This window comes from Actinocrispum sp. NPDC049592, from assembly GCF_040675465.1.
Classification (GTDB): Bacteria; Actinomycetota; Actinomycetes; order Mycobacteriales; family Pseudonocardiaceae; genus Kibdelosporangium.
The window spans coordinates 167839-225509 of record NZ_JBFAPA010000026.1; the positions used below are offsets into that span (position 1 = coordinate 167839).

Below are 57671 nucleotides of genomic sequence, written 5' to 3' on the forward strand. Positions count from 1 at the left end.
ACCGAGGTCGCTCTGGGGGAACGCGATCTTCGAGATGTGGTCGGTGCCGACGCGGCAGGGCGGGTTTACTGGCGAGGTCAGCAGGCAATTGCCCGGATGGTGCCGGGCGGCGGTTTCGACTGGCTGGTCGATATTGGTGGGATCACTGTGTCCGAACGATACGGTGTGAGCATCCTTACCTACGAACAAGATCGTGGCGTGGCACGTTTTGACAACGGTGATCGTGTGCCGGTCGCGGACGGGGGGATGGGGCGGCTGGTCGGGCGTGGTGATGATGGTGAATATGTTCTGCATCGGCTGGTCTGGACCGGCAGGTACAAGAAACCGGACGCGCGGCTCACCTATGTCGACCGGGATGGGCGGGTGCTCAGGACCGAGGCTGCGCCGGATGAGATGTGGCTGACGATGGATATTGCCCAGCCGCCGGATTTCTCGTCGGTTACGGCGGATGGTGCGGTTCTTGTTGCTGTGAGCAGTGAGTTGGGTGTGCACGTGGTGCGGGTGGCTCCGGGTGGGGCGTCGTGAGCGGACCGGAGTTGTGCCGCACGACTGTCGCGACTGAGGCGATGACGTCATCGCGAGCTGGGCAAGGAGGGAACTGACTGTGGCGGCGTGGAACAACCAGCCGGGGCTCAAGGCCGCGGGGGTCGCCGAGATGCGGGCGAACCGGGCGGCCGGGGCGTTGGTGCGGCGCCGGGACAGTCCCATCCAGGCCGGTGCGGATGGCGGTTTCCAGGGCGGTTTTCACGTGTGTCTCACTGTCCGGCGGCTGGCTCAGGAACGGAACGTTGCCATCGGCGAGTTGCTGGCTGATGGTGGGACTGCGGTGCGATGGCTGGATCAAACCGAGCGGTTGTGGGGGATTCCGCAGGGCGTCGGGGCGCTGCTGGATCGGTGCTTCGAGCGGGTTCCGGCCGGAGAGGCCGCCGAGTTCGCGGTCGCGGCTGTGGAGGCGATTCCCGTTGGCGCCGATCTGGACCAAGTCGCGACGCGGTGGATGCTGGACCTGTTGGCCGACAACGAACAAGGGGTACTGCGGCACCTGGAGAACGGCGCCGCCGCGGACCGAGTCGTTGAGCTGTACCGACGGAAACTGGCCGGTGAAAGCGTTCCAGTGAGCGAGTGGCAGGCTGCAGCGCAGGGCGCCCACGCGGCAAGTGCTCAGGCCAACGCGATTCAGCAAGCCGGCGTGGCCGCAACTGGCTTCGCCGCAGCGTTCGCGGCCGCAGCCGCCTACGCTCCCGACATGCTGCCGTCGGAAGTACGCATCGCCGCCTGGCGTGCCGCGGTGACGTTGGCCGATGAAGCCGCCGCGAATGCCTACCAGGCAAGGTATCTGGAATCCGAGGCGCTTGCCCAGGCCGCCGAGTACGCAGTCAACACGGTGGAAGCTGTTGCTGATGCGGCTTTCCGTGCCGTACTGGCGCCCATTCGTGAAGCGGCTCAACGAGGGCGCGCGGCAGGGCCGGCGGCCAGCCAGGCCGATGCCGCGGCAGCCGCCCAGGCGCAGCAGGCCGCAGCGGCGAGCAGAGCCACTTGCGTTGAGTACCAACGATGGCAGGCGCGCCGATTGGTACAGCACCTCGCGCAGGCGCCCATCGGGAGGGGACAATGATCGTTGGGATTGACGGCGACGTCGCGGCTGTAGTGACGGCCGATGCGGTGGGGTTCGAGTCGGTGGTCACCCTGCGGGTCGAACGGGCAGACGGGTCCGAAGTGGACGACGCCGATGTGGTGACCGGGCATGTGGCGACTGGTGTGCGGTTGGTGCGTGAGGAGACCGTGCCGGTCGCCGGGTGGATTCCTTGGGTGCCGACGGATCCGGCCCCCGATGGGGACCCGAACTCCGCCTCGGTGGATGTGCTTGCGGGACTGGGGAATGCGCTGGCTCAGGCTGCTCCGGCCGGGTGGAGCGGGATGACGGTTGAGTGCGAGGCGTTGGTGTCGCGCATGGTTGTCACCGTGACGGTCAGTATGGCCGACGGGACAACGCTTTCCTGGGCACCGCCCGCGATGGTCAGTCAGTGGCTGTACCGGTTGCGGATGCGGGACTACCACCCGGGGCGGGGTGTGTGGTTCCGGGCCAGGTTCGAGCTCTCGCCCGGCATGCCGTTGGTCCGGGACGTGGACGCCTTGACGCCACCGAGTTCTGTCACGCCAGAGTTGGCGGCCGCCGAGCTGCAGTTGTTGCCGCGCAACGCGGACGCCATCCCAAGGTGGCTGCTGGACGCGGCTGTCCGTGCCCCGCGGGAGGATGAGCCGGATGGCCAGCTGGAGATGGTCCGGTTGTTCGACGGGCCTGGGGTCGTCTACCGGCCGGTGCTCAGCGAAGACGAACGCGAGGCGGTGCTGGAGTACCTGACGGCCGCGCCCTTGGTGTTGTCCTCCCGTGGGTTGACCGAGGACGTGCTGGCCGGCAACGAGGAACCCGTTGTGCCGATGGGGTTCCACACCGACGGCCGATTCGTCTGGCCCAGCTCCGCCGCGTACTACCTGAGCGTGCACGGGGTTCCGCCTGCGCTGCCGTTGGTCTCGCGGATCCGTGCGAAGCAACACCGGCCGACCGTGAACGTCCCGGCGATCGTGATGGACCGGGCCGCGGCGCTCGCGATGGGCCGTCCGTGGGACGAGTCCGAAGTGGACATCAAGGCCAACGAGGCCTTCCGGGTGGTCGAGTCGGTGATCATCGACAAGCGGATCAGCCCCCGGTACTACAGCGTGCTGGCCGAACGGGAAGGCGCCTGGAACCTGGTCCGGGACGGCGACCGCTACCGCGTGCAATGGTCGCAGGACCAGCGCAGTGCCATCGTGTTCGACGACGTTCGACAGGCGTCCGCATACCTGGCGGGGCAGTTGACCGCGAACGCCGCCGAACTGGAGTACGAGCTGGGCGAGGAGATCCCGGCCTGGCAGTCCCCGTTGGTCGTGCTGTCCGATGACCCGCCGGTGGAGGCGTTCGCGAGCGTCAGCACGATGATGATCGAGGACCTCGAGGTGGACCGGTACGGCGAGCCGGACGGCAACCTCGTGTACGCGGCGGGAACCCCGTTCGAGCAGCGCGGCCTGCCCGCCGAGTTCGCCCAGCGCCCGTACCACCGCTACCGGATCACCGGCGGCCAGTGGCGTGTGGTGGCCGTGGTGTCCGCGAACGGTGGCCACGGTTATGTCCTGCCGAGCGCGATCAACGAGTACCTGCGGTCTGGCCATATCGAGGAAATCGCCCAGCCGGCTGCGGATCACCCTGGTCTACCGCCGATTACCGATGGCATGCGGGCCGCCGCGGCGCGCAACCCTGGTGGCTGGGTGTATTGCGCGGATCCCGACGTCGATCCCCGCTACATCGAGGGCATGCCGCTACCGGTGATGCTGGGTGGGTACAAGGTCGGCCCGGACGGCCAGTTCACCGGCGAGACCTACCTCAACGAGGAGTACCGGCCCAGCCCGCGCCGCCGCGGTTATCCCGAGCCGCAGACCGACTTCGAGCTGGTGCTCGGGTTCGTCGCGGCCGGTTGGCTGCCGCAGGACCGGGTCCTGCCCGCGGCGCTGAACTCCCCCTTCCTGCTGGAGACCGACGGCAACAACGGCCTGCGGGTCGGCGTCGACAACAACGGACGCCGGTTCCTGACCGTCTACTCGTCGCCCAGGTTCGTGCCCCAGAACGCCGAATCGGTGATGCAGACCCAAGGCCGCGAGCTGGCCCCGGCCCTCGCCGGGGTCACGCTGATCGTCAACCCCGGCGGCGGCTTCGGCATCGAACTCCCCGGCGACGACCTCGTCCGCGCAGCTCAGCCCTCGTGAGTGGTTCGGTCGCCAGAACGACCGAAACCACTCACGAGTAGGGAATTCCTGGTTGCGCGTGGGGCACCATTGATTCCACATCGGGCGACCATGTGGGAGGTGCGGGCAGTGCGGATTCTTCGTGCAGTGGTGAGGGTTTTCACGACTGTCGGCTGGACGCTGAGCCCGTCGGCCCACCCGGTGGAGCCCGCCGGGCTCGTGCCGCCGCCATCGGTGCCACCGCCCCCGCCGACCCCGCCGGAGCGGGTGCCCTGCCCGCCAGGGATTGACCCGCTGACGATCCCGTTGACGGATCGTGAGCGTGCGGCCTTCGAACAACTGGTCGGTCTGGACCTGTGAACCGGGATGACCCCGCCCTTTGCGAGCGGGGCCATCCCTTGCGGTTCACCGTGGGGCGTAACCGTTTGGCTGCGCGGTGAACGTGCCGCGGCCATGTGTACGGCTGCGCAGCCGGTCCGAATAGCCGAACAGTTCGGCCAACGGCACAGTTGCGGTGACCGTCACCGTGCTGCCGCGGGTGACCGACGCCGTGACGCGGCCACGGCGCATGGCCAGGTCGCCGAGCACACCGCCGACCGCGTCCTCAGGGACCGTGACGGCCACTTCGGACACTGGCTCCAGCAGAGCCATCACGCTGGCGCGTAAGGCTTCTCGGAGACCGAGCTTGCCCGCGGTGCGGAAGGCCAGCTCCGAGGAGTCCTTCGGGTGGGTCGCGCCGTCGGTGAGGACGACCCGCACACCCGTCACCGGGTGACCGCCGAGCGGGCCCTCGGACAGCGCATCGCGGCAACCCGCTTCCACAGCACGGATGTACTCGCGCGGCACTCGTCCGCCGACCACGGCCGACTCGAACTCGAAGTCCTTGCCGTCCAACGGCTCGACGTCGAGAACCACGTGCGCGAACTGGCCCGCGCCGCCGTCCTGCTTGACGTGCCGGTAAACCACCCCGGACACGCCTTGTGCGACGGTCTCCCGGTAGGCCACTTTCGGCCTGCCGACCGCGATCTCGAGGCCGCGGCTGCGCCGGATCTTCTCCACCGCGACCTCCAGGTGCAACTCGCCCATGCCCGACAACAGGGTCTGCCCCGTTTGCGAGTCGGTCCGCAGCCGCAGCGACGGATCCTCTTCGACCAGCTGTGCCAACGCCATCGCCACGCGTTCGCTGTCGACGGTCCGGCGCGCCTCGACCGCCACGGACACCACCGGTTCGGCGATCGGCGCCGGTTCCAGCAGCACTGGATCCGTTGGCGCGCACAGGCTGGCGCCGACCCGAGCGGCCTTCGGGCCGACCAGGGCGACGATGTCACCGGCCGTGGCCTGGTCGAGTTCGGTGTGCCGGTCCGCCCGCACCCGCAGGATGCGGGCGACCCGTTCGGTCCGACCAGCGCCGACATCGAGCACCACCGCTCCCTTCTCCAGTGTTCCCGAGTACACACGCACGAACGTCAGCCGACCTGTGGCCGTAGCGACGACCTTGAACACCAGAGAGGCGAACGCCGCCGGATTTTCCTGTGGCGATGGCAAATACGCCACAACAGCGTCCAGCAACGGCTCGATCCCACGGTTGCGGCGGGCCGAACCACACAGCACAACCAGACCTTCGCCACTCTGTGTCAGGTCGCGCAGCGCGGCCGCCAGCATCTCGGCCGACACCGTCGACTTTGCACAGAACTCCTCCAGTGTGGCCGGATGTCGCTCCGCCACTGCCTCTTCCAGCAGCCGCCGGCGCCGGTTGGCTTCCGGCACCAGGGCTTCCGGGATCGGCTCGTCGGACAGCGTGTCGCCTGCCCAGATGAGGGCACGCATTCGCAGCAGGTCGACCACACCGGTGAACTCGTCCTCCTGGCCGATCGGCAGGTGCACGACGAGCGGCAACGGGTGCAGCCGCTTGCGGATCGACGCCACCGCGGCGTCGAGGTCGGCGCCCGCGCGGTCCATCTTGTTGATGAACGCGATCCGCGGCACGCCATGCCGATCCGCCTGCCGCCACACCGATTCGCTCTGCGGTTCGACGCCCGCGACGGCGTCGAACACCGCTACCGCGCCGTCGAGCACCCGCAGTGAACGCTCGACCTCGTCGGCGAAGTCGACGTGCCCTGGGGTGTCGATCAGGTTGATCCGGTTGCCGTTCCAGGCACACGTCACCGCCGCGGCGAAGATGGTGATGCCGCGGTCGCGTTCCTGGGAGTCGAAGTCGGTGACTGTCGTGCCGTCGTGAACCTCGCCGCGTTTGTGGGTCGTCCCGGTCGCATAGAGGATCCGTTCGGTGAGGGTGGTCTTGCCCGCGTCGACATGGGCGAGGATGCCCAGGTTGCGGACGTCGGCGAGGGTTTGCAAAGTACGCACGGCAGATGGCCCTTTCGGGGTGGTCCCAACATGTCGGCGCGATTGACGGCACGAACCGGGGCAACGGGAAAGCCGTTGCTCAGAACAGGTTCGTCACCGGGACCAGTGGCGGCCGCGCAGCCGGCACCGGGCCGCCGCGGAGATCAGGAGCACCTCGGAGCGCGACCGGAGGACGGCGTCGTGACTGCGCACGGCCGGCCTCCCTCACTCGTCGCGGGCGCTGCGGGCATCCGGGCAGCGCGGAACCGTGAGCACTGTAGCGACTCCCGAGTGGACAGTGAAGCGAATTACCGGCCGGTCGTGCCGCGCACCCCGGCCGCGGATGCCGGAACTGTCGGTCAGTTTCATTCGGTACCGCTTGTTCGGCAATTGTTGAACAACCCAAGATCTATTTCCGGAAACGGATCCCGGTGGTTGACCGATGAGTAAGGTGCCGGTGGCGGGTAATGACGCGTTCGGGAATTGACCGGAGGGTGCTTCCGTGCTCGACGTGCGTAATCATCAGGGCAAGTTCGGTGCCGACTACATCAGGGTGCTGGCGTCCGCCGCCGGGCTGGTCTGGTCCGAGGACGATGTCGATCTCGATGGCGTGGATCTGTGCATCAAGCAGCCCGGACGCACGCCGGCCGGGTTCTCGCCGCGGATCGAGGTCCAGGTCAAAACGGTGTCGGCGCTCGAGGTGCGAAAAGGGCTGGTCAACTTCGATGGCCTCGATCTTGTCCAGTTCGGCAAACTGGCCGGCGACGAATTCATTGTGCCGCGATATCTGTTCGTCGTGCATGTTCCGCGCGAGATCACGCAGTTCGCGGATTTGAGCACGTCAGGGCTGTTGCTGCGGCACATCGGCTACTACATTTCGCTGCGCGATCGTGCTCCGGTTCCCGATCCGGACCGCGCGAGACACATCCGGGTCAAGATCCCGGTGAGCAACGTTCTGACGGTGGCGAGCCTGTGCGCCCTGGTGACCGGGGATGCCATCGCCGTGGCCTCATGACCGGGACGCCACGGGTGGAGGACGTGCTCGACTACCTGCGCGCCCACGGCTGGGCGATGACCGGCCGCTGGCGCAGCGCCTCCGTGTGGAGCCTGCGTGAATTCGACGTGCTCGTACCGCCGAGCGACACCATGGCGGACACGGCGGGACGTCTGCGTGAACTGGTGCGATGCGTCGCGGACGCCGAGGGGCGGACACCCCGTGCGGTCGGCCGGGACATCGCGTTGCCAGCGGTCGACGTCGTCTCCTATCGCGCGCACGACTTCGCCGAAACGGTAACGCTGCCAACGGGAATCCGGTCATTGCGGGCGGCGCGGGACCTCGTCGCCGTCTGTGCGCGTGAAGAGGCGGCAGTGGACTCGGCGGCTGCGTTGCTCGACAGGACCCTGCTCTCGTTGAGCGAAGAGGTGTTCGGCGTCGACATCTCCCTGCCATACGAGGATTTGGGCCGCCGCACCGCCTTGCGGGTGCTGCACAGTTCGACAGCGGCGCTCGATGGCGCGTTCGAAGGCGTGTCCACCGAGGTGTGCGTCGCCCTCGCCGACCTGGCCGGACCGGATCGGATGTCCTCGTTCGAGCTTGGTTTTCGCTGGTCCCGCCGGGCTCCGCGGGCCGGCGAAGTGGTGACGTTCCCGCGTGGCGCGGGTGAACGCATCCGCGCGGCGACCAAGCGAGCCGTGCAGGTCGATGGCGTCGGCGCGGTCGAAGGGCCGGTGCAGCGGCTGGCCGACGACGAGAACGGCGAACGGTGGCGCATCGGCGTCCGTGGCGTGCTTCAGATCGACGGCGTCGCGGCCGGGAAGCGGCGGCTGGTGCCGGTGTGGTTGCGAAGTGCCTCGGACTACGCCGCAGCGCTCGAGGCGCACAAGACGGGTCGCGTCGTGCGGGCTCAAGGACCTGTGCAGGGGCGTGGAATCGCCGCTGCGGACAACGGTTTCACAGTGACTGATGGAACATGAGGGGACGGCTATGTCCGACGAACGGCTGACCTTGACCGAGCGTTGTGTTCTGCTCGTGCTGATGGCCGAGGCGCGGGAGATGACCAACGCGGAGCTGCACGCGGTCGCCGGTCTCACGCTGGACGGCAAGTACCGCAACCATCTCAACGGTCTTGGCCTGGTCGACAGCACGAAGGTCGGCCGGGCGTTCGTGCATGAGCTCACCGACAAGGGCACGCTGTGGTGCGCCAAGGAGCTGCTGGGGGAGCGTCCGGCGCGGTCCGGGCCCGCCGGTGGAGCGCTTTATGCCGTGCTGCACGGGTTGCAGCGCCATCTCGATGAGAACGGGCAGCCGCTTGGGGTTGTGTTCCGTGCGGACGTGAAAGGCCAGGTGGAGGCGGCTTACGCGGAGATCACCGGCGGCAGCGGCGAGTCGGTGCGGCTCGCCGACCTGCGCGACCGGCTGAACGGCGTGCCGAAGAGCGAGGTCGACCGGGCGCTGGAGCTGCTGGCCCGCCGGCCGGATGTGCACGTCCGGTCCGAGGCCGACCAGAAGACGTTGACGGAGCTGGACATCCAGGCCGCCGTCGTTCTCGGTGGCACCGCACGGCATCGGCTGATGATCGAGGTGCCGCAGTGAACGAGGAGCAACACCTCGCGCTCGCGTCGATCCAGTTCAGCAGCGTGCTCAGCCACGACGAGATCTGGTCGCCGCTGACCAACCACGTCGACGGCCTGCACACCCGCGTGATGGACGAGATCATGCGGTCGGTGTTCGCCGCCAAACGCCGTCCGCGCAGCACCCCGATCGGCCTGGTCCTGCGTGGCGAGCGCGGGGTCGGCAAGACACACATGCTCGGCTGGCTGCGGCAGCACGTGCAACAACACGGCGGCTCGTTCTTCATGCCCAAACTGATCGACGGCAAGTCGTTCTGGGCGGGCGCCGTGCACGGGATCGTCAACCAGCTGCTCGGCTCGGACGGTGGACAGCTGGGCCGGATGCTCGAGTCGCTGACCGAGCTGACCGGGTGCGGGCCCGAGCTGAGCCTGCGGGTGCGCGGCACGATGCAGATCGGGCGCGCGCAGCTGGACGACTTCATCTCGCGGCTCGAGGACTATGACCCGCAAGTGGCGTTGGAGTGCCAGGACACTTTGCGCGCCCTGGTTCTGTACCAGAGCAAGGGAAAACTGCGGGAGGCCGGGCGAAGTTACCTGACGCTGGCCGAGGGCGACCCGGAGTGGGGTTTCCGGGACCGCGGCCGGGACGCGCAACTGCTGTTCAGCGACCTGTCGCGGCTGTTCGCGCTCACTGGTCCCGTGGTCATGGCCGTTGACCAGATCGACACCGTGCTCGCCGAATCCGCGCAGGAAGGCGAGGACCTGCTCGCCGCGCGCCTCGCCGACGGCCTGATGCGGATGCGGGAGGAGACCATCCGCACGATCGTGGTGGTCGCGTGCATCCCCACATCATGGGAACTGGTGGCGAACCGGTCGGCCAACTCGGCGGCCGACCGGTTCACCGTGCTCGACCTGTCCACCGCGATGCCGAGCGCGCGGATCGCCGCCGCGATCGTCGAACGCCACCTCGGCGGTCTCTACGGCGAGATCGGCTTCCGGCCGCCGTACCCAACCTGGCCCATCCTGCCGGTGGCGTTCGACGACCCCGACGTCGCCAACTACACCCCTCGATATCTGCTGCAGCGTGTGTCGGAGCATGTCCGGTCGTGCCTGGCGGTCAACGCTGTGTCGGAACTCGGCTCTTTCGGGGCTGTTGTTTCGGTGGCTGCCGCGGCCGCGCCGGTTTTGGGCGACCTGACCGCGCTGGACGAGCGGTTCGCGCGGCTGCGGGCGGAAGCGGACGTGGTCACGCCGCTGGATCCGGGGCACGAGGACGGCCGGATGTCGTCGCTGCTGAACGCGGGGTTGAAGTGCTACGTCCTGGAACAAGGCAATGCTGGCGCGCAGCTGACGGTCGACCCCGCGTCGGTCATCAAGCCCGCGCTGCATGCGCGCCTGCGCCGCACCATCGACGAGGCGCGCGAGGACGAGGAACACTGGAGCTTCCGCGCCATCGCCCACCACAACGCTCGCGCGGTTCAGGCTCGGTTGCGGCCTGCGAGCCTTGAGTCCGGGCTGCGTCGCGGTGCTCACAAGCGGCATCTGGTGGTGTTGCGCAACACGGCTTTTCCGAGTGGGCCGAAGACTGAGCAGATGGTCTCGGAGTTTGAGGCCGCTTCCGGGGTGGCGCTGCCGGTGTCGGCTGACGATCTGCGTACTTTCTCGGCTTTGCAGGAGATGCAGCGGAACGCTCCGCCGGAGTTTCTCAGCTGGCTCGCCGAGCGCCGGCCCGCTGGCCGGTCTCAGCTGCTGAGTCAGGTGTTGGGGGCCATCCCTTCGGAACTGGACCGTCCAGTACTTGGGGCTCGGGTACTGGACGGTCCAGTTTCTGCGGGTGGGGCGGCGGAACTAGACCGTCCAGTACCTGGGGTGGCGCCGGTGGCTGGTGGTCCTGCGTCGGGGTCCTCAGAGTCGACGCCGGTACTGGACGGTCCAGTTCCGGCGGTGGATGTCACGCAGGAGTCGAGGCCCGTGCTGGGCGGGTCGAAGCCAATGGCGGGCCGGGTACTAGACAGTCCAGTTCCTCTGGGTCGGGTACTGGACGGTTCAATTCCGATGGAGGGTCCGGTACTGGACAGTTCGGTTCCGGCGGATGGCTCACTGGAGACGACGCCGGTGGTGAGTGGGTCGGTGCCAGCGGCGGATCGGGTACTGGACGGTCCAGTTCCGGTAGAGGGTCGGGTACTGGACAGTCCAGTTCTGGCGGGTGATGCGCCGGAGTCCACGCCGGTGGTGAGGGGGTCGGCGTCGACGGCGGATCGGGTACTGGACGGTTCGGTACCCCCGAGACCCACGGAACTGGACGGTCCAGTACCGCCGGTGGCCCCAGGGCCGGGCGGCCGCGCCTCCGGCGGCCGAGTACTGGACGGTCCAGTTCCCGCTGGTGAGGCGCCGGAACTAGACGGGCTGGTACCCCGAGCGTCTGGCTCGACCCCGGTACTGGACGGTCCAGTTCCACCGGCGTCGGAACTGGACCGTCCAGTACCGGCGGGTGCCCGGGAACCGAGCGGTTCCGTTCCGGCGGCCGAGCTTGCGAAGGGGCAACCGGCGGCGGACGACAGCGCGGTCTTCCTGGGACGCAACGTCGAGAACGGCAAGGAGTTCCGGGTGCCGCTCCTGTTGCTGCGCAAGCACACCGTGGTGTTCGCCGGGAGCGGGTCGGGTAAGACCGTGTTGCTGCGGCGGTTGGTGGAGGACGCCGCCATCCACGGCGTCTCGTCCATCCTGATCGACAGCAACAACGACCTCGCGCGGCTCGGCGACCGATGGCCGACCCCACCGGGCACCTGGACCGAAGGCGACCCAGAACGAGCCGAGCGCTACCACGCTGGCACTGATGTCGTGATCTGGACGCCCCGCCGGGAATCCGGCCGCCCGATCGCGCTGAACCCGTTGCCGGACTTCAGCGGCGTCCTCGACGACCCCGACGAGTTCCGCACGGCGGTGGACGCCTCGGTCGCGGGCCTGGTGCGCCGGGCGGGCCTGACGGCGCGGAAAGTCGCCACGGGCAAGGCAGTCCTGACCCAGGCGCTGACTTACTTCGCCAGGAAGAGCGGCAGCGAGCTGACCGAGTTCGTTGAGCTGCTCGGCGATCTGCCCGACGGGGTGAGCACGATCAAGGACGCGCGGCGCCTCGCTGAGGGCATGGCCGAGGAGCTGAAGGCGGCGATGATCAACGACCCGATCTTCGGTGGTGCGGGTGAACGCCTCGATCCCGGCGTCCTGCTCACGCCCGCCAGGGACAAACGCGCCCGCATCTCGGTGATCAGCTGCATTGGGCTGCCGACCGATGAGCAGCGCCAGACCTTCGTCAACCAGTTGCAATTGGCGCTTTTCGCGTGGGTCAAACGAAATCCCGCGGGTGACCGGCCGCTCGGGGGTCTGCTGGTGCTCGATGAGGCGCAGACGTTCGTGCCGTCGAGGGGCACGACCGCTTCGACGGAGAGCACGCTCAAACTCGCGACGCAGGCACGGAAGTACGGGCTGGGCCTGGTTTACGCGACGCAGGCGCCCAAAGCGTTGCACAACCTCGTCACGGGCAACGCGGCGACGCAGTTCTTCGGGCTGCTCAACGCTTCGGTCCAGATCCAGGCGGCCATGGAGCTCGCGCGGTCCAAGGGTGGGAGGGTCGACGACATCGCGAGGCTGCCCGCGGGGCGCTTCTACGGCGCGACCGAGGGTATGCGCATGGGCAAGATCGAGGTCCCGATGTGCTTGAGCCACCACCCTTCGAGCGCGCTCACCGAGGAGGAGGTGTTGCAGCGGGCCCGCCGGTGACCGTGCTTTCCCGGATCTCCAGGGTGAACGGGATCTGGATGTCCTTGGGGTCACCGGTTTCGCCGTTGGCGCGGTCGTGGATCAGCGACACGGCCGCGCGAGCGAGGGCGGTCTTGTCCGGCGCGATCGTGGTCAGGGACGGGAGGCTGTAGGCGCTGTGTTCGGTGTTGTCGAAGCCGACGATCGCGATGTCTTGGGGCACACGGTATCCGCGTTCGGCCGCGGCGCGGACGGCGCCGAGGGCGAGCATGTCGTTGAAGCAGAACACCGCGTCCGGCTTGTCCTCTAACGTCAGCAGGTGCGCCATGCCTTCGGCGCCGTCCTTGTGGTGATACCTGTGGGCAGGCGCGATCAGTGCGGGCGGTTGCGGAAGTCCGGCGGCTTCGAGGGCCTGACGGTAACCAGCCAGACGTTGCGTTGCCGTGCCACGGCTGGGGTTCTGGCCGATGACGGCGATCCGGCGACGGCCGGTGTCGATCAGGTGCTGCACGGCCGTCCGGGCGGCGAGGACGTTGTCGATGCCGACGTGGTCGATCGGCACGTCCAAGGCGTGCTCACCGAGCAGGACCATCGGCAGCGCGGAGGCGTGCTGGGTGAAGTCCTCCTTGCGCAACGCCTCCGGGCTGATGATCGCGCCGTCGACCATGTGCGGGCCGAGTGACGCCAGCGTGGCCCGTTCCGGCTCGCGCAGACCCTGGGTCTGCTCGATCAGCACGCTCCAGTCGTGCTCGTGGGCCGCGGTGAGCACGCCGCCGGCCAGCTCGCCGAAGTACGGGATGCTCAGCTCGGGCACCATCAGCGCGATGAACCCGGTCCGGCCGCGGCGCAGGTTGCGGGCGCCCACGTTCGGCTTGTAGCCGGTCGCGGCCAGTGCCTCGCGCACCCGCCGCGCGTTCTCCGGCTTGACGAAGGTGTAGCCGTTCACCACGTTCGACACGGTCTTCACCGAGACCCCGGCGAGCATGGCGACATCCTTGAGAGTTGCCACTCCGACCAACCTTCCTGCCACGACGACAGTCGAACAGTAGCAAGTGGACCATATTTACAACGTTGTACCAACGATGTAGCGTGCGTGCCGTGACCGGCCGAACGGTGCCGGTCACGCAGAGTTCCCGACCGCGCTCAACGAGGAGCCAGCCGTGCCGCCAACCGGTTTCCGTTACTCGATTCCCTCACGTCGGTTAGTTCCCGCCGCGTTGTGCGTGGTGTTGGCGTTGGCCGGCTGCACGAAGTCCGAGGACAGCGCCACGCCGCCGCCCGCGCAGTCCAGCGGAGGCGCCCAGGCCACCCAGGCACCCGCCGCCAACGGCCCCACCTGCACGTTGGCGCAGTACGGCGGCAGCCAGATCGACCTGAAGAGCGCCGTGGTCGGCTTCTCCCAGTCGGAGAAGGAGGCCAACCCGTTCCGGATCGCCGAGACCCAGTCCATCAAGGACGAGGCCGCCAAGGCCGGTGTCAAGCAGCTGCTGACGACCAACGCGAACTCGCAGCTCAGCAAGCAGATCTCGGACATCCAGGACATGATCAACCAGGGTGCTCAGGTGCTCATCGTCGCGCCCCTGAACTCCGACGGCCTCGAGCCCGCGCTGTCGGCCGCCCGGGCCAAGAACATCCCGGTGCTGACCATCGACCGCAAGGTCACTTCCACGCCCTGCAAGGACTACGTGGCCTTCCTCGGCTCGAACTTCGTGGAGCAGGGCAAACGCGCCGCCAAGGAGATGGCCAAGGCCCTGGGCAACAAGGGAAAGGTCGCGATCCTGCTCGGCGCGTCCGGCAACAACGTGACCACCGACCGGACCAGCGGGTTCGTCGATGAGCTGAAGGCGAGCGCGCCGGACATCCAGGTCGTCGCCCAGCAGACCGGTGAGTTCGCCCGGGACAAGGGCCAGCAGGTGATGGAGCAGATCATCCAGGCGCAGCCGGACATCAACGGGGTGTACGCGGAGAACGACGAGATGGCGCTGGGTGCGTTGGTGGCGTTGAACAGCGCAGGCAAGAAGCCCGGGACGGACATCCAGGTCGTCTCGATCGACGGCACCCGCAACGCCGTGCAGAAGGTGACCGACGGCCAGATGTTCGCGGTGGTCGAGTCCAACCCGCGGTTCGGCCCGCTGGCGTTCGAGACCCTGCGCACGTTCCTGGCCGGCCAGCCGGTCCAGCAGAACGTCGTGATCAGCGACAAGCTGTACGGCAAGGACAACGCGACCGCCGAGCTGGCGAACGCATACTGATGGCGGGGGAAGCGGTCCTGGACGCCCGCGCGGTCGGCAAACGGTTCCCCGGTGTCACCGCACTGTCCGAAGTGGACCTGACCTTGCGCGCGGGCGAGGTGCACGCGCTGGTCGGTGAGAACGGCGCGGGCAAGTCGACCCTGATCAAGGTGCTGACCGGGGTGTACACACCGGACGAGGGTTCGCTGTGGTACCAAGGGGATGCCGTCCGCTTCGCCCGTCCGCTCGATGCGCAGGCGGTCGGCATCAGCACGGTGTACCAGGAGATCAACCTGGTACCGCTGATGTCGGTGGCCAGCAACCTGTTCCTCGGCCGGGAGCCGAAGTCCCGCTTCGGGATGATGGACACCCGGGCGATGAACAGCGCCGCCAGGGAACTCCTGCGCTCCTACGGCGTGGAGGTCGACGTGACCCGGCCGCTGCGCACGTTGGGCGCAGGAGTTCGGCAGATGGTCGCCGTGGCCAGGGCGGCGGCGTTCGACGCGCGGGTGATGATCCTCGACGAGCCCACCTCATCGCTCGAACCGCGCGAGGTGGACACCTTGTTCTCGATCGTCTCCCGGCTGCGGGAGGACGGTGTCGCCGTTCTGTACGTCAGCCACCGGCTGGACGAGCTGTACCGGATCTGCGACACCGTCACGGTTCTGCGAGATGGCCGTCGTGTCCACACCGGACCGATGGCCGAGCTGTCCCGGCTCGAGCTGGTGGCGATGATGCTGGGCCGCAACCTCGAACAGATCCGCCGCGAGGGCGCGACCAAGTTCTCGGGCGTCGAGGCCGACACCGAGTCGGCGCCCGTGCTCGCGGCGGTCGGCCTGACCAGCAAACATCATCTGCGGGACGTGGACGTCACGGTCCGGCCGGGCGAGATCGTCGGTCTGGGTGGACTGCTGGGCGCTGGGCGGAGTGAGACCGTCCGGGCGATCGCCGGTGCGCTGCCGGTGGAGTCCGGAACGGTCACTGTGGACAGTCGTTCCGTGCGGACCGGTTCGGTCGCGGCCGCCATGCGAGCGGGCGTGGTTTTGTTGCCGGAGGACCGAAAGGCCGACGGGATCCTGCCGGACCTGTCGGTGCGGGAGAACATCGTGCTGGCCGCCTTGCCACGGTTGTCGGCCGCCGGCTTGGTGTCCCGGCGTCGGCAGGATGCCATTGTGGACGTTTTCATGCGCCGGTTGCGGATCAAGGCCGCGAGCCCGGACCAGCGCGTGGGAGAGTTGTCCGGTGGCAACCAGCAGAAGGTTTTGCTGGCCCGGTTGCTGTGCAGCGAACCGAAGGTGCTGCTGCTGGACGAACCAACGCGGGGCATCGACGTCGGCGCGAAGGCCGAGGTCCAGTCGCTGATCGAGGAGCTCGCCGCCGAAGGCCTCGGTGTCGTGCTGATCTCGTCGGAGTTCGAGGAGGTCGTCGAGGGCTCGGACACCATCGTGGTGCTGCGCGAAGGCCGTGTCGTCAAAGAACTCCACGGCGCCGACGTCACCGAGTCCGAGCTCATCGCCGCCCTGGCCGACCCGGGAGCGACCGATGACGAGTGACCAGAAGACCCCAGAACTGCGCCCGCCGGGCTGGAAAGCACCGAACATGAGCCGTGACGAGCAGGATCCCCCGACGAAGCGCCGCAATGCCCGGCTGCTGCAGGACTACGGGGTCTACGGCGCCCTTCTCCTGCTCGTCGTCTACAACCTCATCTTCACCGAGAACTTCGCGAGCCTGACCAACATCAACACTCAGCTCGTCCAGGTCACCCCGACCCTGATCGCCGCTCTGGGCATGGCTTTGGTCATCGGCACCGAAGGCGTCGACCTTTCGGTGGGTTCGGTGATGGCCCTCGCGGCCGCGCTGCTCCCGCTCTACCTCGGCTACGGTCTCGTTCCCGGCCTGCTCATCGCACTACTCGGCGGGGCGTTGTGCGGCCTGTTCAGCGGTACTTTGGTCGCGGTAGCGGGAATTCAGCCCATCGTTGCGACACTGGCGTTGCTGGTCGGTGGGCGAGGGCTCGCGTTGGTGTTCGCGGACGGGCAGCTCAAGGACATCCACAACAAGACGTTGCTGGAGATGGGGTCGGGCAAGGTGCTCGGCATCCCGATCGTGGTGCTCATCGCACTCGTCCTGACGCTGGTTGTCGGATTCCTGGTCAGGCAAACGACATTCGGGCGTCAGCTGGTCGCAGTCGGTGGTAACAGGTCCGCGAGTGCGTTGGCGGGGTTGCCGGTGCGGCGCGTGCTGATGGTGACGTACGTGATCAGCGGCATGCTGGCCGCGATCGCGGGCATCGTCGCAACCGCACGATTGACGGCCTCGGACCCGAGTTCCATCGGGCAGCTGGCGGAGCTGGCCGCGATCACGGCCGTAGTCGTTGGTGGCACGCCATTGTCCGGTGGACGCGTGCGGGTCCTGGGCACGGTCGCGGGCGCCCTGCTGATGCAGCTGATCTCGGCCACGCTGATCAAGAACAACCTGCCCACATCGGCTGCTTTGCTGGTCCAGGCCGCGATCATCATCGTCGCCGTGTTCCTGCCCCGGTTGCGCCAGGGAGGTGCCGCATGACCGCGATCCAGGAGACCCGCCGCGAATGGCTGGCCGGGGTCGTCCAACGCCGCGGCTCGGTGGTCGTGCTGGCGCTGGTCGTCGTGATCTCGTCGGTCGCGTTCGACTCGTTCGCCACAGTGGACAATGCGCGTAACATCGCGATGCAGGCGTCCTTCCTGTCGATTGTCGCGCTGGGCATGACTTTCGTGATCCTGTCCGGCGGTATCGACCTGTCGGTCGGATCGGTGTACGCGCTCGGCGGAGTCCTCGCCGCGCTGGGCGTCCAAAGTGGAAGCGTTGTCGGCTTGCTGCTGCCATTGGTGGTGTGCGGTGGAATCGGGCTGCTGAACGGGGTCCTGGTGGCGTATGGGCGGCTGGCGCCGTTCATCGTCACCCTGGCGACTCTGCTCGGCGCCCGCGGTCTGCTGCTCGCGATCACGAACGAAGGCGCCACCACCCGGGTGATGCCACGTGACGCCGTCCTCACCAAGATCGGCCAGGGAACCGTGCTGGGCATCGGATATCCGGTGTTCATCGCGGTCGTGCTGTTCGTCATCGGCGTGATCGTGTTGCAACGCACCAAGTTCGGTCATTCCGTGCTGGCCATCGGTGGCAGCGGGGAGGCGGCCAAGCTGATGGGCCTGCCAGTGGCCCGGCGCACGGTGTGGCTGTACACCGGAAGTGGCCTGCTGGCCGGGCTCGCGGGTGCGCTGGCCGCCGCGTACTACGCGTCCGGCGTGACCATTGTGGGCGTTGGGCTCGAGCTCGATGCCATTGCCGCCGTCGTGATCGGCGGAACCCTGCTCACCGGTGGCGCTGGGACCGTCGGTGGCACAGCGGCGGGGGTGCTGCTGCTGTGCGTGATCCAGAACGTCATCAACCAGATCGGCACGTTGTCCTCGTACTACCAGTCGGTGGTCAGCGGAGCTTTCCTGGCCATCGTCGTCGCGATACAGGCGTACCTGAGCCGGGCCCACCTCGGGCGCGGCTGACACTCTCGCTTCCGGAGGTCGCCCGATGCAGAGAACCTCGATCGGGCGGCGGGTGCTCACCCTGCTCGCCGCCGCCGTCAGTACCGTAGCCATGGCCAGTCCGGCCCAGGCCGCGCCGGACTGGAGACCGAAAACACCACCGTTGTCAACACCGTGGACCAAACTCGTCGGCCCCAACAACGCTCTGCCCGAGTATCCACGACCACAGCTCACCCGGGACCAGTGGCAGAACCTCAACGGTGTCTGGGAGTTCGCCGGTGCCGCCGCGGGGGAGGCACCGCCGATCGGGCACTCGCTGGCCGAACGCGTGCTCGTGCCCTACCCGATCGAGTCGGCGCTGTCCGGGATCATGCGGCGCGAGGACCGGATGTGGTACCGCCGCACGGTCACGATCCCGAACAACTGGCGGGGCGACCGGGTCCGGATGAACTTCGGCGCGGTCGACTACGACAGTGTCATCTGGGTCAACGGCAAGCAGGTCGGCACCCACCGCGGTGGCTATGACTCGTTCAGTGTGGACATCACCGACGCGCTCACCGGCCGGGGCCCGCAGGAGATCATCGTCGGCGTCACCGACCTGACCGACGCCACCTGGCAACCCATTGGCAAGCAACGCAATGTGCCCGACAAGGGCATCTTCTACACGTCCACCTCGGGTATCTGGCAGACGGTCTGGCTGGAACCGGTGGCCGCCAGCAACATCACGCAGCTCGACCAGACTCCGAAGCTCGCCGACTCCACACTCCGCGTCACGCCAAGGATCAGCGGCGACACGGCGGGTCTGTCGGTCGAAGCCGTTGCCTACGACCGGAACCGGGTCGTCGGCAGGGCGACCGGTGCGCCGGGCGCCGAGCTGAAAGTCCCGGTGCCGAACGCGAAACTGTGGACGCCGGACTCGCCTTTCCTGTACGACCTCCGAGTGCGCCTGGTTCGCGGGCACCGGACCGTCGACGAGGTCGGCTCGTACTTCGGGATGCGGGAGATCGGCACCGTCATGGGCGCGGACGGCAAGCTGCACATGGCGCTGAACGGCAAGGTCCTGTTCGAGATGTCCACGCTGGACCAGGGGTTCTGGCCGGACGGCATCTACACCGCGCCCACCGACGCCGCCCTGAAGTTCGACCTGGAGACGCACAAGAAGCTGGGCTTCAACACCGTTCGCAAGCACATCAAGGTCGAACCGGACCGGTGGTACTACCACGCCGACCAGCTGGGATTGCTGGTGTGGCAGGACATGCCCGCGATGCGGACCGGCGGCACGCCGCCGCCGGACGCGCAGCAGGAGTTCGAACGCCAGCTGCACACGATGGTGGACAAGCACAAGAGCTTCACGTCCGTCGTGGTGTGGGTGCCGTTCAACGAGGGCTGGGGCGAGTGGGACCGGACGGCCACCGGCCGGATCGCCGACTCCGTCAAGGCCCAGGACCCAAGCCGGCTCGTCAACCCGCACAGCGGTGTGAACTGTTGCGCCTCACACGGTGACTCCGGTCGCGGGGACATCCTCGACTTCCACCAGTACGTCGGCCCGGCGGCGCCTTCACCAAGCGCCACAAGGGTCGCGGTCGACGGCGAACACGGCGGCTTTGGCCTGCAGGTGAAGGACCACATGTGGTTCAGCGACGGGCACGCGTACGAGATGGAGCCCGACTCGGCCACGTTGACCCGCCGGTACGTCGAGAACCAACGGGATGTGATGTCGACCGCGCAGCGTTGCGGGATCAGCGCGGCCGTGTACACGCAGATCACCGACGTCGAGCACGAGGTGAACGGCTTCTACACCTATGACCGGGTCGTCAAGAAGATGGACTTCAACCAGGTCAAGGCGGTGAACGAGGCGATCATCCGGAACGCCGACGGCACACACGGTCCTACCCCGCCGGGTCCGGGAACTCCTGGCCCTGATGGCATCGCCGCCTTCCCCTTGGACGAAGGCAGTGGCAACTCCACTGTGGACACTGTCGGACATCGCACGGCAACCCTGACGGACGCAACTTGGACCACCGGTCACACGGGCGCGGCGGTTCAGTTCAACGGCAGCACTTCCACTGTGGACACCGGAGCATCCGTGCTGGACACTTCGGGTAACTACACCGCGGCTGCTTGGGTGAAGCTGGACAGCCTCGGCGGGTTCGCGACGGCCATCAGCCAGGACGGGCCCGACCACAGCGCGTTCTTCCTGCAGTATTCCGGGCAGGACAACAGGTTCGCGTTCAGCTTCGCGGGCGTCCGGGCGCTGGCTCCCGTCACCCCCGAGGTCGGTCGTTGGTACCACCTCGTGGGCGTCCGGGATGTCGTGGCCGGGTCGCTGACGTTGTATGTGGACGGTCAGCAGGCGGGCGTCGCGTACTCGTGCGACGGCGGACCGGGTGCTGGCAACACTGTGATCGGACGGGCCAAGTTCAACGGCGGTCCGGTGGACTTCTGGCGTGGCGCGATAGACCAAGTCCACCTTTACGACCGTGCGTTGCCCGCGGCCGAAGTGGCCCAGCTGTACAGCTCGGGCCGCTAGACCGCGGAAATCCTGCCCGGCGGTGACACGGCACCGCCGGGCAGGGCCGATCATGCGCGTTTTGTTCAAGCCGCGGCTTGACGCCGCTCCTAGAGTGGTTCCATTCGACTCTGGGAGGACGTCATGGCGGTACAGGTTACGTTGTCGATGTCGTTGGACGGCTACATCACCGGGCCCAAGGTCAGCGCCGACCTGCCGTTGGGGACCGCGGCGAACGTGCTCCGGCCGGGCGGTGACCTGCACAAGCCGCAGGACATCCTGGCCGTCACCGGTGCGACCGTCGTCGGCCGGACCATATACGACCACACCGACGGCTGGGGCGAGGAGCCGCCGTTCCGCATGCCGGTGTTCGTGGTGACCCATCGGGCGCGGCCGGTCCGGATCGCAGGCGAGACAACGTTCACGTTCGTGGGAAGCGTGGCGGAGGCTGTGGCGGAGGCGAAGCAGGCCGCCGGGGACAAGGACGTCTACATCGGCGGCGGCGCGAGCATCGCCGACCAGGCGCTCAACCTCGACCTGGTGGACGAGTTGTTCCTGTACATCGAGCCGGTCCTGCTCGGCGGTGGGACTCGGTTGTTCGCTTCCTTGGAAGAGCGGCAGATCACGTTGGAGCGGGTGCGGGCGGTCGAGGCGCCGATCAGCACGCACATCCACTATCGCGTCCTGCGATGAGGATCCTGCGCCCTGACGATGCGGAGTATGAGGCGGTTCGGCGGCCGGCGTTGCCGAACTACTGGCATGTGCGGCCTTCCGCTGTGGTGCGTTGTTTCAGTACCGCGGATGTTGTTTCGACGCTTGAGTATGCGCGGACCGCGGGTCTGCATGTGACTCCACGAGGTGGCGGGCATTGCTTTGCCGGGCGTTCTTCGACTTCCGGCGTTGTGCTCGATCTCTCGCCGCTGAACTCGGTTTCCGTGTCTGGCGGGGTCGCTGTTGTTGGGGCTGGGGCGGTTCTGGACCAGGTGTACTCGGGGTTGGATGCTCACGGGTTGACGTTGCCTGCCGGCTGTGGTCCCACGGTTGGTATCGCCGGGCTTACTCTCGGCGGTGGACTCGGGTTGCTTGGGCGCCGGTATGGCCTTACCTGCGATCGGTTACTGTCCGCTGAGGTTGTGCTCACTGATGGCCGGGTTGTCACGTCCTCGGTGGACAGCGAACCCGATCTGTTCTGGGCTTTGCGCGGGGCGGGTGGCGGGCAGTTCGGGGTGGTCACGTCTTTGGTCTTCGCGCCTGTGCCTGCTTCGCCTGCGATTCGGTTCTTGCTGACCTGGCCGGTGGCTGCGGCTTTCGACGTTGTCTTGGTGTGGCAGGAGGTCGCGCCGGACGCGCCGGACGAGGTGAGCGCGAACCTCAAGATCACCGTCTTCGGCGTGACCGTCTTCGGCGCCGGCCCACCCCCGGACGAGTTGCTGCGGCTCACCCCATCCACCCGCGACATCACCACAATGCCCTACCGCCACCTCAAGGAGTCCTTCGACGGCCCGGAAACCGGCCCCATCACCAGCAAATCCGAATTCTTCGCCGAGAACCTCCCAACCCCCACCATCAAAACCCTGCTGGACGCCCTCACCCCCGGCTGCGAACTGAACTTCACCCCCATGGGCGGCGCCTACAACCGCATACCCCCACATGCCACGGCATTCGCCCACCGCCACACCCGCTTCCTCCTCGAACACACCGCCCCCACTCCCACCCAAGCCCACACCTCCTGGACCATCACCCACCCCCACGGCACCGGCCGCGTCTACCCCAACTTCCCGGACCCCACCCTCCCGAACTGGCAAACCGCCTACCACGCCGAAAACCACCCCCGCCTCGCCGAAATCAAGGCCCACTACGACTCCGACCGCGTCCTGCACTTCAAACAGTCGCTGTGACGGAGTCGTCCGCGGCGGGCTGGGCTGCGGCGGGCGCGACTTCAGGTGAGGCGCTCGCGACACATGCGGCGAGGCGGTTCTGGCGTTTGCGGACCTGCGACATCCAGTAGCCGAAAATCAGCAGGAACAGTCCGAAGAGCTGGACGGCCTTGAGCGGCAGCAGGATGAGGTCGTCGTTCGCGTCCAGTTGCACGCGATGGTCCAAGGACCCGACGGCGAGGTGAATGCGGTCTCCCACAGCGAACCGGGCGGTCGTGGCGAACCGGAACTCCTTGATACCGGAGAAGTTGTTCGGCCGGTCCGGAACGTAGGTGTAGAGCATGACGCTCGACCCGGCTGCCAGGTCGGTCGCCGTGTCAGCCTTCGTGATGGTCACTGTTTCACGGGATCCCTTGTAGTACTGCTGTGCCCAGACGGCTCCCACCACGCCCAGCACGATGATGAGCAGGCCTGCGATCATCGTGCTCCAGGTCAACCGCCTTCCCCCGGGACCGGTCACCTTCGGATAGCAGGCGCCATAGCTCACCCTGCTGTGGAACTTCGCCGTTATACGGCCGGCGATGATCACCCATCCCACTCCCACGGCGAGCCCGGCACAACTGACCCATTCCACATTCTGCGCCAGGATGCCCTGTGCGATCAGGTATGCGGACGCCGCGAGCAAACCGCTGGAGAGCAGGGCGACCCGGAAGCCGGGTGCGGTACTTGGTGGGGGCTGTACCGGCGTGGTTGGGGCCGGTGGCGTGGCCGGCCCGGTCAGGGGCACGTCGAAGTACTCGGTGAGCTGGTCGGCACAGGCGGTGCGTCCGTTCAGCACGGCGGCTTCGATCACGTCCGGCGTGGCGTTGAAACCGGTGGTGGTCAACCCGTCGTACGGGACCATGATCAGATAGTCCCGTCGCCCGGCACCGACCCAGGGGGCGACTCCAGTGCCCACCGCCAGGGCAGACTTGGCCGACGGCAGCAGCGTTGTGCCGATCGCCTTCGAGAACGCGATCATGGCCAGGAACAGCAGGCCGACACACAATGCCGACAGCATCGTCGCCGTGGCTCCGAGTGCCAACGGCAACGGTGACAGGCCGGTGCCGTCGTCGGACAACAACGTCCACAGGGTTCGGAACTCCCGCCGTACGCCATACAGGAACGCGACGACGATCCCGGCCAGCGCGGCCAGGATGAGCAGGCGGGTGATGGCGTTCGACAGAGTCGAGCCGAACGCCCAGAGCACCGGGTTGCCGGCGCTCTGCAGGGTTCCCTTGTCGAACGAGGCGGGGCCGGAGTGCGTGTGCTCGATCCAGTCCGGGCGGAACGGAGCGGTCGTCTTCGGCACGCCCAGCGCGAAGTACAGCGTGCGCCGCGCTCGCTCGGCTTTCAGCTCCGCCGACGACTGTTCGGCCGGACTCGCCGTCTTGACCGTCCGGATCCATTCCTGGAAGGACGCGTCCTGGAACACGAACCGGGGGAAGTTCGCCCAGGCTCCGCCATCGACCAACCGGTGTGACACAAATCCGTCGCCGTCGATCCTGCGGACCGCGCGGGCCGACGGGAACGCGCCCGGGATGGCACTGGAAGCCAGGACAGCGGATGTCACGGACAGGTTCGGCGTCGTGTGCACCGAGAACACGATCGGCGAGCTCGTCGCCAGGTCCAGCGCCACCACGTAAAGCGTGATCTGCGACCGGTACAGGTCCCTGAAGGTGACTGGGGTCCCCGGCTCGTTGCCGGCCTTCTTGCTGAGCATTTCCTCGAGAGCCGCACCGAGCTTGCGGTTGTCGTAGAGCCCGTCCTGCAGCCCGAGGACCATTTTGACCGTGCCGCGGGTGATCGTTGTCAGCAGCCGGGGAACGTTGTCCCGGATCTCATCCGCGGTGTAACCAGCGGCGATCAAAGATGCCGTGATCGCACCTGCGGACGTGCCGGCCACGGCACCGAACCACATGCCCCGTTCTTCGACGGCCTGCAACGCACCCGCGTAGCCGATGCCCTTGGCGCCGCCACCTTTGAACACGCCATTGACGAGTATGGTCATCGCCGGCCTCCCGAGCCCTCCGCCCCTTGTGTGCCGTTATCGGTGGTGGCGGCTGATGGGTTTCGGTGTGGACGGTTCATTGTGGAGACGTTGCATTTCCTATACCGCGCTGTGACCGACTGCCTTGTTCTATGAATGTCGAATCAATGGCTGGGTGACCATGTTTCTTGATCAGTTCGGCCATTTGGCTGGGAGAGCGCGGATTCGGTATTTGTGCGGGTTGGGGATGGTCCGATTGGGCGGTGTTGCTGGGGAGATGGGGAGGCGGGGCTGGGGTTCGCGGTTGGATTCGGGGTGTCGGCGGCCGAAGGGGAGGGTATGGGCTGGAGGAATCAACCGCGTGATTCGAAGGGGCGTTGGGTGGCGAAAGGGGGTGGGGTTGTTGTCGCGGTGTCAGTTGTCGGGGCGGTGTCGTTGAGTGGTGGCGGAGCTGGTGGTGGCGGCGCGGTTTCCGTCGAGTCCGCGACGGGGCAGTCTGTCCGGGTGAATGTGAGCCGGGGGAAGGGGAATGCGAAGCAGGGCAAGCGGGATGCCGCGTGGCGGGATATGGGGTTGCGGCGGCTGCGGGAGGCGAGCAAGCGGGCCGCGGACTGCGTGATCAATTCCTATGGTGAGGTGCGCACGTTCTTTGTCCGGACGCCTTGCCGGTCGCTCGACCGCGCATTGGTGGTGTTGGGTGACGGGCGGGAGAACGAGGTTGTCGTGGCCGTCTCGTGGGTGCGGATGGGGACCACTGAAGGTGCGCGCAAGCTGCGGGAACTCGCGGACACCGATGGCACCGGGAATGTGTCGCCGTTGGCAGGCGCCCTTGTGCGGGCCGCTGGTGTGAGGTTCACGGGGCGGTATTACGACTCCCGGCGGGACGGCAAGCTGGTGGTCATCGCGGAGACCGAACCGTTGCGGGGGAAACCGGACCCGGAGTTCATGGACGGGATTGCCGAGATCGCGGTGGAATTCCCGCCACCGTGACCGCGCGGACCGGCCGATTGGGCAGAGTCGATCGGCCAGGCGATGGGTTTTGCCCGGATGGCCGACTGGTCGGGCGTATTGCCAGGTGTTTGCGGCGGGCACGCTCGGTGGGTGAAGAGATCACGGAGGGTTCTGGCCGTTGTGGCGGCAGTGGGGATGGTGGCCGGGCTGGCTGGTCCGGCGGGGGCGGAGTGGCCGTTGCCGCGGTCGCCCCGGCCGTATCTGGGGCCGGGGGAGTCGCTCGGCGAAGCGCATTACGTCCTGCGGTTCGGGGAATACGGGGTTGGCACGGACAGTCTCGACGGGACTGGGATGCAGTTGCATGGCGCTTATGGTTCTGGCGCCAGTCTGCGGATGTACAGCCCCGACGACAAACAGAAGACCGGCACTTACACGATCGGGTACAAGGAGAAGACCGGGACCGAGGAGATCACGCGGTACCTGCCCACGCACGCGCCGCCGAGGGGCGGATGGTTGTGGGACGGGCATTTCTGGGACAGCACGGCGTTGTGGTTGGGACACAGCCGGTTCCGGCCGGGGACGACGGGACCCGGTGACACCGGGACGGATGTCCGCGCCGACAACGACCACCTGATCTCCATCCCGGTGGTGCCGAACACCGAGACCAAACGCAGTTTCCTGATCTCCTCGCGGGTTCAGGCGCCGAGCCACTCGAACGTCCACTATGGTCTCCGGCCGCAGCCCTACCTCGACCGTGGCGGCTTCGGGCTGACCAGCCCCGGCGGCATCGGCAACCGGGTCATCGACCTCGCCCCGGTCGTGGACCAGTGGAACGTCCTGCAGATCCGGGCGGATGTCACAACGAACGGCGGCACCAAGGCCGACGCGTCCGACGACACCGGGAAGGTCACCTATCGCTACTTCCTGAACAACGCGGAGGTCGGCACCGCGGACACGTTCGACCTGTTGCCCTCAGCGATGCACACCGGCCAGGGCGACGTCCGGTTCGGGCCCGCGTTCGGCCTGGCCCGCGGCTGGCAGGGCGACGCGCCCGAGGCCCTCGTCGACTCCATCGCCGTCTACGACCTGCAGAACGTGCCGTTCCGGACCTCCTGGATCGGCGAGACCATCCTGCCCGAGGACGCGGCGAAGTACGCGGAGGACCGCTGGATGCCGCGCCAGCGCAACGTCGGGCAGAACGTGCAGGCCATGTGGGTCGACCCGATGCCCACGGCCGACGGCAAGACGCTCATCTTCACCAACACCCACTGGGACGAGTCCGCCCGTGCGACCGGGATCTACGTCTCCGACGGCAAAGGCGTGATCCGCCCGTATGGCGCCCTTGGTGCCTATGGCATCGCTCTCGGCGGCCTCGCGATCACCGGCGACGCCAACTACATCTACGCCTCCTACGAACGGATGGTGGACGATCCGGCGGTTCCGGGAACGAAGAAGGTGGACGCCACCTGCGTCGCCCGCTACCCGAGGAACGCGATCAAGCCGGACATCGGCAATCCGGCCACCGCGTTCCCCGGCATCGCCTACCCGGGAGCCTTGTGTCTGCCGGACGCGGCGCCGTCCAACGACCCGCAGACGGGAACCGCGCACCCGCAAAGCGTTCGCGGCCTCGCCGCGAACGACCAGTACCTGTTCGTGGGGCACCGCAAGGACAACAAGGTCTACATCTACCCCAAAGAACAGGTCACCCAGGGACGCAAGGAGATCGCCGTCCAGGACCCGCGCGGAATGGCGTACTCCACAAAGGACAACACCCTGTGGGTGATCGTCGAAGGCGGAGCGGCCATCCAGGAGTACGTCGTCGCAGCAGACGGAACCTTGACACCGCAACGAAAGCTCACCGGTCCAAAAGCGACGGCGGTGTTCGTCACCCCACAAGGCCAGCTGTATGTGGCAGACGACGACACACAACAGATCCGTGTCTTCGACACCACCAAAACGCCCGTTCAGGAGATCCCCGGCAAGATCCTGGGCGACAAGGGCGGAGTCGTGGCAGCGGGTGGCGCGTACGGCCCGGCGAAGTTCGACGGCCTCAAGGGTGTCGGCGTTGACAACGCCGGGAACTACTACGTGGCGAGCAATGGCCTGGGCTCCTCACCGTTCGCCTCACCCGTCACGCTGGATGTCCGCCGCTTCAACGCGACCACGAAAGCGCTGGAGGGGCAGGTGATCAACAACGTCAGCACCACGATCGGCGCGTTCGACCCGCAGAACCCGAACGTCGTCCACACCCCGACGCAACGCTACGAGCTCAACCTGGACGCCCAGGCACCCGGCACCGAGTGGTCACCGCAGAAGACCATGTTGACCACCGACCGGTACACCTGCCCGACCGACGGCCGTGTGATGGGCGCGGACGGGTACAACACCGCGGTAGCGGTGCGGTACATGGGACCGGAGCACAAGAAGGTCATGTTCACGACCGGCCAGGGCAATGTCGGCAGGCTGAGCATGTTCCGGTTCACCGCGGACGGGCACGCCCAGCCGGCCGCGATCTTCACCGAGAACATCGACAACCAGGTCTGGCCGCCGAACGAACCCACGAGGTGGGGCACCGGCGACCATGTGTGGACGTGGCGGGACAGCAACGGCGACTGCCAGTTCGGCGACAACGAGTTCGCCGCGCCGATGGAGCTGAGCGTCCGGTCGAACTGGAGCGTGTCCGAAAAGGACAACCTGCCGAACCACCGCGCCGGGGATGTCTGGCTGGCCGGGTACAAGCAGCTGGTGGGGCCGGTGCTCAAGCGGGTCCGGTTCACCGGGACGTTCGAGAACGGCAGCCCGGTCTACGACACGGCGAACGTCGAGATCATGCCGTTGCCGCAGCCGTTCGTCGACGCGTATGGAGTGGTCTACCAGTCCACGACGGACACCCTGTACCTGCTGGGTGTGAATGTGAACGACCCGACGATGCGAAAGGGCTGGCAGCTGGCCCGGTACGACAAGTTCTACGAGAGGTTCGCGGCGAAACAACCGCAGTCGGCCACCTGGCTGCGGCAACTGCCGGATGACGTCGCCTTCTGCGCCACCGACCCGAACAAGGAGTGCCGGATCAACTCGCTGACCGCGGCGGGCGACCGGGTCTACGTCGGCAACATAACGGGGCCGACCGATGACCTCGCCGGCCGGATCCGGATGTTCGACGCCGCCACCGGCACCCCGGCCGGGCAGCTCGTTCCCGGCCCGGAAGTCGCGCACACCTCTGGGTGGCACGACATGAAACAAGCCGTCGCGGCCACTCGGCTGCCGGATGGCCGCCGGTTCGTGCTGGCCGAGGAGAACTTCGCCAGCCGAATCCTGCTCTACCACGGATTCTGAGCCAGACCGGGACAGCGGCGGGTGATCGTAACGGTCACCCGCCGCTTGTCGTTCCCGAAGGCGGAAAATTTAAGGAAAAGATGAGGTTGGTTCAGCTTGGGCAGGGTGGCGGCCGGGTATGCCCCAAGGGCGTTGCAGGAAGTTGCAAAATGCGAGGGTTGCGAGGGTCGCTTCGGTATTCGCCGGGATCGGCCGGGTAACGGGCGGACCGGTGAGGCGAACGATTGCATGGACCAGATTTTCGCTGTTTAAGCAGGTCAGACCCCTACTTAGGGTGGCTACGAGTCCCGCTGAGCGGGCAATCGGACGATCATCATGCGTCTGGACAGGCGATTAGTTACGTGTCGGCAACGGAGTACGTATTAGCCGGGTTAACTTTGTGGTAAAGGACCACCCGACGTGCCCGGGTGGTCGCACTGTGAAATACGCCGCTTTCGGGCCCGGCCGGCCCGGGCATTTTTTCCATAACGCTTGGGCGGGTCTGCCCGGCGTGAGAGCATTGCCACAACAGTCCAACCAATGGCCGAGGGGCGCGATCCGAAAAGGGTCGTGCGGGAGCCCGCGTGGGGCGGGGTCCACCCTGGCCAGGACCCGGCGTGCGAACGCCGGAGAAGAGGGTGCGCTCAACAGATGCGTGCGATGGAGCCAGTCGTGGGGACGGCGCGTCGCGGCGCATCGACTTCTTGGGGGTCGCTTTGGGATTACGGATTCTGGGGCCGGTCGAGCTCGTGGCCGGCGACCGCTCGGTCAAGATCGGTGGTCCTCGCGAGCACATCGTCCTGGCCGCGCTCGCGCTGCGGGTCAAGCGGGTCACCTCGTTCGACCAACTCATGGAGGCGGTCTGGGACGAGGACCCGCCGCTGACCGCGCGCAGCCAGATCCAGAGCTCCATCTCGGTGCTGCGCAAGCTGTTCGCCGACACGGGGCTGCCCGACGCGATCAAGACGCATCCCTCGGGCTATCTGCTCAACCTGTCCCACCGGGACCTGGACAGCGAACAGTTCGCCCGGCTGGTGGCCACCGCGCACCAGGAGGTGGCCGAGCACCGCACCGCGGACGCGGCGGCGACCCTGCGCGAGGCCCTGAGCCTGTGGCGTGGGCCCGCGCTGGACGGCGTGCAGAGCGACTATGTCCGCCGTGCCGCCTCGGTCCTCGACGACGGCCGGATGACCGCGACCGAGGAGCACGTGCGGCTGCGCCTGGAACTGGGCGCGCACAAGGCGCTCGTCGGCGAGCTGCAGTCCCTGCTGACCGAGAACCCTTGGCGGGAACGGCTTTACGGGTTCCTGATGCTGGCGCTCTACCGGTGCGGCCGGCAGGCCGAGGCGCTGGAGGTGTGCCGCCGGGCCCGCACGGTGCTGATGGAGGAGCTGGGCATCGAGCCGCACCAGGACCTGCGGGACCTGGAACAGGCCATTCTCAACCGCGACCCGGCGCTGGACCTGCCGCCCGCGGACACCGGGCCGGCCATGGTGGCCGAGGCGGACGTAGCGAGCCCGCGCCAGCTGCCCAGCAGCATCGCCGACTTCATCGGCCGCGACGACCAGCTGGCCGAGATCAAGCGCATCCTGCTGACCGCGCAGGAGGCGGAGGCGGCCCGGTACGCCGTGCCGATCATCGCGATCTCCGGCCGCGGCGGGGTCGGCAAGTCCACACTGGCCCAGCGCGCCGCGCACGAGCTGGGGGACCAGTTCCCGGACGGCCACATCTACGCCGACCTGCGTGGACAGGCCGAGGAGAACACCACGCCCGCGCTGCTGGCCCGGTTCATCCGCGCGCTCGGCGTGCACGGTTCGGCGGTGCCCGAGGACGTGGCCGAGCGGATCGAGATGTACCGCAGCCGCCTTGCCGGCAAACGGGTTCTGGTCGTGCTGGACAACGTGACCAACGAGGAGCAGGTCCTGCCGCTGCTGCCGGGCAGCCCAACCTGCGCGGTGATCGTGACGAGCACCGCCCGGCTGGTCGGCATGCCCGGCGCGAACTGGATCGACGTGGACACGTTCGACGACCAGACCTCCGCCGAGCTGCTGGCCAGGATCGTTGGCTGGCAACGACTGCAGGCCGAACCGGACGCGGTGAGCGAGCTGGTCACGTACTGCGGCGGGCTGCCGCTGGCGTTGCGGATCGCCGGTGCGCGGCTGGCGTCCCGGCCGCAGTGGCGGATCCTGGAGCTGACCCGGCGGCTCAAGTCCGAGGTGCGCAGGCTGGACGAGCTGAGCCACCACGGACTCGAGGTCCGGTCGAGCATCGCGCTGACCTATCGCAGCCTTCCCGAACAGGCCCAACGGTTGTTCCGGCTGTGCGCGATGGTGGACGCGCCGGACTTCCCCGGCTGGGTAGCGGCGGTACTGCTGGACACCGACCTTCGCCAGGCCGAGGACACGTTGGAGCGTCTGGTCGATGTGCAGCTGCTGGACACGAAACTGTGTGACGACGGGCAGATCCGCTACAGCTTCCACAACTTGATAAGGGTCTACGCCAACGAGCGACTGCAGGAGTCGGAGACCGCGGCCGAGCGGGACACCGCGCTGCGCCGGATGCTGGGCGCGTGGCTCGCGCTGGCCGAACGGGCGCACCGGATCGAGTACGGCGGTGACTACACGATCCTGCACGGCACCGCGACTCGGCTGCATCTGTCCGAATGGGACACTGATGACGTGATCGGCTGCCCGATGGTGTGGCTGGAGGCCGAACGCGCCGCGCTGGTGTCGTCGGTGCGCCAGGCCGCCGCGGCCGGGCTGGACGAGCTGTGCTGGGATCTCGCGTTGACCCTGGTGAGCTTGTTCGAGGTCAAGGGGTACATGGACGACTGGCGGGAGACCGCCGAGACCGCGCACGATGCCGCCGTCCGGGCGGGCAACCGCCTTGGCACAGCGGCGATGCTGTACTCGCTGGGCACGCTTTACGTGGTGGTCAAGCGGTTGAGCGAGGCCGACCGGTTCTTCAAGGCCGCGCTGGAGATCTTCGACGCCGAGTCGAACCTGCACGGCCAGGCGCTGGTGCTGCGCAACTCCGCGTTCATCGACCGGATGCGCGCCGACTTCGAGCAGATGCTGGTCAAGTACGGCTCCGCGCTGGGCAAGATGCGGGTGGTCGGCGACCTGATCGGTGAGGCGCACGTGCTCACCTCGATGGCCCGCTTCCGGATCGACGAAGGCGATCTGGACGAGGCGAACGACCTGCTCACCGAGGCGATGTCGTTGTACGAGCGGGCCGGGTATGTGCGCGGCGAGGCGCAGGTTCTGGCTACCCAGTCGGAGTTGTACCTGGCAACGGGGCAACTTGGGTTGGCGCGTCAGGCAATGAACGACGTGCTGCGAACCGTGCGCGACATCGGCGACCGGATCGGTGAAGCGCATGCCCTGTACGGCTTGGGTGTGGTGCGGCGCAAGGAAGGGCGGCTGGACCGGGCCGAGGCGACGATGGCGCACGCGTTGTCCGTGGCCGAACGCGTTGGTGATCGGTTGATCGAGGGCCAGGCGCGGTACATGCTCGCCGAGATCGCGGTGACCAGAGCGGACTACACGACCGCGGGACGGCACGCGGACCGGGCGCAGGAGGTGTTCGGCGAGCTCGGTATGTCGTTGTGGCTTGCCAGAACGCTGATCCTGCTGTCCGAAGTGCACGATGACGTTGGCGAGCTGGACCGGGCCAAGTCCGCTCTGGGGCAGGCCAGGGACCTGCTCGGCCGGGCCGGTTCCCGCCAGGCCGACATTCTGTTGCGCCAGCTCGATGTTGCCAGCGCTGTGCTTGGTGATGACGCGCCGTCGGGGCGTGGTTGACAGCCCCGACGGCGGAGCTGTGGTCTATCCCGCGCTGTACAGGCTGGGCAGGTCCGGGGCGGGCGCGTCCACGGCCGGGTCGCCGCGCAGCATCGCCAGGTGCAACCGCTGCAGCCCGGCCGACGGGTCGACGCCCAGTTCCTCGTTCATGGTGGCCCGAAGTCGTTGGTACACCTCAAGAGCACGCCACTGCTCGCCGGACCGGTAGAGCGCGAGCATGTACTTGGTGCCGAAGTTCTCCGACATCGGGTAGCGCGCGTGCAGCCCGGCCAGTTCACCGAGCAGCTTGCGGTGCCGGCCCAGCCGGAGATCCGACTCGATGCGTAAGTCGAGGTCGGCCAGCCTGCTCTCCTCCAGCCGGACGATCTCCACCATCAGGTGCTGGCCGGGCACGATGTCGGACAATGCCGGCCCGCGCCACAAGGAAAGCGCCGCACCGAGGTTGCGGCTCGCCGCCTCGTGGTCCCCGTGGTCCGAGGCGAGCCGCCCGGCCTGCGCGAGCTGCTCGTAGCGGCCGGTGTCGATGTTGCTGTCCGGCACCCGCAGGCTGTAGCCCGCCGGTTCGGTCACCAGGATCCGCTTCGCGTCCTGCCCGGACTGGCCGGTGCCCAGTTCCCGCCGCAGTTTCCCGATGTAAGTGTGCAGTGTCGTCCCGGCGGCCTTGGTCTGGTCCGGTCCCCACAGTTCGCCCATGATCGTCGGCACGGGCACCGAGCGGCCCGCGTTCAACGCGAGCAATGCCAGCAGCTGACGCTGTTTGGCTGCGGACGGCGCCACCGAGACGTCGTGCACGCTGGCTTCGAAGCTCCCCAGTAGCTTGATCGTGAAGCACACGGCTTTTGCCCCATCTCCCTCTCGTCGACCGGCGGCGGGGCGTCGCACGCACCAGGTCCCCCTGTTTCTCGCCACCGTGCCGGTGTGCCGTGATCCACTCCCCCCAGGTGTCCACGCTGGTGACAGCATGCCGGACGGTGATCCTGAACCGCTCCTGAACCGCTCCGCAATCGCTATGGCGCCGGCGGGGCGAAAAGCGGGTCGAACAACCCGCACGGGGATATCGGAATCCGGTTAGGATCCCACCAGGACTGACCGAAAACCAGGCCTTGGGGAGAGAACATGAAGGTCAAGCAGGTGGGTGATGCGGCGGCAGTGGGGACTGCTTCGCTCACCGGTCTGCCCGTGGGCGAAGCTCAGCGCGGGCAGGTCCGGTATTCCGCGACCACCGGCCCGTTCCGGGACTGTCACTGGGGATAACAGTCCATCCCGGACCGTGCCACAGCGGGAGCCGTCACCCCTCGGGTGGCGGCTCCCGCTCTGTCAGCCGGCCCCCGCAAGTCCACCCGGATCCCGGTGAAAATCCCACCATTTATCCGCGTGTCCCACGTTCACGGACCCCGTGTCCCACGTTCGCGGAGTATGAATTCTCCGTTGCCGGGAAATTCGGCCCGGACGAATGTGGGACACGCCCTCCGTGAATGTGGGACACGCGGGCGGTGAATGTGGGACACGCGGGGTGGGGTCAGGCGGGGACTTCGATGGGGTCGTCGGCGTAGTCCTGGAGCAGGATTTCGGTGGCGGCGCGGTCGAGCATGCGCAGCACCCACTCGTCGAAGTCGATGCCCGCGTGGTCCGCGGCCTTGCGCCACATGCCGACCCGGCTGCTCGGCACCGCGATCCGCGAGCTCAGCTCCACCGGTTGCGGCTGCGGCTCACCGCCGTTGCGGTCGTGCTGGATCGCCGTGCGCAGCTGCTTGGTCGTCCACTCCTCCCGTTCGGCCTGGTCGAGCAGCCGGTCCTGGTCCTCGATCGGCAGCGAGGCGACCTCGGCGTGGTGCCGGAAGGTCAGCTTCTGCCTGCGCCGGTCGGCCGGGAACCGGCGTGCGACCCACGCGTAGTTGCGCAAGGTCTGGTACCGCAGGCCCGCGTTCTGGATCGCGAGCTGGTAGCGGTCGGAGTAGTTGGCTTTGCCGAACACCAGCCAGTCGCCCAGCCACCACGCCGACGAGTCGACGATCCCGGACAGCTGCCTGCCCGCCTTCGCCCAGTCGTCGTACTTCAGCCCGTCCGGGATGACCAGACCGGTCCCGCTCATCCGGACCTGCGCCAGCTGCGTCGCAACCCGGACCTTCGCTAAGTCAGCCGTGTCGGACACGAGACCTCCTCCTGTGCCAAGCGGCTGTGCCGCCCTGCTTCCCCTCGACACAGAAGATGTTGCCGGACAGCGGTTGCCGGTCTCTCCACTCGGATCGGACGTCCCGCTTGAGTCCGGCTGGAGTCTCGCTTTACCGCACCCACTCACCGGACCGGCGCAGGTGCGGGGCCCGCGGCCGGTTCAGCTTCATCCGCCCGTAGAGCCGCGCGACCTCGTGGAACGCGAGTTTTTCCTGCCATTCATCGGGATTGTCGGGATCGACCTTGACGATGCCGAACGAGGCCATGTCCAGGTCCCGCCGCGGGTCGGCGAGGTGCGGGTACTCGCGCAGCGCGAACGTGTACACGAAGCAGCCGTGCACGCCGTTGCGGTCCCACAGGTCGATCAGGTCGCACAGGTACGCGGCCTGAACCCGTTCGCTGCGAACGGTTCCCTTCTTCAGCCGGGGATGGCGGCCCAGCCAGTGCACGATCCGGAACGAGCCCGGACCCCGTTGCGCGCCACCGATGTGCGCGCCGCAGCCGAACTCGGTGATGACCAACGGTTTTCCCGCCGACCGCACGTGCCCGCGCAGCCGCTCGGTCAGGTACGGGCTGTTTCCCTTGGTGCGGTACAGGTTGATGCCCGCGTAGTCGAACAGCGACCAGTCGACCTCTTCCCAGGCCGCGGCTGCGTAGGTGACCGGGCCGCCGAAGTGCGCTCTGGCCACGTCGACCGCCTTGGCGAGCAGCTTGTTCACCTTGCGGTTGATCCGGCGGCGGAAGTAGTGCCGCCACCGGATCATCATCATCCGGATGCCCTCCATCCCGCCGGGCAGCCCGGCGTTGAGGTGCACCGAGAACTCGCAGCCGACGATGAGGTGCACCCGGTCGGGGAACTCCTGGCGCAGTTCCTCCACCGCGATCGCGGTCTGTTCCAGGTTGCGCAGCATCGTCTTGTGCAGCACGTTCACCGGATGCGGCTCGATCCACACATCGAGGCCGATCTGCAGGGCATATCGTGCCGCGGCGATCAGCTTGCCGATGTCCATCCCGATCAGGATCACCGCTGTGCAGTGCAGTCGCCTGAGGATGACGTCCAGGTCACTGCGCGCGATCTCGGCCGACACCTCGTCGGCCATGTACGAGATACCTCTTACCTCCAGCGCCACGGGTGGTCCTACCGCGCGGCTTCGAGCGCGTCGGCGGCGTGGCGGTCCATCAGGTCACGCGCGGCGCGCACCTCGGCGGCCATCGGCCGGTCGGCGTCCAGCGGCGGCGAGATCCGCGCGAGCTCGGCCCAAACACCGTCCTGCGGCTGCCCGGTGATCGACGCCAGCTGCGCGACACCCAACGCCAGCGAACCGGTGACCAGCCAGGCGAGGTCGAGCGCCTCGGCGACGGAGTTGGCTCCGTTGAGCGCCATCGGCACGTGGTCCTGGTTCCACCCGTTGGTGGGCAACGTGGTCAGCGACGACGGCGTGGCCAGCATGCGGATCCGCGAGACGAACGAGGTCGCGCTGATGTGCACACCGGCCAGCCCACAGCCACGGCCCGCACGTGGGGTGAGCATCGGCGGCAGATCCCCATTGGTGGCCGGGGAAAGCAGCAGCCCGAGCTGTCGTTCGGCGAGGTACGCGGCCATGTGCAGGGCCAGCGCGATCTGGTCGGACGCCAGACCCACCGGCATGGCGTGGAAGTTCCCGCCGTGCAGCACGCGGTCCTCGAACGTGATCGGGTTGTCCTGGCAGCCAACGACTTCCCGGGCCAGCACCTCACCGGCGAAGTCCAACTGGTCCAGCACGGCACCAAGAACCTGTGGCGCGCAACGAAGGCTGTACGGCTCCTGCAGCGGACGGTTTTCGTTGCGAGTCATCCCCGCGGGCAGCTCGCCGCGGATCCACTCGGCCACAGTGAGCTGGCCGAGCTGGCCACGCGCGATGCCGTGCCCGGACTCGTAGTGTTCGGGGTTGGCGCCGAGCAGCTGCGCGAGCCGGCCGGTCAGGATCGCGCCCGCACGCACCAGCCGGACCGCGGACTGCTGGTTCAGCAACGACATCGCCAGGCTGGCGCCGGTTCCGTTGACGAACGCGAGCGCCTCCCGCACCGGCCACTCGAGCGGCTCGGCGCCCAGGGCGGCAAGCGCTTGCGTGGCAGGCACGATCCTCCACTGTCCATTCCGGTCCCGCTGCCAGGCCTCGCCGAACCCGGTGAACGCGAGGGCGGCGTGCGCGAGCGGCTGCAGGTCGCCGCTCGCGCTCACCGTGCCGTGCCTGGGAATGACCGGGGTGAAGCCGCGGTTCCACAGGTCGGCCACGATCTGCCAGAACTCCGGCGACACCGCGGAGTACCCCTTGCGCATGTTCTGGATGCGCAGCCAGAGAATCAGCCGGGACGCCTCCGGGGACAGCGGTTCGCCCTGACCGGTGCCCAGGTGCGAGATGAGCGAACTGCCCTGCTCCAGCTCGGATTCCGCGCTGTAGGTGACGAGCGGGCCGAAGCCGCGGGTCAGGCCGTAGATGGGCAGGCCCGAGTCCAGGTGCTCGGTGATGGTCTTCGCGCTGGCGGCCATCCGCGCGATGTCGTCCTCGCTGCACGGGGCCAGCTGGCCGTCCCACGCTGCGCTGCGGACGACCTCCGCGAGGTAGCTGGTCCCGGCCAGCTCGGCCGCGGGGCTCTGCGCAATCTGCGTCACGGTGTGGCTACCTCAGCTTTCTTGGTAGTGGTAACTGCCTTGCCGAGTGCTGATCGTTCGATGCGGGGCACCGCGCGGACGCACTTCGGGCGCACGCCCAGCCGCCGGATCGCGGTGGCCAGGTCCAGATCGGACAGTTGGGTGCCCGGGTGGAGCACTACGTGCAGCTCCACGTGCTCGCCGGTCAGCTCGTCCGAGATCGGCACCAGGGCCAGGTCGTCGCAGTCGAGCACCGGGCGCAGGGCGTGCTCGGCGTCGTCCAGGTTGATCCGGCGGCCGTTCACCTTGACCAGCCGCCCGGTCCGGCCGACCAGCCGGAAGGTCCGGTCGTCCAGGGGGATCACGATGTCGTCGGCGGTCCACCGGTCCGGTGGCCGTTCGCCCGGCCGGAACGCCAGCCGTGGACCACGAACCGACAGCGGGACTTCCTTGCCGGGAGCGGTGGTCCCGGCGAACGAGACGTCCGGGAACAGTGTCCACTCCGGCGGTTCGCCTTCGCTCCACCGTCTGCTCGCGACACCGCCCGCCTCGGTGGACCCGAGCACTTCCACGATCTCCGCGCGTTCGGCTTCCCGCAGGAGAAGTCCCGCGCTCGCGGGCAGCATCGCGCCGCCATAAAGGACGGTCACGTGTTCGAACCGGCGGACCCAGCCGATGTGTTCCAGCAACAGCTTGAAGATCCAAGGCGTTGCCACCACGGCGATCCGGCGCACGGGAACGTCTGGCATCGCGCCGACGAACGCGGGACGGAACCAGACCGGCAGGCCGAGCCAGGCGGGCATGAGCACGCTGGTCAACGCGCCGTACAGGTGCAGGCTCGGCACGAACGAGACGATCGCCTCCGGGCGGCCGGGCGCGATCAGGTCGGCGAGCATGCCGGCCTCACGCCAGACGTTCTCCTGCAATCGCCGCCAGCAGCGTGCCGGTCCGGTACTGCCGGACGTGTGGAAATCAATGACCGGTGGCAACAGGTTCGCGCAAAGGCCCGCGGCGTCGGTGACGCCGTCCCAGCGTGTGCACCAGGCGCCCTCGGCCACCTCGGGTGCGGCGAAACCGGTGCGCAGCAACCGCTCCGGGTCCATCGTCAGGTAACCCACACCGAACTCCTCGGCATCCGCCCGCAGTGTCCATGTCCCGCCGGCGGGACACCGGCACAATTGAAAACCTAACCGAGAATCAATCCGGAGCGATAGCCGCGCGCTGGCCGAATCCCGTTGGGGTGTCGTAGTTTCTTGGCAAATCCCCATTTATGTGAATCGGAAAATGCGCACTCCCCAGGAAGGAGCATCGCGTGAAGGTTCTCGTCACGGGCGGCGCGGGGTTCATCGGTTCGCACTTCGTGCGTACCATGCCGGACGCCGAAGTCACCGTGCTCGACGCGCTCACCTACGCCGGTGACCGCGCCAACATCGAAGGCGTGCCGCACGAGTTCGTGCACGGCGACCTCTGCGACGCCGAGCTGCTCGGCAAGGTCGTGCCGGGCCACGACATCGTGTTCCACTTCGCGGCGGAGTCGCATGTGGACCGTTCCATCGCCGGCGCGCAGAATTTCGTGCGCACCAACGTTCTCGGCACCCAGACGCTGCTACAAGCGTGCCTGGAGGCGGAAATCCCCAAGGTCGTCCAGGTCTCCACCGACGAGGTGTACGGCACGATCGAGACGGGTTCGTGGACCGAGGACGAGCCGCTGGCACCTCGTTCGCCCTACGCGGCGACCAAGGCCAGCGCCGACCTGATCGCCTTGGCGTACCACACGACCTACGGCCTGCCGGTCTCGATCACCCGCTGCGGCAACAACTACGGGCCGTACCAGTTCCCGGAGAAAGTGATCCCGCTGTTCATCACCAACCTCCTGGAGGGCAAGAAGGTCCCGCTCTACGGTGACGGCGGCAACGTCCGCGACTGGATCCACGCGGACGACCACTGCCGGGCCATCCGGCTGGTCGGCCAGGTCGGCGAGCCGGGTGAGATCTACCACGTCGCGGGCACGGCCGAGCTGACCAACAACGAGCTCACCCAGCACCTGCTCGACGCGATGGGCGCGGACTGGTCATCGGTCGAGCACGTGGCCGACCGCAAGGGCCACGACCGTCGCTACTCGTTGGACGACAGCAAGCTGCGTGCCCTCGGCTACGCACCACAGACGTCCTTCGCGGACGGTCTCGCGCAGACCGTGCGCTGGTACTCCGACAACCCCTCGTGGTGGAAGTCCAAGCGCTGAGGCCTGCCCTGTCTCGCCGGCGGGACACCACCGGCGATCGGAGAAAGTCAACTGCAGATCGGATGGCATCGTGAAGGGAATCCTGCTCGCGGGAGGTACGGGTTCGCGCCTGTACCCGTTGACAAAGGCGACATCCAAACAGTTGCTCCCGGTTTACGACAAGCCGATGGTGTACTACCCGCTGTCGGTGCTGATGCTGGCGGGGATCCGGGAGATCCTGGTCATTTCCACCCCGGACAGCCTGCCGTGGCTGCGCGGGCTGCTCGGCGACGGTTCCCGGCTCGGGCTGGAGATCACCTACGCCGAGCAGGCCGAGCCGCGTGGCATCGCCGAGGCCCTGCTGATCGGCGCGGACCACATCGGCGGTGAGCCGTGCGCGCTGATCCTGGGGGACAACATCTTCCACGGCGCCGGCTTCCCGGCGATCCTGCGCGAGGCCCAGCAGACCCTGGACGGCTGTGTCCTGTTCGGCTACCCGGTGTCCGACCCGGAGCGGTACGGCGTCGGTGAGGTGGACGAGAACGGCGTGCTGCTGTCGATCGAGGAGAAGCCCCTGCGGCCGCGGTCGAACAACGCGCTGACGGGCCTGTACTTCTACGACTCGGAGGCGGTGGAGATCGCCCGTGACCTGGCCCCTTCGGCGCGCGGCGAGCTGGAGATCACCGACGTCAACAAGCACTACCTGAAGAACGGGCGGGCCCGGCTGGTCCGGCTCAGCCGCGGGTTCACCTGGCTGGACGCGGGTACCCACGACTCGTTGCTGGCCGCCAGCCAGTACGTGCACGTCATCGAGGAACGCCAGGGCATCCGGGTGGCCTGCGTGGAGGAGATCGCGCTCCACATGGGATACATCACTGCCGAGGAGTGCCACGCCATCGGGGTGGAGATGAAGAACTCGGAGTACGGTCAGTACCTGATGCAGATCGCACAGTAACCAGGGACGAAGGGGCGTATGTACCAGGATCGGGATCGTGAGCAGGTGAGTTCATGGAGCTGACCGAGCTGCAGGAGCTGGACAAGCTGCACATCCAGCAGAAGACCAGCCTGACCCGACACCGGTACCGGGTCTACGCCGACAATGGCAAGGGCAAGCCGGGGGACCTGGTCGCGTTCGTCGACCAGGACACCTCCGGCTTGAAGGAAAAGGAAGTGATCTACACCGGTGAGGACAAGTCGGTGGAGCTGGCGCGCTTCGAGGCCCGCCAGCTGATGGACGTGGCCGCCGCCTTCGACGTGTTCACCCCCGAGGGCGAGAAGATCGGCTGGTTCCAGCGCGAGGTGAGCAAGTCCCTGTACCGCACCACCTGGAGCCTGACCCAGGAGGGCATGCCGCCGCTGAAGGTGATCGAGCGGAGCAAGTTCACCGCGGTGGCCCGCCGGATCTGGATGTGGCTGCCGTTGGTCGGCGACTTTCCTTACCCGGTGCGCTATCACTTCGACTTCGTCCGTGACGATGCGGTCATCGGCGGCGTCGACAAGACCGGCCGCCTGGCGGACAACTACCTGGCTTGGTCGCAGGAACCCAAGCTGGACCGGCGGTTGATGATCGCCATGGGGGTTGTCCTGGACTTCCGTCAGGGTCGCTGAGACCCTGGGCATGCGAAATGGCGGCGTGGGTGACCACGCCGCCATTTCCCGTTTTACGAGCGGTATTTGAGCGCTAGTTCTTCCAGCCGGGGAACGATGTGGTTCGGGGTAGGGAGGACTCGCATTTCTGTGCGCAGATTGTGGGCGTTGGTGGTGAAAGCCGGGTCGGTGAGCAGGGCTTGGATGGCGTTGCGGACGTTTTCGCCGGTGGCGTCGGCGGGGTTGATGGTGAGGCCGGCGCCGGTGGCGGTGAGGTTGCGGCCGAGGATCGGCTCGTCGAAGTGGTAGGGGAGGGTGAGTTGGGGGACTCCGTGGATCGCGAATGTTGACAGGGTGCCGCCGCCGGCGTGGTTGACGGCGACGGAACATGTTGCTGCCAGGGCGTCCAGCGGGACCCAGCTCTCGATCCGGGTGTTCGCGGGGATGTGCGTGAGTTTGGCTCGTTCGTTCTTGTCGGCGACGGCGATGACCTCGATGTCGAGGCCGGCCAGGTTGTCCAGGACGGACTGCAGGCTGAAGCCGAAGCCGTTGAAGAACCCGCTCGCGGTGAAGCCCATGGTGAGGGCGACCCGGGGGCGCTCGGCGGGTTTTTGGAGCCACGCCGGGATCGATGCCTTGCCGCCGTATGGGATGTAGCGGGTGTGCAGGTACTCCAGGCCCGGGGCCTCCAGCTGCAGGCTGGGTGGGTACTGGTCGATGGTGAAGTGGCCGCAGGTCATGTCCTCGGTGAACGAGCCGCCGTACTTCCGCGCATAGCTGCCGAGCCACGCGGCCAACGGGTCCTCGTCAGGCTGGAGGGCCAGGAAACGCTGCCGAGCAACACCGAAAGCGTCGATCCCGAACATCATCCGCGCATGCGCCGCGCCACACGCCTTTGCCGCGATCGCCCCGGCGAGGGTGAACGGTTCCCAGACAACCAGATCCGGCTGCCACGACCGTGCGAACGACACCAGGCCATTGATCATCGGGAAGTTCTCGTACTTCGACCGTTCCACATCCTCGGCGTACGCGGAAACCATGTACTCCAAGGTCGCCAGCGAAGGATCCCCGGCAACGTCATAGGGCGGATGCAACCCCGGACGAGCATCCTCCAGCATCTCGGGAGTCACGCGGAACGCCGTCAGCAAGCGGTCGGAGGTCGTCTGCCGTCCAACCGGGACAGACGTCAGCCCGGCGCCGACCACGTGGGGCGTGGCGAATGCCTGGTTGGCCACGCAGACCTCGTGACCCGCGGTGCGCAGCGCCCACGCGAGCGAGATCATCGGGTGCAGGAAGCTCCCGTCGTTCAGCGTGGCGAACAAGACCCTCATGGCCGTCCTCGATACTTGGTGGTGAGCTCTTCGAGCTGCGGGACCAGGTCGTTCGGCGTCGGCAGCGCCAGCATGTCGTCCCGAAGCCGCACCGCACCCTCCCGGAAGCTGGGTTCGTTCAACAGCCGCAAGACCGCGGCCCGCACAGCTGGGCCGGTGGCTTGCGCCACAGGCAGTTCCAGCGAACCACCCTGGGCGGCCGAGCGCCGTGCGAGTTCTGGCTCGTCGAAGTCCCAAGGCACGTTCACCTGCGGCACCCCATAGCGGGCGATGGTGAAGAAAGTCCCCGGACCCGTGTGGTTGATCACCGCTGAACAGGTCGGCGCAAGCGCGTGCAGCGGAACGTAAGAAACGACCCGGACATTGTCCGGAACTCGGCCCAACTCGGACTGATGAGACTCGGCAATCGTTGCGACGACCTCAATGTCCAAATCGGACAGCGAAGCCAGGATGTCCGGAATGCTGACCGAATACCCGGCGTAGATGTCGGTGGCCGACACCCCGAGCGTCAAAGCAACTCGTGGACGCGAAGGCGGAGAATGCAGCCACTTGGGGACGGTTGCCGTCCCGCCATACGGGATGTACTGCATGGGGACGTAATGCACGTCCGACGCGGGCATCCGCAGCGAGGCAGGCAGCGGGTCGATCGAGAACTGCCCGGTGATCAGCTCCTCGGAGAACTCCGAGCCATAGCTGCGGGCGTAGTGCCCCAGCCACGCGGTCAGCGGGTCGACCTGGTCGCTGGAGCACAGCCGCCGGACGTGATCGCGGGCCACGGCGAAGGCATCGACGCTCCACAGTAGACGAGCATGCGCGGCGCCGCAGGCGATGGCCGCGATCGGGCCCGCGTACGAGACCGGTTCCCAGATCACGAGGTCCGGCTCCCAGTCCTGGGCGAAGTCCACCAAGCCGCGGATGAGCGGGAAGTTCAACGGCTTGTGCCACCAGTGCAGGCAGTCCTCGTAGCCGGTCAGCATGGCGTCCCAGGTGACGTCCTCCGGCGGCATCACCGAGGAGGCATAGGGCATCGGCATCCCGAAGGCGGCCCGGCCGTCGTCACTCTCCACTTCGAACACCTTGATCGGCCGCAGACCGTCGTAGTTGCGGCCGACCGGCACGGCGGTGAGACCGGCCGAGGTGATCGTGTCGGCGAAGAACGGCTGGCTGGCCACGCGGACCTCGTGCCCGGCGGTGCGCAGGGCCCAGGCCAGCGGCACCATGCTCTGGAAGTGCGTCTTGTAGGGGACTGAGACGAAGAGCACACGCATGGCGGCCGTCCTAACGGTGCTTGGTGGTCAGTTGCTCGATCTGGCCGACCAGTTCGCCAGGCGTGGGCAGCGCGAGGATGTCGTCACGGAGACGTGAGGCACCGGCCTGGAACCGGGGCTCCGAAAGCAGCCGCTGCACCCGGTCGCGCACAGCCGTGGCCGTTACTTCGTGTGCCTGCAACACCATCGCGCCACCGGCACGTGCCGACCGGTCGGCCAGCTCCGGTTCGTCGAAGTCCCAAGGCAGGTGCAGCTGCGGAACGCCGTGCCGCGCGGTGGTCAGGAACGTCCCCGGCCCGGCGTGGTTCACGACCACCGAACACGTTGCGGCCAACGCATCGAGCGGAACGAACGACACCAGCCGGACATTCGGTGGGAGTGTGCCGAGCTTGTGCTGCTCGGACTCCGCGATCGTCGCGACCACCTCAACGTCCAAAGAGGCCAGTTGGGTGAGGATGTCGGTCAGCGAGAACGTGTACCCGGTGGAGCTGTCGATCACCGTGCTGCCCAAGGTGAAAGCGACCCGCGGGCGCGGAGGTGGAGCCTGCAGCCACTTGGGAATCACCGCGGGACCGCCGTACGGCGTGTACTGGACCGGCAGGTAGTGCACGTCCGGGGCTTCCAGACGCAGCGAGTCCGGCAGCTGGTCGATGGTGAAGTGTCCGGTGGTCAGGGCTTCGGTCCACTCGATGCCGTACTTGCGCGCGTAGCCGCCGATCCAGTCCTGGAACGGGTCATTCTGGTCCCACTGCGACTGTTCCGCCAACAGACGCAGGTAGTTCGCCCGAGCGGCCGCGAAGACGTCGATACTCCACATGAGACGCGCGTGTGCCGCGCCAACGGCCTCCGCCGCGATCGCGCCCGCGTGTGTGGTCGGTTCCCAGACAACGAGATCCGGCTGCCACTGGCGGGCGTACTCGACCAGGCCGGCGATCAGCGGGAAGTTGTTCACCTTGTGCCACAACGCGATCATGAACCGGTAGCCCTGCCGGATGTCGTCCCAGCTCATGTCGACCGGCTGCATCACCGCGGTGTCGTACGGCGCGGGCAGGCCCGGCTCGGACAGGTCCGGGTGCACCTCGGCCAGCCGGTGCCAGCTCGTGTCGCCCCGGCCGACCGGGACCGCGGTCAGCCCGGCCTGGGTGACCTCCTGGGCGAACTTCGGCTGGCAGGCGAACCGGACGTCGTGGCCCGCGGTGCGCAGCGCCCAGGCCATCGGCACCATGCTGAACAGGTGCGTGCGCTGCGAGTAGGTGGTGAACAGGACGCGCATCGTGGTGACCTCTCAGCGGGTGCGGTGCTTGACGATCAGCTCTTCGATCCGGCCGATGGCCTCGTTCGGCGTGGGCAGCGCGAAGATCTCGTCGCGCAGGTCCGCGGCCCGTTGCGCGAACGACGGTTCCTCCAGCAGCCGACGGACACTGTCGCGGACGCCTTCGCCGGTGACCTCGCTGGAGTGGATGTCCAGCCCAGCGCCATGCTCAGTGAGCCTCCGGCCGAGGAACGGCTGGTCGAAGTGGTAGTGCAGGGCCAGTTGCGGGACCGGGTGCCGCGCGGTCGTCGCCAAAGTGGCCAGCCCGGCGTGATGGATCACCGCCGAGCACGTCGGCACGATCGCATGCCAAGGCACGTAAGGAACCAGCCGGACATTGGAGGGCAGCGTCCCGAGCTTGGCCTGTTCCGGCTCGGCGACCGTAGCCACCACTTCAATGTCTAGTTCGGACAGTGACGCCAGCACATCGGCCAGCGAAACCGTGTACCCGTTGAACATGTCGGTCGCCGTGCTGCCCAGAGTCAAGGCAACCCGAGGGCGCTCCGAGGGCACTTGCAGCCACTTCGGGACAACGGCACGGCCGCCGTACGGGATGTACTGCGTGCGAACGTAGTCCAGACCGTCGGCCTCAAGTTGCAAGCTGCGCGGGAACTGGTCGATGGTGAACTGCCCGGTGACCATGTCCTCGGTGATGTCGAAGCCGTACTTGCGGCCATACGCGGAGAACCAGTCGAAGTACGGGTCATACCGGTAGTCGGGCGGCTGCTGAGCCTGCAGGCGCAGGAAATGCTGCCGGGTGGCGCCGAAAACGTCGACGCTGAACAACATCCGGGCGTGCGCGGCGCCGCAGGCCTTGGCGGCGATGGGTGCGCCGACGGTCCACGGGTGCCAGACGACCAGGTCCGGCTGCCACCGCTGGGCGAACTCGATCAGGCCGCCCAGCATGAAGAAGTTCTCGAACTTCAACGTCTCCAGGCCACCCGCGCACTCGTGCATCGTGGTCTCCCACTCGGCGTAGCGAGCCGGGTCGTCCACGAAGTCGTAGGGCGGCGGCAGACCGGCCCGGTACTGCTCGACGATCTCCTCGGTCACCCCGCGAGCCACCAGCATCCGCGAGTCGGCGGCCTCCCGGCCGACCGGCACAGCGGTGAGCCCCGCCTGCGTGATGGTGTCGCAGAACGAAGGCGAGGACGCGACCACGACCTCGTGCCCGGCGGTGCGCAGCGCCCACGCCATCGGCACGAGGTACAGGAACGTACTCCGCTGGGGGAGAACGGTGAACAGAATGCGCATGATGGTCTCCCTACGCCGGCCGCTTGCGGTGCTTGACGGTCAGCTCCTCCAGGTGCGTGACGACCTCGTGCGGCGTCGGCATCGCCCGGATCTCGTCCCGCAATGCCGCAGCGCGCTCACCGAAACCGGGCTCGTTCAACAGTTTCAGAACGCCGTCACGAATCGTGTCACCGGTAACGGTCTGACCGTGCAGAGTCAGCGCGCCACCTTGCTGTGCCGACCGGCGGGCCAGCTCCGGTTCGTCGAAGTCCCACGGCACATGCAACTGTGGAACGCCATTGCACGCCGTGGTAAGGAAAGTCCCTGGTCCGCAATGGTTGATCAGCACCGAGCAGGAGGCCGCGAGCGCGTCCAGCGGAGCGTACGAGATGATCCGCACGTTGTCCGGAACGCGACCCAGCTTGCCTTGTTCGCGCTCGGCAATGGTCGCCACGACCTCGACGTCCAGTTCGGACAGAGCGGCCAAGGCGTCCTGAACCGAGAACGTGTAACCGGCGAAGCGTTCGGTGGCCGTGGTGCCGAGGGTGAAGCCGATGCGGGGCCGTTTGGCAGGTCCTTGGAGCCACTTGGGAATGACCGCGGGGCCGCCGTACGGGGTGTACCGGATCGGCGCGTAGTCCAGGTGGCCGGCGGTCATCCGCACCGACGACGGCATCTGGTCGATGGTGAAGTCACCGGTGATCATGTCCTCGGTGAACTCGTAGTCGTACTTGCGGCCGTAGCTGGCCAGCCATTCGGCCAGCGGGTCGGGACGCTCGTGGGCAGGCTGGTCGTTCATCAGGCGCAGGTAGTGCTCGCGGGTCGCGCCCAGAACGTCGATGCTCCACAGCATCCGGGCGTGCGCGGCGCCGCATGCCTTGGCGGCGATGGCTCCCGCGTAGCTGAGCGGCTCCCAGAGGACCAGGTCAGGCTGCCACTGCCGGGCGAACTGGACTGCCCCGGCGATGATCGGGAAGTTCTCCGGTTTGTGGCCTTGCTCGACCGCCGTGTGGTGGCCGTAGAGCTGGTCCAGGAACGTGACTTTCTCCGGCTCGACAACGACGTTCCACGGCGTCGGCAGCCCGTCCCGGCCGGCTTCGCGCTGTTCCGGGTTCATGTCCTCGACCCGCCAGACCGGCGCGTCCCGGCCGACGGGGACTGCGGTGAGCCCTGCCTGGGTGATGGTCGGCGCGAACGAAGGCGCGGACGCGACCACGACCTGGTGCCCGGCCGCGCGCAACGCCCAGGCCAGCGGCACCATGTGCAGGAAGGTCGTCCGCTCGGGGATGACCGTGATCAGGACGCGCATCAGCGGTCCCGGCCCTTGATCGCGAGCTCCTCGATCCGGCCGACCAGGTCGTTCGGCGTGGGCATGCTGTACAGCTCGTCGCGCAGCTTCCCGGCCCGCTCTCGGAACGTCGGCTCGTCCAGCAGCCGGGCGACGTTCTCACGCACGACCTCGCCGGTCGCCTCGTCCGCCTTGACCGACAACGAACCGCCCTGCGCCGCGGCCCGCCGGGCCAGCAGCGGCGAGTCGAAGTCCCAGGCCGCGCTCAGCTGTGGGATGCCGTGCAGTGCCGCGGTGAGGAACGTGCCGAACCCGCCGTGCGTGATGATCGCCGAGCAGGTGGCCGCGAGCGCGTCCAGCGGTGCGTAGGACACGATCCGGGCGTTGTCGGGCACCTTCGTCAGCTTCTTCTGCTCGGACTCCGCGATGGTCGCCACGACCTCGATGTCGAGCGTGGACAGTTCGTTGAGGACATCCTGTACGGTCACCGCCAGACCGGCGCCGTGGTCGGCCAGGCTGACGCCCATGCTCAGCGCCACACGAGGTTTCTCCGGCTGGCCGTGCAACCACTTGGGGATCACCGCGGCGCCGCCGTACGGCACATACCGCATCGGCAGGTAGTTCAGGCCGTCACCTTCCAGCCGGATCGAGTCCGGCAGCTGGTCGATGGTGAACTGGCCGGTGATCATGTCCTCGGTGAACTCGGTGCCGTACTTGCGCGCGTAGCCGTCCAGCCACTCGGCGAGGAAGTCCTGGCGGTCGTCCGCGGGCTGCTGCGCCTTGAGCTTGAGGAACTCGCTGCGGGTGTAGCCGAAGACGTCGACGCTCCACATGAGACGGCCGTGGGCGCAGCCGATCGCCTTGGCGGCCACCGGACCGGCGAAGGCCAGCGGCTCCCACAGGATCAGGTCCGGCTCCCAGTGCTGGGCGAACTGGACAACCCCACCGATCATCGGGAAGCACGCCGGCTTGTGCCAGACGAGGACCTGATCGCCGTAGCTGGGGGACATGTAGTCCCATTCGGCTTTCTCGGGCGACTCGGCCACGTCGTAGGGCGGGTGGTCGAGCAAACCATACTGCGGCTGCCATTTCCAGTCGCGGAAGTCGTCGTGTCGCGGGATCAACTCCCACAGGTCGACATCCCGGCCGACCGGCACGGCGGTGAGACCGGCCTGGGTGATCGGGTCGGTGAACCTCGGCTGGCTGGCCACGCGGACTTCGTGACCGGCACAGCGCAAAGCCCAGGCCAGTGGCGCCATCGCGTAGAAGTGCGCCTTCTCCGGGTTGACAACGAACAGAATGCGCATCTTCTCAGCTCCTGACCGTGCGACGGCGATCGGTGACCAGCTTCTCCAGGTCGCCCACGACCTGGTTGGGGCTCGGCATGGCGAGCACCTCCTCCCGCAGCAGCACCGCATCCTGGTGGTATGACTGGTCTTCCAGGATCCGGATGAGCCGGTCCCGGACCAGCGCGCCAGAAGCCTGCGACAGGTTCACCGCGAGTCCGGCTCCTTGCGCCGCCACCTTCTGCGCGAGCGCTGGGCCGTCGGCGTTCCACGTGACAATCAGGTGCGGCTTGCCGTGCAGGGCGGTGGTGAGCAATGTGCCGATACCGCCGTGGTGCATGACGGCCGTGCAGGTCGGGAACAACGCGTCCAGCGGTGCGAACTCGACCAGCTTGACGTTCTTGGGCACACTGGGCAGGTAGCCTTGGGCCTTTTTGGACAGTGTGCCGACGATCTCGACGTCCAGATCGGACAGCTGAGCGAACAGGTCCACCAGGTTGATCGTGTCGCCGGTGATGTCGGCCGTGCTGATGCCCATCGTCATGGCGACCCGTGGCTGGGCGGGAGGCTTGCGCAGCCACGTCGGCACCGAAGTCGGTCCGCCATAAGGGACATATCGCATCGGCACGTAGTGCAGGTCCGCCTCGGAGGCGATCGAGGGCGGCAGCACCGACAACGTGAACTGCCCGGTGACCAGGTCCTCGGTGAAGTCGAAGCCGTACTTGGCGCCGTAGGGTTCCAGCCAGTCCCGGAGCGGATCGGCCTGCTGGTGGCTGTTGAGCTTCAGGAACCGTTCCCGCGTAACACCGAACGAGTCGATGCTGAACAACAACCGCGCGTGCGCGGCCCCGACCGCCTCGGCCGCGATCGCGCCCGCGTACGTCGAGGGCTCCCAGATGACCAGGTCCGGCTGCCAGTTCTGGGCGAACCTCACCAGGTCCGGGATCAGCGGAACGTTGCTCATCTTGTGCCAGCGCGGCACGTGCAGGTCGTACCCGAACTTCAGGTACTTCAGGCTGACCTGTTCCTCGGGCCACTCCGCGGTGTCGTAGGGCACCGGCAACCCGTTCATCCCCACACTGATCCAGTCCGAGTCGCTGGCCATCAGCTGCCACAGATCGCGGTTGGACCCGATCGGCACGGCGGTCAGGCCCGCCTGCGTGATCACCTCGCTGAACTTCGGCGCGCTGGCGAAGCACACCTCATGGCCGGCGGTCCGCAGCGCCCACGCCAACGGCGCCATGGCAAGGAAATGCGTCTTCTCCGGGTAGGTGGTGAACAGAACTCTCATCTGCGGTCCTCCGGTGCCCTCTGCTCGTCAGGCCGTGCGGTACTTGGTGGTCAGCTCTTCGAGGGTGCCGACCAGTTCGTTCGGGCTGGGCAGCGAGTACATCTCGTCCCGCAAGGCCTCCGCGCCCTTGGTGAACTGGGGTTCCTCCAGCAGCCGCAGCACGGCCGCCCGCACGTTCTCCCCGGTCACCTCGGTGGTGTGGATGTCCAGACCAGCGCCCTGCGCGGTCAGCAGCTTCGCCAGGATGGGCTGGTCGTAGTGGTAGTGCAGGGAAAGGTGCGGAATCGGGTAGCGGGCCGCCGTCGCCAGCGTTGCCGCACCGGCGTGGTGGATGATCGCGGAACACGTCGACACCAGGTTCTGCATCGGTGCGAACGAGACCACCCGGGCGTTGTCCGGAACCGGGCCCAGCTTGGGCTGCTCGGACTCGGCGATGGTGGCGACCACCTCGATGTCCACATCGGACAGCGCGTTCAGGATCTCGCCGACGGGCACGTTGTAGCCGTTGTAGACCTGAGTGGCGGACAGGCCCAGGGTCAGCGCGACCCGGCGGCGCTTCGGCGGCTCCTGCAGCCACTTCGGCACGACCGCGACGCCGCCATAGGGGATGAACTGCATGCGCACGTAGTTCAGGTCCTCGGCCTCGACCTGGAGGCTGCGCGGGAACTGGTCGATGGTGAAGTCACCGGTGGCCATGTCGTCGGTGTAGTCGAAGCCGTACTTCCGGCCATACGCGGCGAGCCACTCGCCCAGCGGGTCGGACTGGTTCTCCGCGGGCTGTTCGGCCATCAGCTTCTTGTAGATCTGCCGGAACCCGCCGTAGACGTCGATCCCGAACAGCAGACGTGCATGCGCCGCACCGCAGGCCTTCGCGGCGATCGCGCCCGCGAAGGTCATCGGCTCCCAGATCACCAGGTCCGGCTTCCAGAACCGGGCGAACTCCACCAGCCCCGAGATCAACGGGAAGTTGTCGAACTGGTGCCAGTCGACCTGCGCCTCCGCCATGGCCGGCTGGACGTAGTCCCAGGTCCGCTTGGCCGGGTCGTCGAAGGCGTCGTACGGCGGGATGATCCCGGCCCGGGTCTCATCCGCGTCGCCGCCGAGCTCCATCATCCGGCGCAGGTCCAGGCTCCGGCCGACGGGCACCGCGGTCAGGCCCGCCTGGGTGATCTCGTCGGTGAACATGGGCTGGCTGGCGAACCGGACGTCGTGGCCCGCGGTGCGCATCGCCCAGGCGAGCGGAACCATGTACTTGAAGACGGTCTTCTCGGGGTTGGTCACGAACAGGACGCGCATCGTGTGTTTCCTCCTTCTGGCGGTGATCAGCGGTACCCGGCGGCAAGGTCCGCCAGTTCGCCGGTGAGTTCGCTGGGGGCCGGCAACGCGAGCATCTCGTCGCGCAGCAGCGCGGCCCGCGTGGCGAAAACCGGTTCGCCCAGCAGTTGCAGCACGTGGTCCCGGATGGCCGAGCCGGTCACCCGGCCGCCGGGAATGGTCAGCGCGGCGCCCTGTTCGGTGGCCAGCCGCGCGAGCACGGGTTCGTCGAACTCCCACGGCACAGTCAGTTGCGGAACCGCGTGCAGCGCGGTGGTCAGCATGGTGCTCGGCCCGGCGTGGTTGATCACCACCGAGCAGGTCGCGGCGAGCGCGTCCAACGGGACGTACGAGACGATCCTGGTGTTGTCCGGGATCCGTTCGAGCTTGTGCTGCTCGGACGAGGCGATGGTGGCAACCACTTCGATGTCCAAATCGGACAATGCGTCGAGAGCGTCCTGAACACTGAACGTGTAGTCGCCGAACCACTCGGTGGTCGACGTGCCCAGAGTCAGTGCTACCCGGGGGCGTTTCGGCGGTTCCTGCAACCACTTCGGCACAACGGCCGCACCACCGTAGGGAACGTACTGGGAGGAGACGTAGTGCAGCTTGGCGTCCGTGCGCAGGGACGCGGGCACATGGTCCAACGTGAACTGACCGGTGATCATGTCCTCGGAGAACTCGTACCCGTACTTGCGGCCATACGCGGCCATCCACTCACCGAGCGGGTCACAGGTCTCTCCAACAGGCCGCTGGGCCAGGAACTTCTCCCGGGTGAGCCCGAAGATGTCGCAGCTCCACAGCATTCGGGCGTGCGCGGCGCCGCAGGCCTTGGCCGCGATGGCTCCCGCGTAGGTGGTGGCCTCCCAGATGACCAGGTCCGGCTGCCAGAACCGGGCGTACTCCACCAGATCCGTGATCAGCGGCACGTTGTTCTGCTTGTGCCAGATCTCCAGCACGTGGCGGTAACCCTCGCGCATCGCCGTCCACCCGATGGCCTCCTGCCCGGGATCCGCCGCGTTGTACGGCTCCGGCAGGCCTACCCGTTCGGAGGCCGCCCGGTCCGGATAGGCCTCGGTCAGCCGCCGCCAGTTGTCCGTGGTCTGGCGGCCGACCGGGACCGCGGTCAGCCCGGCCTGGGTGATGGTGTCGGCGAAGAACGGCTGGCTGGCGACGCGGACCTCGTGTCCGGCGGCGCGCAGCGCCCATGCCAACGGCGCCATCGGCTGGAAGATGGGCTTCTCCGGGTAGGTCGTGAGCAGGATCCGCATCGATCTTCTTCTCTGTGCTGGAACGGGTGTGGGTCAGATCGCCGGGCGTAAGCCCGCGGTCAGCTTCTCCAGGTCGCCGACGATCTCGTTGGGGGACGGCATGGCCCGGATCTCGGCGCTCAGCCGGTCGGCGGCCTCCTGGAACTTGGGCTCCTTGAGGATCCGCAGCAAGCGGTCGCGAACCGGCCGTCCGGAGCCCTGGAACACATGCAGCGCGAGCCCCGCGCCCTGAGCGGCGACCCGCCGGGCCAGCGACGGCCCGTCGTTGTTCCAGGGCAGGATCAGCTGCGGCTTGCCGTGCGCGGCGATGGTCAGCAGCGTGCCGATCCCGCCGTGGTGCATGACCGCGCTGCAGGTGGGAACGAGCGCGTGCAGCGGCACGTACGACACCAGGCGCACGTTGTCCGGCACGGTTGCGATGGTCTTCTGTGCCGCCTCCGACAAAGTCGCGACGATCTCGATGTCCAGATCGGCCAGTTCCTCAAGAACGTCCGGCAGGTCGACGACTTCGCCGGTCAGGTTGGCCGTGCTGATACCCATGGTGATCGCAACCCGGGGGCGGTCCGGCTGCTTGTTCAACCAGGCCGGGACGGCCGCGGCGCCCGCGTAGGGAATGTGCCGCACCGGCAGATACTGCAACCCGGCTTCGATGCCCAACGACTGTGGCACCAACGAGATGGTGAACTGGCCGGTGATCAGCTCCTCGCTGAACTCGAACCCGTAGGTGCGGCAATAGGTCGACAGCCAGTCGGCGAGCGGGTCGCTCTGGTCCGTTCGCCCCCGCTTGAGGTCGACGTACCGCTCGCGAGCGACGCCGAAACTGTCCACACTGAACAGCATCCGCGCATGCGCTGCCCCGCAGGCCTTCGCGGCGAGCGAACCGGCGTAAGTGGACGGTTCCCAGATCACCAGGTCGGGCTTCCAGTGCCGAGCGAACTCCACCAGATCGGTGACCAGCGGGACGTTGCTCATCCGGTGCCACTTCGGTACCTGGATCTCGTAGCCGTCCTGCAGGTAGCTCCACGTGACCTGATCACGCGGCCAGTCCACGCTGTCGTAGGGAACTGGCATGCCGTTGAGCCCGATCCGGAACCAGTTCGCGTCCCGGGCGAGGATCTGCTCCAGGTCCCGGTTCGTGCCGATGGGTACGGCGGTCAGCCCGGCCTGGGTGATCACGTCGCAGAACTTGGGCTGGCTCGCGAAGACCACCTCGTGCCCGGCCGTGCGCAGTGCCCACGCCAGCGGCGCCATCGCCATGAAATGGGTCTTCTGCGGGTAGGTGGTGAACAAGACACGCATTTCTGGTGACCTCTCAGCGGGTTCGGTGCTTGACGGTCAGCTGTTCCAGGTCGGCCACGACCTGGCCGGGCGCGGGCAGCGCGGCGATCTCGTCCCGCAGCCGGGACGCCCCTTCGCGGAACGAGTCCTCCGAAATCAGCCGCAGTACACCGGCGCGAATGGACTGACCGGTGGCCGTGGCCGCGTCGATCCGCAGGCTCCCGCCCTGCCGGGCGAGACCGTCGGCGAAGATCGGCTCGTCGAAGTGGAACGGCAGGGTCAGTTGCGGCACAGCGTGTTGCGCGAACGTGGCCAGCGTGCCGAACCCGCCATGGTGGACGGCCGCTGCACACGTGGGGGCGAGCGCGTGCAGCGGCACGTACGACACCAGCCGCGCGTTGGAGGGAACGTGCGCGAGCTTGCGCTGTTCCTCCTCCGGCACCGTGGCCACGACTTCGATGTCCAAATCGGACAGCGAGTCGAGAACCTCGGACAGCGGCACGTTGTAGCCATCGAAGATCTCAGTCGCGCTGAGACCCAGGGTGAACGCGACCCGGGGGCGCTTCGGCTTGTCCTGAAGCCACTTCGGGACGATCGCCGGGCCGCCGTAGGCCACGTAACGCATCCGGTGGTAGTCCACACCGGACGCGGGGATCTGCAGGCTGGCCGGCATGTGATCGAGGGTGAAGTTCCCGGTGACCATGTCCTCGGTGAACTCGAACCCGTACTTGCGGCCGTATCCGCCGAACCAGTCCGCGAAGGGATCTGTTTGTTCGCCAACGGGTTGCGCCGAGTTGAGCTTGCGGTAGGTGTCCCGCACCCCGCCGAAGATGTCGATGCTCCACAGCAGCCGCGCATGCGCGGCGCCGCAAGCCTTTGCGGCGATCGCGCCCGCGTAGGTGAGCGGCTCCCAGATGACCAGGTCGGGCTGCCACTCCCGCGCGAAGTCGACCAAGCCTGTGATCATGGGGAAGTTGCTGGTGCGGTGCCAGCCCCAGACCGCTTCGGCCATCCCGGGCTTCAGGTACTCCCAGGTGGCCTTGGCGGGGTCGTCGAAGGCGTCGTAGGGCGCCATGATCCCGGCCCGCACCGCGGCGAGCCGTTCCGGTTTGCTGGCCGTGATCCGCCAGAAGTCCCGCTCGTGGCCGACCGGGACCGCGGTCAGCCCGGCTTTCGTGACCACGTCGGCGAAGCCGGGCTGGGTGGCGACCCGGACCTCGTGACCCGCTGTGCGCAGCGCCCACGCCAGCGGCACCAGGTGGTAGAAGAACGTCTTCTCCTGGTAGGTCGTGAACAGGATGCGCATCGGGCCGTCTCTCCGGGTCAGCGGGTGCGGTGCTTGGTGGTCAGGGCTTCGAGCTGGGGGACCAGCTCGACGGGGGAGGGCATGGCGTGGATCTCGTCCGCCAATGCCTTGGCACGCAGCTGGAACTGCGGCTCGGTGAGCAGACGTCGCACGCTCTCGCGGACGTTGCCACCGGTGGCCTTGGTGGTGTGGATCTCCAGGCCCGCCCCGTGTTCGGCCAGCCGGCGGGCCAGGAACGGCTGGTCGAAGTGGTAGTGCAAGGACAACTGGGGCACCGGGTGACGGGCCGTGGTCGCGAGAGTGGCCGCGCCCGCGTGGTGGATGACCACCGAGCAGGTCGGCGCCAACGCATGCCAGGGCACGTACGGGACGATGCGCACGTTGTCCGGGAGGTCGTTGAGCAGGTGCTGCTGTGACTCGGTGACGGTCGCGACCAGCTCGATGTCCAGAGTGGACAGCGAGTCGATGATCTCGGCCAGTGGGACGTTGTAGCCGTTGAAGTGCTCGGTCGCCGTGCTGCCAAGGGTGAGGCCGACGCGTGGCCGCTTTGGCTTCTCCTGCAACCACTTCGGTACGACCGCCTTGCCGCCGTACGCCACGTACTGCACCGGCACGTACTCCAGGTCGGACTCGAGGCGCAACGACTTCGGCAGTTGGTCGACCGTGAAGTCGCCGGTCGTCATGTCCTCGGAGAACTCGAACCCGTATTTGCGCCCGTAGCTCGCCAGCCAGTCGGCCAGCGGGTCGGACTGCTCCTCGATCGGCTGCTTCTCCTTGCACCGGAGGAAGATCTCCCGGGTCACACCGAAAACGTCGATCCCCCAGAGCAACCGGCCGTGGGCCGCCCCGCACGCCTTGGCCGCGATCGGACCGGCGTAGCAGAGCGGCTCCCACAGCACGAGATCCGGCTCCCACTGACGGGCGAACCCGACCAGATCCGCGATCATCGGGAAGTTGGTCAGCCGGTGCCAGCCGCGCACCGCGTCGGCCATGCCCGCCTTGAGGTACTCCCATTTGGCCAGGTCCGGGTCGTCGAACACGTCGTACGGCTCGGCCACCCCGCCGCGCAGGTCACCGATCTCGTCCTGGTTGGCCTCGGCGACCCGCCACGGGTCCCGGTCCCGGCCGACCGGGACCGCGGTGAGCCCGGCCTGCGTGATCGAGGCGGCCATCGCGGGCGTGCTGGCGACCCGGACCTCGTGCCCGGCCGTCCGTAACGCCCAGGCCACCGGGGCCAGGTAGTTGAAGAAGCTCTTCTCCGGGGTCAGGGCCACCAGGATGCGCATCGGACCCCCTCAGGCCGTACTCAGCGCGGACTGCCGGAGGGTGGCTCCGGCCAACGAGTCCAGGCCGTCCAGAATGGACACCTGCGCGGTCCACCCGGTGGCGTCCTGGAACGCCGACGGGTCCAGCACGAAATCCAGCTGGTCGGTCGGCATCGAGTGGTCCGCAGGCGGCACGCTGGTCACCGGGACCGGCTCCTGGCCGGTGTGCGCGGCCACCGTCCGGGAGATCATCTGGAACAGGCTCTTGATGCTGACCGCCTCGCCGGTGCCCACCAGCCAGTTGCGGCCCGCGGTCACGTCGATCTGGTCCAGCGCGGTCAGGAACGCCCGGGCCACGTCGTCGACGCAGATCAGGTCACGGGTGACCGAACCGTCGTGCCACATCGTCAGTGGCTGGCCCGCGAACGCCCGACGCATCATGGCCGAGACGACACCCCGGTCCAGCGAAGGGGAGTCGCTGCCCTGTGTGTACAAAGTGGCCAGTCGCAGCACCGTGCCACGGACCAGACCTTCCTCGGTGGCACCGAGGATGAGCTGCTCGGCGTCCAGCTTCTGCCGGTCGTAGGTGGTCAGCGGCTGGTCTGGCTCGCTGCCGTCGATACGGGCCTTGGTCGACTTGCCCGCCTGGGACATCGACCCGGCCAGTACGACCACCGGCGGCCGGGCGGGTTTCCGCGCACGCACGGCGTCGACCAGGTCCTGGACCAGGCCGACGTTGATCCGTTCGGCCACCGGGTCGTTGGAGGACACCCGCCAGGTGCTCTCGCCGGAGATGTGCGCGACGAGGTGGATGACCGCGTCCGAGCCCTCGATCGCCTCGGCCACCGCGCCGGGAACCGCGAGGTCCGCAGTGCGCACGTCGATCTCGGCCCGCGGGTTCGCCGGAACGGTGGTCGGCCGGCGGCCGACCAG

General features: G+C 67.5%; 43 protein-coding genes (2 of these 43 only partly in view). 22 read left to right on the forward strand and 21 right to left on the reverse strand.

Translation table 11 applies throughout. From position 1 onward, the window contains the following. From AB0J95_RS46740 to AB0J95_RS46755, 4 genes are all read left to right on the forward strand, one after another. Positions 1–525: the end of a hypothetical protein gene (locus tag AB0J95_RS46740; protein WP_364772697.1), read on the forward strand. It extends 621 nt beyond the left edge of the window; only the last 525 of its 1146 coding nucleotides appear in the window; the start codon falls outside the window, past its left edge; it ends in the stop codon at positions 523–525. Between the two features lie 79 nt (positions 526–604). Further along, positions 605–1615, forward strand: coding sequence for a hypothetical protein (locus tag AB0J95_RS46745; RefSeq protein WP_364772699.1), 1011 nt, complete (start codon positions 605–607; stop codon positions 1613–1615). Then, entirely contained in the window at positions 1612–3798 is a 2187-nt protein-coding gene (locus AB0J95_RS46750) for a glycohydrolase toxin TNT-related protein (protein ID WP_364772700.1), read from the forward strand. Before AB0J95_RS46745 ends, AB0J95_RS46750 begins: the two co-directional genes overlap by 4 nt. 129 nt (positions 3799–3927) lie before the next feature. Next, positions 3928–4137, forward strand: coding sequence for a hypothetical protein (locus tag AB0J95_RS46755; protein ID WP_364772702.1), 210 nt, complete (start codon positions 3928–3930; stop codon positions 4135–4137). A 45-nt stretch (positions 4138–4182) separates the two neighbouring features. Here the strand turns inward: AB0J95_RS46755 and fusA are convergent, their stop codons facing one another. Beyond that, positions 4183–6144, reverse strand: coding sequence for an elongation factor G (gene fusA / locus AB0J95_RS46760; protein WP_364772703.1), 1962 nt, complete (start codon positions 6142–6144; stop codon positions 4183–4185). A 481-nt stretch (positions 6145–6625) separates the two neighbouring features. Here fusA and AB0J95_RS46765 point away from each other — a divergent pair, with 481 nt between their 5' ends. The 4 genes from AB0J95_RS46765 to AB0J95_RS46780 are packed head-to-tail and all read left to right on the forward strand — an operon-like array spanning position 6626 to position 12471. After that, a complete protein-coding gene (locus AB0J95_RS46765; RefSeq protein ID WP_364772705.1) occupies positions 6626–7138 on the forward strand; it encodes a DUF4365 domain-containing protein in 513 nt (170 codons plus the stop codon). Continuing rightward, complete coding sequence (locus AB0J95_RS46770) at positions 7135–8097, forward strand: hypothetical protein (protein ID WP_364772706.1); 963 nt, start codon at positions 7135–7137, stop codon at positions 8095–8097. The genes AB0J95_RS46765 and AB0J95_RS46770 overlap by 4 nt, the downstream gene beginning before the upstream one ends. Before the next feature lie 10 nt (positions 8098–8107). Further along, complete coding sequence (locus tag AB0J95_RS46775; protein ID WP_364772707.1) at positions 8108–8716, forward strand: hypothetical protein; 609 nt, start codon at positions 8108–8110, stop codon at positions 8714–8716. Next, on the forward strand, positions 8713–12471 hold the full coding sequence (locus AB0J95_RS46780) for a zonular occludens toxin domain-containing protein (protein WP_364772708.1): 3759 nt from the start codon (positions 8713–8715) through the stop codon (positions 12469–12471). The genes AB0J95_RS46775 and AB0J95_RS46780 overlap by 4 nt, the downstream gene beginning before the upstream one ends. Here the strand turns inward: AB0J95_RS46780 and AB0J95_RS46785 are convergent. Next, positions 12434–13459: a LacI family DNA-binding transcriptional regulator gene (locus AB0J95_RS46785; RefSeq protein ID WP_364772710.1), complete on the reverse strand. Its 1026-nt coding sequence runs from the start codon at positions 13457–13459 to the stop codon at positions 12434–12436. The two genes, AB0J95_RS46780 and AB0J95_RS46785, sit on opposite strands and share 38 nt — an antisense overlap. A gap of 178 nt (positions 13460–13637) precedes the next feature. Here AB0J95_RS46785 and AB0J95_RS46790 point away from each other — a divergent pair, with 178 nt between their 5' ends. The 7 genes from AB0J95_RS46790 (at position 13638) to AB0J95_RS46820 (ending at position 22606) form a co-directional block, all read left to right on the forward strand. Continuing rightward, entirely contained in the window at positions 13638–14702 is a 1065-nt protein-coding gene (locus AB0J95_RS46790; protein ID WP_364772785.1) for a substrate-binding domain-containing protein, read from the forward strand. Further along, positions 14702–16234, forward strand: coding sequence for a sugar ABC transporter ATP-binding protein (locus AB0J95_RS46795; protein ID WP_364772712.1), 1533 nt, complete (start codon positions 14702–14704; stop codon positions 16232–16234). The genes AB0J95_RS46790 and AB0J95_RS46795 overlap by 1 nt, the downstream gene beginning before the upstream one ends. Then, positions 16224–17246, forward strand: coding sequence for an ABC transporter permease (locus AB0J95_RS46800; RefSeq protein WP_364772713.1), 1023 nt, complete (start codon positions 16224–16226; stop codon positions 17244–17246). Before AB0J95_RS46795 ends, AB0J95_RS46800 begins: the two co-directional genes overlap by 11 nt. After that, positions 17243–18220, forward strand: coding sequence for an ABC transporter permease (locus tag AB0J95_RS46805; RefSeq protein ID WP_364772714.1), 978 nt, complete (start codon positions 17243–17245; stop codon positions 18218–18220). The genes AB0J95_RS46800 and AB0J95_RS46805 overlap by 4 nt, the downstream gene beginning before the upstream one ends. Before the next feature lie 25 nt (positions 18221–18245). Then, the gene (locus tag AB0J95_RS46810; RefSeq protein ID WP_364772716.1) at positions 18246–20729 is read left to right on the forward strand and encodes a LamG-like jellyroll fold domain-containing protein; all 2484 of its coding nucleotides are present in this window, start codon (positions 18246–18248) and stop codon (positions 20727–20729) included. A gap of 123 nt (positions 20730–20852) precedes the next feature. Further along, entirely contained in the window at positions 20853–21401 is a 549-nt protein-coding gene (locus AB0J95_RS46815) for a dihydrofolate reductase family protein (RefSeq protein WP_364772718.1), read from the forward strand. Continuing rightward, positions 21398–22606, forward strand: coding sequence for an FAD-binding protein (locus AB0J95_RS46820; RefSeq protein WP_364772719.1), 1209 nt, complete (start codon positions 21398–21400; stop codon positions 22604–22606). The genes AB0J95_RS46815 and AB0J95_RS46820 overlap by 4 nt, the downstream gene beginning before the upstream one ends. On the opposite strand, the gene AB0J95_RS46825 is transcribed toward AB0J95_RS46820, so the two are convergent. Then, complete coding sequence (locus AB0J95_RS46825; RefSeq protein ID WP_364772721.1) at positions 22590–24635, reverse strand: patatin-like phospholipase family protein; 2046 nt, start codon at positions 24633–24635, stop codon at positions 22590–22592. The two genes, AB0J95_RS46820 and AB0J95_RS46825, sit on opposite strands and share 17 nt — an antisense overlap. A 483-nt stretch (positions 24636–25118) precedes the next feature. Between AB0J95_RS46825 and AB0J95_RS46830 the strand changes: the two genes are divergently transcribed. The 3 genes from AB0J95_RS46830 to AB0J95_RS46840 all read left to right on the forward strand — a co-directional run bounded on the left by AB0J95_RS46830 (position 25119) and on the right by AB0J95_RS46840 (position 32683). Further along, on the forward strand, positions 25119–25604 hold the full coding sequence (locus AB0J95_RS46830; protein ID WP_364772722.1) for a hypothetical protein: 486 nt from the start codon (positions 25119–25121) through the stop codon (positions 25602–25604). Between the two features lie 111 nt (positions 25605–25715). Then, the gene (locus AB0J95_RS46835) at positions 25716–28901 is read left to right on the forward strand and encodes a hypothetical protein (protein WP_364772724.1); all 3186 of its coding nucleotides are present in this window, start codon (positions 25716–25718) and stop codon (positions 28899–28901) included. 695 nt (positions 28902–29596) lie between these two features. Further along, positions 29597–32683, forward strand: a complete 3087-nt coding sequence (locus AB0J95_RS46840; RefSeq protein ID WP_364772725.1) for a BTAD domain-containing putative transcriptional regulator — start codon at positions 29597–29599, stop codon at positions 32681–32683. A gap of 24 nt (positions 32684–32707) precedes the next feature. Here AB0J95_RS46840 and AB0J95_RS46845 read toward each other — a convergent pair whose 3' ends face one another. Next, on the reverse strand, positions 32708–33517 hold the full coding sequence (locus AB0J95_RS46845; RefSeq protein WP_364772726.1) for an AfsR/SARP family transcriptional regulator: 810 nt from the start codon (positions 33515–33517) through the stop codon (positions 32708–32710). Between the two features lie 282 nt (positions 33518–33799). Here AB0J95_RS46845 and AB0J95_RS46850 point away from each other — a divergent pair, with 282 nt between their 5' ends. Further along, positions 33800–33937: a hypothetical protein gene (locus AB0J95_RS46850; protein ID WP_364772728.1), complete on the forward strand. Its 138-nt coding sequence runs from the start codon at positions 33800–33802 to the stop codon at positions 33935–33937. A gap of 265 nt (positions 33938–34202) precedes the next feature. Here the strand turns inward: AB0J95_RS46850 and AB0J95_RS46855 are convergent, their stop codons facing one another. From AB0J95_RS46855 to AB0J95_RS46870, 4 genes are all read right to left on the reverse strand, one after another. Continuing rightward, positions 34203–34835, reverse strand: coding sequence for an LmbU family transcriptional regulator (locus AB0J95_RS46855; protein ID WP_364772729.1), 633 nt, complete (start codon positions 34833–34835; stop codon positions 34203–34205). Between the two features lie 130 nt (positions 34836–34965). Beyond that, entirely contained in the window at positions 34966–35985 is a 1020-nt protein-coding gene (locus tag AB0J95_RS46860) for a hypothetical protein (RefSeq protein WP_364772731.1), read from the reverse strand. Between the two features lie 8 nt (positions 35986–35993). Beyond that, complete coding sequence (locus AB0J95_RS46865; RefSeq protein WP_364772732.1) at positions 35994–37508, reverse strand: aromatic amino acid ammonia-lyase; 1515 nt, start codon at positions 37506–37508, stop codon at positions 35994–35996. Further along, positions 37505–38605 (reverse strand): class I adenylate-forming enzyme family protein, encoded by a 1101-nt coding sequence (locus AB0J95_RS46870; protein ID WP_364772733.1) that lies wholly within the window; start codon positions 38603–38605, stop codon positions 37505–37507. The genes AB0J95_RS46865 and AB0J95_RS46870 overlap by 4 nt, the downstream gene beginning before the upstream one ends. 194 nt (positions 38606–38799) lie before the next feature. Between AB0J95_RS46870 and rfbB the strand changes: the two genes are divergently transcribed. From rfbB to AB0J95_RS46885, 3 genes are all read left to right on the forward strand, one after another. Next, positions 38800–39729, forward strand: a complete 930-nt coding sequence (gene rfbB / locus AB0J95_RS46875) for a dTDP-glucose 4,6-dehydratase (protein WP_364772734.1) — start codon at positions 38800–38802, stop codon at positions 39727–39729. A 70-nt stretch (positions 39730–39799) separates the two neighbouring features. Then, positions 39800–40663: a glucose-1-phosphate thymidylyltransferase RfbA gene (rfbA, locus tag AB0J95_RS46880; RefSeq protein ID WP_364772736.1), complete on the forward strand. Its 864-nt coding sequence runs from the start codon at positions 39800–39802 to the stop codon at positions 40661–40663. 53 nt (positions 40664–40716) lie between these two features. Beyond that, positions 40717–41316, forward strand: coding sequence for a hypothetical protein (locus AB0J95_RS46885; RefSeq protein ID WP_364772738.1), 600 nt, complete (start codon positions 40717–40719; stop codon positions 41314–41316). 53 nt (positions 41317–41369) lie between these two features. Here the strand turns inward: AB0J95_RS46885 and AB0J95_RS46890 are convergent, their stop codons facing one another. The 13 genes in view from AB0J95_RS46890 to AB0J95_RS46950 are tightly spaced (at most 33 nt apart) and all read right to left on the reverse strand, a layout consistent with a single transcriptional unit that may run on beyond the window. Further along, a complete protein-coding gene (locus AB0J95_RS46890; RefSeq protein ID WP_364772740.1) occupies positions 41370–42626 on the reverse strand; it encodes a nucleotide disphospho-sugar-binding domain-containing protein in 1257 nt (418 codons plus the stop codon). Then, a complete protein-coding gene (locus AB0J95_RS46895; protein ID WP_364772742.1) occupies positions 42623–43894 on the reverse strand; it encodes an activator-dependent family glycosyltransferase in 1272 nt (423 codons plus the stop codon). The genes AB0J95_RS46890 and AB0J95_RS46895 overlap by 4 nt, the downstream gene beginning before the upstream one ends. A 10-nt stretch (positions 43895–43904) precedes the next feature. Next, positions 43905–45167 (reverse strand): activator-dependent family glycosyltransferase, encoded by a 1263-nt coding sequence (locus AB0J95_RS46900; protein ID WP_364772744.1) that lies wholly within the window; start codon positions 45165–45167, stop codon positions 43905–43907. Between the two features lie 12 nt (positions 45168–45179). Beyond that, positions 45180–46460 (reverse strand): activator-dependent family glycosyltransferase, encoded by a 1281-nt coding sequence (locus tag AB0J95_RS46905; protein ID WP_364772745.1) that lies wholly within the window; start codon positions 46458–46460, stop codon positions 45180–45182. A 10-nt stretch (positions 46461–46470) separates the two neighbouring features. After that, positions 46471–47748: an activator-dependent family glycosyltransferase gene (locus AB0J95_RS46910; RefSeq protein ID WP_364772747.1), complete on the reverse strand. Its 1278-nt coding sequence runs from the start codon at positions 47746–47748 to the stop codon at positions 46471–46473. Beyond that, on the reverse strand, positions 47748–49034 hold the full coding sequence (locus AB0J95_RS46915) for an activator-dependent family glycosyltransferase (protein WP_364772748.1): 1287 nt from the start codon (positions 49032–49034) through the stop codon (positions 47748–47750). Before AB0J95_RS46915 ends, AB0J95_RS46910 begins: the two co-directional genes overlap by 1 nt. A gap of 4 nt (positions 49035–49038) precedes the next feature. Continuing rightward, the gene (locus tag AB0J95_RS46920; RefSeq protein ID WP_364772749.1) at positions 49039–50304 is read right to left on the reverse strand and encodes an activator-dependent family glycosyltransferase; all 1266 of its coding nucleotides are present in this window, start codon (positions 50302–50304) and stop codon (positions 49039–49041) included. Positions 50305–50331: 27 nt separating this feature from the next. After that, on the reverse strand, positions 50332–51600 hold the full coding sequence (locus AB0J95_RS46925) for an activator-dependent family glycosyltransferase (RefSeq protein ID WP_364772751.1): 1269 nt from the start codon (positions 51598–51600) through the stop codon (positions 50332–50334). A gap of 26 nt (positions 51601–51626) precedes the next feature. Further along, a complete protein-coding gene (locus AB0J95_RS46930; RefSeq protein ID WP_364772753.1) occupies positions 51627–52889 on the reverse strand; it encodes an activator-dependent family glycosyltransferase in 1263 nt (420 codons plus the stop codon). Between the two features lie 33 nt (positions 52890–52922). Beyond that, positions 52923–54188, reverse strand: coding sequence for an activator-dependent family glycosyltransferase (locus tag AB0J95_RS46935; RefSeq protein WP_364772755.1), 1266 nt, complete (start codon positions 54186–54188; stop codon positions 52923–52925). A gap of 13 nt (positions 54189–54201) precedes the next feature. Beyond that, positions 54202–55473: an activator-dependent family glycosyltransferase gene (locus AB0J95_RS46940; protein WP_364772757.1), complete on the reverse strand. Its 1272-nt coding sequence runs from the start codon at positions 55471–55473 to the stop codon at positions 54202–54204. A 17-nt stretch (positions 55474–55490) separates the two neighbouring features. After that, positions 55491–56759 carry an activator-dependent family glycosyltransferase gene (locus tag AB0J95_RS46945; protein ID WP_364772759.1) on the reverse strand — a complete coding sequence of 423 codons (1269 nt, stop codon included), beginning with the start codon at positions 56757–56759 and terminating at the stop codon, positions 55491–55493. 9 nt (positions 56760–56768) lie between these two features. After that, a protein-coding gene (locus AB0J95_RS46950) for an NAD-dependent epimerase/dehydratase (RefSeq protein WP_364772761.1) crosses the window boundary here: on the reverse strand, positions 56769–57671 show its 3' portion. The gene runs 105 nt beyond the window's last position; the window shows 903 of its 1008 coding nt (coding positions 106–1008); its start codon lies off the right edge, out of view; it ends in the stop codon at positions 56769–56771.

Coding starts and splice junctions, on each gene's coding strand:
- AB0J95_RS46750 (WP_364772700.1), top strand. CDS start 1,612: ATGATCGTTGGGATTGACGGCGACGTCGCGGCTGTAGTGACGGCCGAT.
- AB0J95_RS46895 (WP_364772742.1), bottom strand. CDS start 43,894: ATGCGTGTGCTCTTCGTCTCAGTCCCCTACAAGACGCACTTCCAGAGC.
- AB0J95_RS46930 (WP_364772753.1), bottom strand. CDS start 52,889: ATGCGGATCCTGCTCACGACCTACCCGGAGAAGCCCATCTTCCAGCCG.
- AB0J95_RS46775 (WP_364772707.1), top strand. CDS start 8,108: ATGTCCGACGAACGGCTGACCTTGACCGAGCGTTGTGTTCTGCTCGTG.
- AB0J95_RS46925 (WP_364772751.1), bottom strand. CDS start 51,600: ATGCGCGTCCTGTTCGTGACCAACCCCGAGAAGACCGTCTTCAAGTAC.
- AB0J95_RS46850 (WP_364772728.1), top strand. CDS start 33,800: ATGAAGGTCAAGCAGGTGGGTGATGCGGCGGCAGTGGGGACTGCTTCG.
- AB0J95_RS46810 (WP_364772716.1), top strand. CDS start 18,246: ATGCAGAGAACCTCGATCGGGCGGCGGGTGCTCACCCTGCTCGCCGCC.
- AB0J95_RS46815 (WP_364772718.1), top strand. CDS start 20,853: ATGGCGGTACAGGTTACGTTGTCGATGTCGTTGGACGGCTACATCACC.
- AB0J95_RS46935 (WP_364772755.1), bottom strand. CDS start 54,188: ATGCGTGTCTTGTTCACCACCTACCCGCAGAAGACCCATTTCATGGCG.
- AB0J95_RS46885 (WP_364772738.1), top strand. CDS start 40,717: ATGGAGCTGACCGAGCTGCAGGAGCTGGACAAGCTGCACATCCAGCAG.
- AB0J95_RS46915 (WP_364772748.1), bottom strand. CDS start 49,034: ATGCGCATTCTGTTCGTTGTCAACCCGGAGAAGGCGCACTTCTACGCG.
- AB0J95_RS46905 (WP_364772745.1), bottom strand. CDS start 46,460: ATGCGCATTCTGTTCACCGTTCTCCCCCAGCGGAGTACGTTCCTGTAC.
- AB0J95_RS46795 (WP_364772712.1), top strand. CDS start 14,702: ATGGCGGGGGAAGCGGTCCTGGACGCCCGCGCGGTCGGCAAACGGTTC.
- AB0J95_RS46820 (WP_364772719.1), top strand. CDS start 21,398: ATGAGGATCCTGCGCCCTGACGATGCGGAGTATGAGGCGGTTCGGCGG.
- AB0J95_RS46890 (WP_364772740.1), bottom strand. CDS start 42,626: ATGAGGGTCTTGTTCGCCACGCTGAACGACGGGAGCTTCCTGCACCCG.
- AB0J95_RS46805 (WP_364772714.1), top strand. CDS start 17,243: ATGACCGCGATCCAGGAGACCCGCCGCGAATGGCTGGCCGGGGTCGTC.
- AB0J95_RS46825 (WP_364772721.1), bottom strand. CDS start 24,635: ATGACCATACTCGTCAATGGCGTGTTCAAAGGTGGCGGCGCCAAGGGC.
- AB0J95_RS46940 (WP_364772757.1), bottom strand. CDS start 55,473: ATGCGCATCCTGTTCACGACCTACCAGGAGAAGACGTTCTTCTACCAC.
- AB0J95_RS46945 (WP_364772759.1), bottom strand. CDS start 56,759: ATGCGCATCCTGGTGGCCCTGACCCCGGAGAAGAGCTTCTTCAACTAC.
- AB0J95_RS46800 (WP_364772713.1), top strand. CDS start 16,224: ATGACGAGTGACCAGAAGACCCCAGAACTGCGCCCGCCGGGCTGGAAA.
- AB0J95_RS46900 (WP_364772744.1), bottom strand. CDS start 45,167: ATGCGCGTCCTGTTCACCACCTACTCGCAGCGCACGCACCTGTTCAGC.
- AB0J95_RS46910 (WP_364772747.1), bottom strand. CDS start 47,748: ATGCGCGTCCTGATCACGGTCATCCCCGAGCGGACGACCTTCCTGCAC.
- AB0J95_RS46920 (WP_364772749.1), bottom strand. CDS start 50,304: ATGAGAGTTCTGTTCACCACCTACCCGGAGAAGACGCATTTCCTTGCC.
- AB0J95_RS46770 (WP_364772706.1), top strand. CDS start 7,135: ATGACCGGGACGCCACGGGTGGAGGACGTGCTCGACTACCTGCGCGCC.